This is a genomic window from Streptococcus cristatus (assembly GCF_003943505.1).
Classification (GTDB): domain Bacteria; phylum Bacillota; class Bacilli; order Lactobacillales; family Streptococcaceae; genus Streptococcus; species Streptococcus cristatus_E.
Window position 1 is genome coordinate 1 of the sequence record NZ_RJPS01000001.1, and the last position, 57,671, is coordinate 57,671.

A 57,671-nucleotide genomic window follows, 5' to 3' on the forward strand; every position below is an offset into this window, starting at 1 on the left:
GACAGATTTATTGTTTTTTTCTTTGTTCAGTACTACAACTTGTGTTGTAGCGCCCTGCACATTGGTTCGTCTTGTTCAGTTTTCAAAGGTCTTTANCGCTCTCTCAAGCGACAACTATATCAGTATATCACCTATCCANTCNCTTGTCAACACNTTTTTNNAATTTTTTTATCTTTTTTNCANNTTTNNTTCCNACCNCCNNNAAAATCACNNATAAATCAATAACTAAAAGGGAAAGGTNANNTCTNCTTACCTCTCCCNTATNCNCTATATCANCGTGCTGCTAAAGTCTATTAAATATTCCTCTAACTCTCGCAATAGTCTTTTACGTCCCTTAAACCGCTCATCGCCTAGTAAAAATTTGTATCTTAAGACTCTATCTTAAACATGATCAAAATTGTAAAGTTGAGGATAGTGATCACACTCTGGATTTTTAGGATGGCAAATAGCCCGACCAAAGTAGATCATAGCCTGATGTGCAGCTAGCCAGCGTTCAGGCGGGAGAACGTCCATAACACGTTTTTCAACTTCTAAAGGAGTTGCCGACTTTTTGACAATATCGTGGTGTTTACAAATGCGTTCAACATGCGTATCAACGGCAAAAGCTGGAATACCAAACCCTACACTCATGACCACGTTAGCTGTCTTACGCCCCACCCCAGCTAAACTTTCTAATTCTTCCCGAGTCTGAGGCACTTGACCATTGAAATCGTCCATGAGTTGCTGGGCACATTTTTTCAGAAATTTGGCCTTATTTCGATAAAGCCCTAAACGCGAAATGTGCTTGGCAATATCTGCCTCGGATGCCGCTGCCATAGCTTCTGGAGTAGGATAAGCTAAAAATAGATTTGGTGTAGCTTTATTAACCGCAGCATCTGTCGTTTGAGCGGATAACATGACTGCCACGAGTAGCTCAAAGTGATTTCTAAAATCTAAACTCGGTTTAGCATCAGGAAATAGGGCAATGATCTCCTCGATGACATGGCGTGCTCGTTTTTTTGATAAAACCATCAGTATACAATCTCCTTTGTTTGTTCTATATTATAACATAAATTGATAAAGAAAAAGCCGAGCGTGCTCGACCTTTCTTATACTGTTTTTTCAACTTTTAGGATTTTGACATCATAACTGCCAACTGGTGTTTCTACTGTTGCAATATCACCAGTCTTCTTACCAATCAATGCTTGACCAATCGGACTTTCATTTGAAACTTTTCCAGCAAAGGCATCCGCACCAGCTGAACCAACGATAATGTATACTTCTTCTTCCGTCTCACCAACTTCTTGAATAGTAACAGTTTTACCGATGGCAACTTCATCTTTAGCCACCGAATCACTATCAACAATCACAGCATAGCGAATTTTAGTCTCTAGACTTGATATTTGTCCTTCAACGAAAGCCTGCTCATCCTTTGCTGCTTCATATTCACTATTTTCTGATAAATCTCCGTAAGAACGAGCAATTTTAATGCGTTCTACTACTTCTGGACGTCGAACCAATTTCAATTCTTCTAATTCTTGTTCTAATTTTTCCTTTTCTACAAGGGTCATAGGATAAGTTTTTTCAGCCATTACTTTATTTTCTCTCTTCTTTCTATTTTTTGATAAAACAAAATTATGTGGAAAACCACATAATTTAGTTAGAACTTTCACCTGATTGGTTTAATTTGCTATTAACGTGTTCTTCCACATTCTTAGCGTGTTCTTCATAGGTATTTGCAAAATATACAGCCCCTGTCTCCACATTTGCTACAAAATACAAGTACTCTGTCTTGCTTGGATTGATAGTAGCTTCGATAGCAGACAGGCTTGGACTATCTACTGGACCAGGCATCAATCCTTGATTCTTGTACACATTATAAGGCGAGTCAAGATTTGTATCAATTTCAGCATCTTCTTTAAGAGTTGTCTTTTGACCAAGTTTTCCTTGAGCATAAAGAAGCGCAATATTACTCTGAAGTGGCATAGCTTGGTTCAAACGATTATAAAAGACGCTCGAAATATCTTTGCGATCCTGATCAGTTGAACCCTCTTTTTCAACTAAAGAGGCGAGGGTTAAAACATCATTGACCGTCAGATTCTTAGACTCAATTGTTGAGTAATACTGCGATAGATTTGTATTCATAGCAGCTAACATTTGGTCAATTAGTTCTTCTACCGTGGTTTCTTTTCCATAATCATAAGTAGCCGGAAAAAGATAACCTTCAAGACGATATTTAACACCACTATCCTTGCTTGGCAAAGTAGCTAGAAGCTGCGGATATTTAGCTGCCATTTTTGCAATAAAGTCTTCATCTTGAGCTTTATTTAGAAAATCTTCCTTACTGAATGGTGTTTTGGCATTCTTGTTCGTAGTTTTTGCGGCATTGACAGTAGTTGCTTCGGCAATTTGCTCCAAAGTGTATCCCTCAGGAATTGTTATCTTGCCAAGAACTGGAGGCTGTGGTGTATCTGTTCCACCTTCTTGTAATTGCTTAGCAATCGTGTCTAAGTCCATACTCTTTTGAAGATTATAGTAACCAGATTGGAAATTACCATAACTTCTGATCTTTGAATAAAGATTAAAGACTTGAGCGTTCTTAATTAGGCCTTTCTTTTCTAAAATCTCTCCGATTTGTTTGGTGCTAGAACCGGCAGGAATTTCCACTGTCACATACTCTGTTGATTTGACATCTACTGGTTTCAGCGCTGAAGAGACATAATTGTATCCTACAAAACCAGTAATACCAAGGCCCAATAGGAAAAGTACCAAGACTGTCATCACGATTCGATTGGCTAGGCCGTTTTTACGTTTTTTCTTTTTACTACTATTGGTACGATCCGCACGAGAACGTTTCTTTCCATGAGCAACATCTCTACGGCTTAGCGTTGGTTCTGAAGCAGAAAAGTCTTTTTTAGCATGTTTTTCATCTGTAGTGTTTGAATCAGGTAACACTATTTCCTTTGTCTCATCTGCAACAGGCGCTACCTTTTCTTGATAAGCTTCCGAATGAGCCACAGAAGTTTGAACCTCTCCAGATTCTATACTTTCCTTCTTAGCAACATCAGCTTGTCCTAGCCCATCAACATTTGATGGAACTTCTGAAATCGTAGAATTACGAACTATATTTTCTAGCACATCTGCCTGAGTATGAACAGTAGGATCGCTTTGTCCCATCGGCTCTTCTACTTTGATCTTACTAGGTTCTTCCTCTACTGAAGTATCCTTCTCTAGAACCTCATGAGATTTTTCAACAGCAGAAACGAGAGATTCCAAGCTCTCCGCCAATTCCATTTCTTTACCTAAAAGAGGCTGCGCTTCTTCCTGAACTGAGTGATTTTGGGTACCATTGGCTGCTGCCAACTCATTCAAAATTTTCTCTTTAAAACTCAGCGTCTTTTCGTTATCCTGTGAATTTTCAGTCAAAAACTTGATCTCCTTCTTCATAATCCCTAACATTATATCTTAAAAGTCAGATAAATGCAATCATATCCGACTTTTAAAACTATATTATTTATGAAATCAAATCTGGGGATTCTCCCAAACCATATCAAACCATACTTCATCTGCATACGTTGAGGCTGAGCGGCCTTCGTTGACAAAGTCATGTTGCTCATAGTAGGCTATCAAATAATCATGACAAGTAAGATTGATACCGTGACGTTTATCTGCAATCGCAATTTCCTTCATAGCTTCCAACAAGGCTTTTCCTACACCTAAGCCTTGTGCTTCTTTAGAGATAGACAGACTAGTCAGAGAGATAAAGCCACCATCGCTAGTATGATAGTCCTCAATTTCCAATGTGAAAGAAACATCGTGCAAATGCCGTTCTGGTCGGACAGGACCTTCTAAATAGCCCAAAATCTTGCCATTTTTTTCTGCAACCAAAAAAGTTGAAGGAATCGTTTCAATGTGCTTTGCCAATATTTCACGACTAATAGCCTCTTCTGGACTAAAATTTTCCAATTCGATAGCATAAATGGCATCTAAATCAGCCATTTGAGCTTGACGGATAATCATCACTTCTCCTTAAAATTTGGATTTTCCCACACCATATCAGACCAAACAGCCCCACCATGAGTTGAGTCAGAAATCTCTTCGTGGACGAAACCATTCATCTCATAATAAGGTATCAGCTCATCATGACAGGTTAGGCTAATGCCCTTTCGATTTTGCTGAACAGCTATCTCCTTGAGAGCTGCAAGCAACAAGGTTCCGACCCCTTGCCTCTGAAAATCAGGATGGACGGACAGACTTTGGACGGCAATGAAGCCACCTTCTGGAGAATTAGCACCCACCTTGCTAAAGAAATCGTCTGTCAGATAAGGACTCTGAACAGCTGGACCGACAATATAGCCTGCAAGCTGACCATGCAGCTCTGCTAGCAAAAAAGTATCTGGAATCAGCTCAATCCGTTCTTTAAGAATTTCTGCGCTGACTGCTTCTGCTGCTGGAAAATTCAATTGCTCAACCGCAAGAATCGCCTCCCAGTCGCTCAATTCAGCCCGTCTGATTCGAATCGGTGCTTCCATCCAGGTGCCTCCTACTGAACGTTGCTTGTCAGATTGGATAAGAGACGTTCAAAGGAATATTCATAGGTCTGGATGTCACCAGCTCCCATAAAGACATAAACGGCATTATCGTGGTCAAGAAGTGGAGAAACATTATCCACGTCAATAACCTTGGCACGTTTCACAATCTTTTCAGCCAGATCCTCAACCTTAACATCGCCTTTGTCCACCTCACGCGCAGATCCGTAAATCTGAGCTAAATAGACTGAGTCGGCCTGATTGAGGGCTTCCGCAAATTCATCCAAAAGAGCGATGGTTCGAGTAAAGGTGTGCGGCTGGAAGATAGCCACGATTTCCTTGCTAGGATACTTCTGACGAGCTGCATCCAAAGTCGCAATAATTTCCGTCGGATGATGGGCAAAGTCATCAATAATGACTGTATCGTTGACAATCTTTTCTGTGAAGCGGCGCTTAACTCCGCCAAAGGTCTTGAGATGCTCTCTTACTAGATTCAAATCAATACCTGCAATGTAGAGGAGACCGATGACCGCTGTCGCATTCATAATGTTGTGACGGCCAAAGCTTGGAATCTGGAACTCACCCAGCTCTTGCCCGCGGAAGGAAACTTTAAAACCTGAACCACTTGTAGAACGTAAGAGGTCGTGAGCAACAAAATCATTGCCCTCTTCCTTGAAGCCATAGTAGTAAATCGGCGCATTTGAAGTAATACGGCGTAGTTGCTCATCTTCTCCATAAACGAAGAGGCCTTTGGTAATCTGCTTGGCGTAATCATTGAAAGCATTAAAAACATCTTCCAAGCTGGTGAAATAATCTGGATGATCGAAGTCAATATTGGTGATGATCGAATATTCCGGATGATAAGGCATAAAATGACGCTCGTACTCGTCTGATTCAAAGACAAAATACTTGGCATTAGCAGAACCGCGACCTGTACCATCCCCAATTAGATAGCTAGTATCTGTGATATTAGACAGAACATGAGAAAGAATGCCCGTTGTAGAAGTCTTCCCGTGGGCACCAGCCACTCCTAAGCTAACAAAGTCACGCATAAAACTACCCAAAAATTCATGGTAGCGTTTGTAACTGATACCGTTGGCGTCTGCATAGGCAATTTCCACATTGTTATCTGGACGGAAAGCATTACCCGCGATAATTTCAAAATCTGACTGGAGATTTTTCTCATCAAAAGGCAAAATAGGAATACCAGCCTGCTCCAGACCACGCTGAGTAAAATAATATTTATCAACATCGCTTCCCTGAACCTTATGGCCCATCTGATGCAACATCAAAGCCAAAGCGCTCATACCTGAGCCCTTAATTCCGATAAAATGATAGGTTTTCGTCATGATTACTCCTTAAATCTTAAATAACTGAAGCCTTATTGCCCTTGGACATCTGAACTCAACTTGGTGATGTCCAATTCCTGTGCTTTTTTATGCTTATTGTGTTTTTCTCGCTTCTTGCCCTTGTTATAGACTTGGCTGGTTTTGAGAAAATCGTAGTTATTCTTTTTCTTTTTTTCTGGATTCGTTGGTACTTCTATGAGAGGTTGAGACTGAACATCTGCTAATATGTAGCTATCTTGCTTTAGCTTATCACTGAACTTCGTCAACTCCCCTGGATTTTCCTTTTGGAAAGAGGCTGTTGGTTTAACTGGATTCCCCTCAAAAGGAGGTGCCACCTTCCGACTACGAACCTTATTTGGGAGCTTGCTCGTCAAATAAGCAGCCGAACGTTTTTTCCTCAGATCAGCCCGAGCTTCCTCTCGTGCTTGCTCAGCATAGCGAATAGCTGGATCTTTCTTATCAATCGGCTTTTTAAAGTCCGTAACTGGAGCTTGCTTCTTTCTAGCCTTACTTACAGTTTGACTAGGAGCAGTATGAGCAGGACTTTCTGGCTTAGCAATCGGCATCCATTCTAAATAATTACGGTCCTGATAGTCCCCTTTAATGTTGCTAATCAGATCCAACTCATCGTACAAATTCATGTGTGGCATTTCTGTCAACATGATTTCGTCATCAGCAATTATAGGAAATTTAGTATTTGTCATAGCATGTCCTTTCAACTCTTCATTATTATAAACTATTCAAACTATTTTTCAAGCGATTCAGAAGAAATTCCAAGAATTTCTCGAATTTCTTCCATCGAAAGACTGGAGCGAGACTCTGCCCCATCTAGAATCGTTGAAACCAGATTTCGTTTAGTGTCCTGTAATTCCTGAATTTTTTCTTCTATAGTCCCCCGTGTAATCATACGATAAACTTTTACATTCCGTTCCTGCCCAATACGATGAGCCCGACCAATAGCTTGGGCTTCTACTGCAGGATTCCACCAAAGATCCACTAAAATAACCGTATTTGCACCAGTTAGATTGAGACCGACACCACCAGCTTTAAGAGAAATCAGAAAGGCTGATCTTTCTCCTTGATTAAAGGCTTTGGTCATCTCCTGACGTTCTTTTGCTGGAGTTGAGCCTGTGATTTTGAAGGACTCCATTCCCATCTGGCTCAGTTCTTGCTCGATAATATCCAGCATGCCACGGAATTGTGAAAATATCAGAACACGATGTTCACCGTCTTGGATCTGCTCTAACAGCTCACGCAAACTTTCCAGCTTGCCACTTTCCCCATCGTAATCATCCATAAAAAGCTTAGGAGTATCACAGATTTGACGGAGTCGCATAAGTCCAGACAAGATTTCAATTTTGCTGCGATTGATTTCTTCCTCCGTTGCATGGAGAATTCGCTCCTGCATTTGCTTGAGCAGAGCTAGATAAATCGTTTTCTGGCTGTCTGCAAGTTCGTTACGGTAAGAAACCTCAATCAAATCAGGAAGTTCTTGCAAGACTTCTTCTTTTTTACGCCTCATGACAAAGGGTTTGATATAGCGCGCTACTGTTTCCGCAGGCATCTTCAAAAAAGCTTTCTTGCTTGGTAACAAGCCCGGAAGGACGATCTGAAAAATTGACCAAAGTTCACCGAGATGATTTTCAATCGGTGTACCAGACAAGGCATAAGTCCGTTCCACCTCAAATGCTCTCAGATATTGAGCAATCTTGCTCTGGTCATTCTTCATGACCTGTGCTTCGTCCAATATCAAATAATCAAAATGAAGTCCCTGATACTCCTCAACATCTTGTCTGAAAGAAGCATAGCTGGTAATCGTAATCTGATGATCTTCTGCAATCACAGCATCTCGAACATTTTTCAGTCCATACACAACAGCTACATCTAGGTCTGGAGCAAATTTGGCAAACTCATCACTCCAGTTGTAAATCAGGCTAGATGGTGCCAAAATCAAGACTTTCTTAGACTTGGTCAAATGAGCAGTCAAGAAAGAAATGGTCTGAAGGGTCTTTCCCAAGCCCATATCATCAGCTAGAATACCGCCGAATCCATATTTATTCAGCATGGATAGCCATTTCACTCCTGTCTCCTGATAATCTCGAAGCTCGGCCTGAACTTTCAGCTTAGGCAGAGGAAAATCCTCAGGATGGATCAAATCATAAGCCAGATGGCGAAAATCTTCCGACAAGTCAACTCTTTCCTGATCTTTGAACAATTCAGAGAGTTGATAGGCAGCCAAACTATGCGTTTGGATGACCCCATTTTTAGAATGTTTGCTTCGCAATTGTTGCAAGGTCTGGCTGATTCGCTTACTATTCTCATCAAAAATCAGAACCTGACCCGTCTTGCTGATAAAGTAATCCCTTTGGCTCATCAGCGAATCTAGAACATCATCTACCTCAGACTGATCGATACCAGTAAAGTCAAAGCCGATATCCAAGAGCCCACCATTCATACTGATGGAAACCTTTGGAGGTTCTGTTTGTGGTAGACTCTGCAGCTCATCTGACAAGTAGACATTGCCCAATGCTCTAAAGCGTGGAATCAAGACGGAGAAGAAACGGTAAATTTCTTCAGGTCGTAAAGGCGGACGCTGACTGATAAAATCATCTGCAAAACCTGCCTCCAGCATTGCTTTAAAAACTCGCTGTTCCCGCTCAAAATTGCTGGCAAAAGGTAGCTTTCTCAGCTCTTCACGACTGGTGACAGTCTGACTGCCATAATCAAAGACAAGATCCAGCAATACTTGCTTGTCCGCTCCCAAATTAAAATTGAAATCAACGGTAAAGTCATGAATGAGCAGGCGCTCAGGCGCTGTCACACGGCCAATTTTTTTGAACTCAAGCAGACTCACTGCTAGTTTGGACTGCTCAGATACATCAAATTGCAGGCGCTTAACGCGCTCCTGCTCTATCGGCAATTCCTGTAAAGCCTTGATTAACTTGGTTTGCTCAGCCGTCAGCTGATAGAAGGTTTGATTATGAAAAAGAAATTGGCCTCCATAGAGCAGCTTATAATTCTTTTCTGATATCAGCAGTTCAAAATAGTTTTCCCGCTCTTGCACTTCAAACTGATAAATTCCCGCTTCTTCATGCAAGTCTTGGAAAAATACCTCAGCATAATCATAAAAGCTATATTCCAAATGAAATGAAGCGAGATTCATCAAGCGAGTCACACCTTCCTCAAAAAGACTGGCTGGAAAATAAAGGTGCCGCCCAGCATTGGGAAAGACCAACGAAGAGTCCTGCCCCTTATAATCCGTCACCAAGCCTCGTAAAAATTCTAGTAGATCTTGACTAGCTTCATCAAAATTCTCCATTCGAATAGGCTCATAGTAGTTCTTACCGATTTGATAATGCCCACCCTTATTTAAGGTTCTCAAAAAGGACAAAATATCACGCACTACATAAGAACGCTCATCCGGCAGTCGGCTAATCCGCAGGCTCCATAAAAATTGTCCTGTGTAAGTATCTTCCTGTCCAGTCGCTGATAGCTCATAGCGGATTTGCTGACTAGATTTATCTAGCAAAATTTTATCCAAAAAAAGACTACCAAAAGAAACCAATTTCTGGGCTTCCTGGCTGGAAGACTCTTTTTCTGTCATCTTTGCCAGCAGATCTTTACCCGCCGGATCATTTTTCAAAAAATATTCCAAGGCAGCCAGATGGGCGCAGTACTTCTTCTTTTGGAAAAAGTCACAGGAGCAGAAAACTGCATCATCATCTAGACTATAGCGCAGATTGTACTGGTCCACGCGCGTGTATAAAAAGGAATCTTTGACTTCAAGAATTTCGACTTTTTTGCTGTCACAGAGGGCAATTCCTTCCGTTCGAATTTTACCAGGAATTAATTTAGCCATACCTACCACCTAACATTTATCCCTTTATTATACCATAGGACAGCTATAAAAACGAAATAGAATTTCTTTATTCGTAAACATTCTTTGAAGTAGAATGAGCAAGAGCTTTCCCTACAACAAAAAGCCGTCCATTGGACGGCTCTTTTACATTATTTTACTTCTAACAAACCGATATCTCCATCCTCACGACGATAGATAACATTCGTTGTATTATCTTCAACATCTGTGTAGATGAAGAAGTCATGTCCCAACAAATCCATTTGCAAAATAGCTTCATCTAGATCCATTGGTTTCAAATCAATATGCTTAGAACGTACTACTTTGGAAGATGCTACATCAGCTTCTTCTACTAAAGCATCAGTGAACAACTGGCTAGTTGCAACCTTATTCCGATTTTTCTTTTCAATCTTTGTCTTATTCTTACGAATCTGACGTTCAATCTTATCGACAACTAAGTCAATAGATCCGTACATGTCTTGCGAAACATCTTCTGCCCGAAGGGTAATAGAACCAAGAGGAATGGTTACTTCGACTTTCGCCGTCTTCTCCCGGTACACTTTCAAATTTACCCGTGCATCAAGTTCTTGCTCTGCTTGGAAATACTTCTCAATCTTCTCAAGTTTAGAAACTACGTAGTCACGGAGAGCATCAGTTACTTCTAGGTTTTCACCACGGATACTATATTTAAGCATATAAGTACCTTCTTTCTAAACATAAATGTTTTATTTACAATATCATTATAACGCTTTCATTCTTTTTTTGCAAATATTTTCTTATCTTGCGAGTGAAAATGTCAAAACTTCTTTCACACCTGCTTCCAGCAATAATTCTCGAGCCAATTGTAAGGTTTTTCCAGTCGTATACACATCGTCTATCAGAAGAATTTTTTCTGGCAGAAGGACATCTTTTGCCAATGTAAAACATTGCTGGCTTTTTAAACGTTCTTGGCGATTTTTACTGGATTGAGCAAGCGCATCCTGCTTTTCCAGCAAATGTTTATAAGGCAAACCAGCAGCTTGTAAGAAGCCTTCTACCTGATTAAAACCCCGACTTTGGTATTTTTCAGGACTGACTGGAATAGGAACTAAAGTATATTTTTTGACATTTCTGAGACTTTTTTTGATAATTTCCGTAAAAACAAATCTTAGAAGATAATCTCCTTGAAACTTGTATTTGCTGAAGTAGTCCTTCATCAAGTCATTATAAAGAAAACAGGCCTGATGCTGCACTAAATAGCCTTGCGCTTCCCAGGTTTGACAATCTGAGCAAATTTCCGTTTCTCCCTCCTTCCAGCAGCGTGGGCAATGGATAGAGGAAATCGCTTCAAATCCTGCTCGGCAATGTTTACAAATTGTATTTTGTTCTTTTTGCAATAAAATTAAGGAAGAAAAAGTCCTATTTTCTTCGACTGCTTGGCTGCACAACAGGCATTTTCTCATAGGCCAGCCTCCTTGTTCATCAGTTTGATTTCACGAATCGCTTTTTCGATTGATTGTGTGGTGCCGTCGTGAAAGAAGAATAAATCTCCCGTCGGTCTATCCATACTACGTCCCACCCGTCCAGAAATTTGCACCAAGGCGCTACGGCTAAAGAGACGATGGTTGGCCTCCAGAACAAAGACATCTACACAGGGAAAGGTCACACCACGCTCTAAGATGGTCGTCGTGACCAAAATGGTAATTTCTCGCTTGCGAAACTCTTCAACGATTTCTAAACGATTTTCAGTTGTTGAAGCCACAAAACCGACTCTTTCCACTGGAAATACCTTCTCTAAAATTTGCGCAAATTCTTGACCTCTTTTGATTTCCGAGGCAAAGATCAGTAAGGGAAAGCCTGTTTTTCTCTGTCTCTCGATATATTTCTTCAATTTAGGCGGTAGCTTCTTTTTCGCTAGATATTTTTGAAAATCTGCCAGCCAAACTTTTTTGGGCACAATCAAAGGATTGCCATGGAAGCGACGAGGAAGGCTGAGTCGTTTTAATTCTCCTTTTTGGACTTTTTTATCCAACTCATCCGTCGAAGTGGCAGTTAAGAAAATTGTCGTTCCCTCCTCCTTGACCGACTGCTCCACGGCATGGTAGAGCACAGGATTATCCACATAAGGAAAAGCATCTACCTCGTCCACAATCAGCAAATCAAAGGCTCGATAAAATTTGAGGAGCTGATGGGTAGTAGCAATGACCAAGGGGCTGCGAAAATATGGCTCGGATTCCCCATGCAAAAGCGAAATCGGGCAGGCAAAATCCAGCTTGAGCCGGCGATACAGCTCCAAACAGACATCAATCCGGGGGCTGGCTAGGCAAACTGCTCCCCCACGATCAATCACTTCTGCAATCACCTGATAAATCATCTCCGTTTTGCCTGCACCAGTCACCGCATGGACAAGACTATTCTGCTTTTGAGCAACTGACTCTAACAGTCCCTGAGAAACTTTTTCTTGAAAGGTCGTTAATTGTCCCTGCCACTTGAGTACCTGATTTTTAGGAAAATCTTCCTGCGGAAAATAATAAAGTTCTTGGTCACTCCGGACTCGCCCCAAAATCACACATTCCCTACAATAGTAGGCATTGACTGGCAGCTGATGATGCTCTTTGTCCACTTGAGTGCCACAGCGGCTGCAGAATAACTTTCTCCTTTCCTCTCGTATACTGGGTAACTGCTGAGCCTGCATACGCAGCTCAGGACTGAGCTGATCTTTTGTAAATATCCTACCTAGGCAATCATTTTTTTCTAACATACTTTTTTATTCGTAAAACTTTTGGAAAAATCCATTTTTTTGTGTACAATAAAACTATGGAATATAGAACAATTAGCCAAGACGGCCAAGCCCAAGAAGAAATTAAAAAATCTCGTTTCATTTGCCACGCCAAGCGCGTTTACTCAGAAGAGGAAGCCAGGGATTTTATTGCTGCCATCAAAAAAGAGCACTATAAAGCCACTCATAATTGCTCTGCTTTTATTGTCGGGGAGAAAAGTGAAATCAAACGAACCAGTGATGACGGTGAGCCCAGCGGTACAGCGGGCGTTCCTATGCTCGGTGTCATGGAGAATCACCAACTGACCAATGTCTGCTTTGTGGTCACGCGCTATTTTGGCGGTATTAAGCTAGGAGCTGGTGGGCTCATTCGGGCTTATGCAGGCAGCGTTGCCTTTGCAATCAAAGAAATTGGTCTCATCGAAATCAAGGAACAGGCCGGTTTGCGTCTCAAAATGTCTTACAGCCAGTACCAAAATTTCGATAACTTTTTGAAAGCCGAGGATCTGATCGAATTTGATACAGAGTTCACGGATCTAGTGGCTACAACCATCTATATCGACAAGCAGGAAAAAGAACCACTAGAGCAGAAATTAATCGAGTTTTTCAATGGAAAAATCCAAATTGATGATCAAGGTTTGCGCGAGGTTGAAATTCCTTTAACAGTTGAATAATCTTAACAGCTAGTCCTAGTGATAAATAATTTTTATCGTGGTCATAGCTTTTTTATATTTTACAAAGTGCCTCTTTCAGCTTATACTAGTCTCATTAAAGTATTGAGGTAGGAAAAATGGCAAACATTTATCAAAATATCACAGAATTAGTTGGAAGAACGCCAATTGTTAAACTAAATAATATCGTTCCTGAAGGAGCAGCTGAGGTTTATGTCAAGTTAGAAGCCTTCAACCCTGGCTCTTCTGTCAAAGACCGGATTGCTCTCAGCATGATTGAGGCAGCTGAACGCGATGGCCTTATCAAGCCTGGCGATACTATCGTTGAAGCAACCAGCGGAAATACCGGTATTGGCCTTTCATGGGTTGGAGCAGCTAAAGGCTACAAGGTTGTCATTGTGATGCCAGAAACTATGAGTGTGGAGCGTCGCAAGATTATCCAAGCTTATGGAGCGGAGCTAGTTTTGACTCCGGGTAGCGAAGGAATGAAAGGGGCTATTGCCAAGGCAGAAGAAATTGCTAAAAAGCGAAATGGCTGGTTGCCACTGCAGTTTAACAATCCGGCTAATCCAGAGGTTCACGAACGAACAACAGGAGCAGAAATTGTCGCTGCTTTCGGTGAAACTGGACTGGACGCTTTTGTCGGTGGTGTCGGAACTGGTGGGACTATCTCTGGTGTCTCTCATGCTCTTAAAAAAGCGAATCCAAATGTCCAAATCTATGCGGTTGAAGCAGACGAATCTGCTATCCTTTCTGGTGAGAAACCAGGTCCTCACAAAATCCAAGGACTTTCAGCTGGCTTCATTCCAGAGACCTTGGATACAGCAGCCTATGATAGCATTGTCCGCGTGACTTCTGATCAAGCGCTAGAATTAGGACGCTACATTGGCGGTCAGGAAGGTTTCCTAGTCGGAATTTCATCTGCTGCGGCTATTTTTGCAGCCATTGAAGTCGCTAAAAAACTAGGAGCTGGCAAGAAAGTCCTTGCCCTTGCACCTGATAATGGTGAACGTTACCTATCTACCGCTCTCTATGAATTTGACGCTTAATCGTGAAAAGAGTTAACAAAATTCCTACCCGTTTGGGTAGGAATTTTTTACTCTTTTTGTTCTTTCAGAAAAGCCTTGGCTTCCTTTATCCAGATTGGCAATTGCTTACCTAAGGGCGCAAATCCAATTTTGCAACGATCGTTTGAAAAGCGATGCCGTCTTGGTAAACGATGTTTTTCTTCCTCTAAAGTCCGCATTGACAGGCTGGCCTTACCAGAAAACTCATCATAATCTACTACCTGCACAAGAACCTGATCACCAATTTTCAAAATATCGTGAATATTGTCGATATAGCCCGTCCGAATCTCAGAAATATGAATGAGGCCGATCAGACCGCTTTCTAGTTCGACAAAGGCACCGTAGGGCTGAATCCCAGTAATTTTGCCCTTTAACTTATCTCCGATTTTCATTAGTCTATAACCTCAATCGTCTCAATGACAACATCCTCAAGTGGTTTATCCATTGAAGCTGTTTCAACCGCTGCAATTTTATCCAAAACTTCATAAGATGCCTCATCCACTAGCTGCCCAAACACAGTATGTCGACGGTCCAAATGCGGTGTCCCGCCCTTGCTAGCATAAACTTCAGCGATCGACTTCGGCCATCCTCCCCGAGTCAGTTCCTTTGTTGAATAGGGGAGACTGTTATTTTGGACAATAAAGAACTGACTGCCATTGGTATTCGGTCCAGCATTCGCCATGGAAAGAGCCCCACGAATATTGTAAAGCTCAGGTGAAAACTCATCTTCAAAGCGTTCGCCGTAGATAGACTCTCCGCCCATACCAGTACCTGTCGGATCGCCACCTTGAATCATAAAATCTTTGATAACTCGGTGGAAGATTACTCCGTCATAGTAGCCATCCTTTGATAAGGCGATAAAGTTGGCAACTGTTTTGGGTGCTTGCTCTGGGAAGAGTTGAATCTTCAGTTCACCATGATTTGTCTTGATCTTTGCAACTGGGCCTTGAACCTCATCAAGATGGAGCTGTGGGAAGGTCAATTCTTTCTCCACCATGCCCAATTGCTCTAAGGCGTCAAAGATGCCGTCTTCTTCGACCGTTTTTGTGACAAAATCAGCCTTTTTCTGCAATTCCTCATGGGAAACTCCCATAGCAATACTGAGCCCTGCATAGTCAAATAATTCTAAATCATTAAGTCCATCGCCAAAAACTAAGACATTTTCTGGTTTGAAACCGAGGTGTTCCACTACCTTGGCAACACCAGCTGCCTTTGAACCTTCTTTCGGTACGACATCCGATGAATGCTCATGCCAACGCACCATACGGAGAGACTTGGCCAAATCTTCTGGTAACTGCAAACTGTCACCTACATCCTCAAAAGTCCACATTTGATAGATTTCATGATCTTGGTAAAAATCAGGATTGACAGCCAGATCTGGATAAATGATATCAATTGCTGACGAAATCATAGGATTGCGAACAGACAAAGCCGCTTCGTGACTGCCTACCAAACCGTACTCAATGCCCACTTCCTTGGTCCAGGAAATGTAGGATTCCACACACTCTTGTGGAATGACCGTTTTCGCAATGACTTCGCCCTTTCGATTTTCAACATAAGCCCCATTCAAGGTAACAAAAAAATCAGGATCCAAGTCACGAATTTCTGGAACAACTCCAAAAATGCCACGACCAGAAGCAATTCCTATCAGAATTCCCTTTTCTCTCAGCTGCTTAAATACAACTTTGATCGATTCTGGGATGAAGCCCGTTTCCTTGACCCGCAAGGTATCATCGATATCAAAGAAAACAATCTTAATCTTTTTCGCCTTATATTTTAATTTTGCCTTCATATCTTCCTCTTTCAATTTAATCTTCTCTATTATATCATTAAAAATCATCTTGCGGAACAAGATGATGCTGAAAAGCATAGACAACTGCCTGGGTCCGATCGCTCACTTCTAGCTTAGACAAAATATTAGACACATGCGTCTTGACCGTTTTCAAGGAAATAAAGAGCTCGTCAGCAATCCGCTGGTTTTCATAGCCTTTGGCTAAAAGCCCCAAAATATCCCGCTCCCGCGCTGTTAAATCCTCGTAAAGCTCTATATGATTTCGATGGTATTCGACCTTCTTGCTGACTTCTGTTTCAATGGCAAATTCACCCTTTGCAACCTTTCTGACGGCATGGAGAATTTCATCCGCACTAGAAGTCTTCAACATATAGCCACGGGCACCAGCATCCAACACAGGATAGATTTTTTCATTGTCCAGATAGGAAGTCAAGATTAAAATCTTTGCCTCTGGCCATTCTTTCAAGATAGCCAAGGTGGCATCAATGCCGCTCATCTCCGGCATGACGATATCCATCATAATCACATCTGGACGGCCTTCCAGAGCCTTTTCGACACCTTCTCTACCATTGGTAGCCTCTGTTACTTCTTCAATATCGTCCTGTAATTCAAAAAAGCTTTTCAAGCCCAATCTGACCATTTGATGGTCATCCACTAGTAATATTCTCATTCTTTTCCCCTTCTAACAATGGAACACTGATTTCGATAGAAACTCCTTTTTTGGGAGCCGTCAGAATCTTCAAGGTGCCAGCCATATCATGCACTCGATCTTCAATGTTTTTCAAACCATAACTCATGTCAGCCAAGCTAGTCGGATCAAAACCGATTCCGTCATCAGAAACCTTGAGTTTGAGTCTATTTGGCGTCTGATAGAGATAGACGTCCAGACGACTGGCCTGAGCATGGCGCAAGGTATTATTGATTATTTCTTGGATAATCCTAAAAATATGCTCCTCTATCTGCTTGGGCAGGCTGACCACCTCATGCTTAAACTGGACAGTCAAGTCCGACTTATCTGTCAACTCTTTGATTAAAACATTCATGCCCTCTACCAAGGTCCGATTTTCCAACTCTGTCGGACGTAAATGTAAGAGCAAGATCCGCAAGTCTTTTTGCGCTGTATCTAGAATGTCCGCGATTCCCTTTAACTGCTGCTGGAGATTGTCTTTATCCAGACGCTCCACATTTCCAGCAACGCCTGAGAGAATCATATTGGCAGCAAATAACTCCTGACTGACCGTATCATGCAAGTCGCGAGCAATCCGCCTGCGTTCTTTTTCAATAATCTTCTCTTCGGCCTGTAAAGCCTGATTCTCAGATTTCTGCAAATTTTCGGTTAGGCTATCCAACTTTTCTTTTAAGCGGATGAGAGAATCGTCCAGTTCTAACTGCCCGGTTTCTTGTATGCCTCTGCCTTCTAAAATATCTTTTAAATTCTTTTGAACTTGAGAAAGAGACAGGTGCTGAAGAAAGCGCGCAGCAGCGGCCAAGAAAATAGTCAGCGCTAAGCCCAGAACCAGAACAAAAAAGGCAAAGGACTGGAGCAGTTCCAGATTATTCAGCAGCTTTTGCCATTCTAAATTAAAAAGATTAAAAATGTAATGAAAGATAATCCCTAAAACGAAGAAGGTATAGAGAAAAATGACCAAATAACTTGTTTTTTTCACTTTCTAACAACCTCCACATTTCCTAAAAAGCTGACCAAGACAATTTTTACTGTTTTGCTGGCTCGCTTATAGTCAGGCGTCGTCAGAGAAATCGTTTCATTGCGCAGCTTCCGTGGCGGATGATTTAAAAAATTCAAGTCTCCGTATAGGGTATTGATCTGAAGCTGGATTTCCACATCTAAAGGAATGACAATCTTGGTATCCCCAAAGCCCTTACGAATCACGATGACATTATCATGATTGACCACGATGACATCCTCTAAATGAATAGTATCCTTTCCCATCATTCTCAAGAGATTGATGTCATGAAACTGGCAGTCGTCCTTTGAGAAGTGCTGCAAATCCCCCAACCAACGATTTTTTTCAGCCCGAACCTCGGTCGCATCTTCAAAGAAAAGATGGGTTTCTTGATTTTCTTTGTAAAGATAAGGATAGGCCACAATCATGCCGTAAATCAAGGCGAAGAGGACAGCGGCAATAACAAAAGGATTGAGCATGACAATGAAAAAGAAGACAATCATGGTCGCAACTAATAGCGAATTGCCTCTCTGCTTGCCGAAATAATAATATAAAAACAAGAGAAAGAGTAGCATGATGAGAACAACACGCGAAAAATCGGCAGCCAGCATGGTAACCAGCGCCATTGATAATAGAATCGCTTCAACAAAGATGAATAATTGAACTTTCCACATAGCTATTCCCTTCCTTACATGTCTATTGTAACAAAATTAAGCAAAAAAACCTCCGTCTGAGGCATGAAATAGCAAGATTATCCTTTCTTAACCAGCAGAACTTCTTGGTTCTAGACTTCTTTGCTCTTTTCCTATTAAAAGCAAAAAATCGCTTCAAATGCTGTTTAAGCAAAACAAACATTTAAAGCGATTTTTATGTTTATTTCTATTGTTCAGATAAGCTTAGAAATGGACTTGAGCTTCCAAGCCAAAATGGTCACTAACGACTGGACCACGTTGCCCATCAAAAACAACAGCTGATTTATCAATATTGAAATCTTTACTTGTGAAGATATAATCAATTTTTAGAGCATCTTTGTTTCCTGCCCAACCAGCGATATCGCCTTCAACTGTCGCTGTACCAATCGTTTGGTCAGCCACCTTATGACTGTCCTGGAGAGCAAGCGGACTTTGAAGAATGTGCTGATATCCCTCGTAATCAACGGGATTGTTAAAATCTCCCATGAGGACAAGAGGAGTATCCACTTGCAAGAGTTCCGATTCAAACTTAGCCCACTCTCCTTGGAAGCCTTTATCCCACCAAGATAAGTGACAAGAAGCAACCGTGATAAGCCGACCATCGAGTTCCGTTTCTGCCAGCAAGACTTTACGCGTATGATAGTCACTTGGATCATTGACATCAGACACCAAGAGTTCTCTTGCCTTCAGGGGTTCTCTGGACAGAATTGCGACCCCTTCATTGTAAATATCAAAACCAATATGGTTATAGGCCCAAGACCAGTAATAGTCCAGACCTGCCTCAGCTAGTTTCTCAACCAGACGCAAGGCATAGTGGTCCTGGTGAATCGGAATGGCGCCATCTACCGCATAATAGAAGGGAGCCTGAACAACCTGTTCAGACTCCACTAATTGATTGACTTCCTGCAGGCAAATGACATCATATTTTTCTTGGAGAATCCGCTCAGCTAGCTGATTTAGCTTGCTTTCTTGCTCTTCTTCCATCCAACTATGAGTATTTAAAGTCAGGAATTTTGCCATGATTTCTCTTTTCTATCTTACAATTCTACTTTAGCCACAACTGTCTTAGGAGCGACTTTACCGAATTTCTCAACTGCTACTGATTTGATTGCTGGAGCATTTGTGAAGACAACGATAGTAGTTGTTTCACGACCTGCTTCTTTAATAGCCGCCAAATCTGCTGTTACCAAAAGATCACCTGCAGCAACTGTTTGTCCTTCTGCTACATGTACTTCAAAAGGTTTGCCTTCAAGGCTAACGGTATCAAGACCGATATGAACAAGCACTTCAAGACCAGCTTCAGTCAAAAGACCAAGAGCATGTTTTGTAGGGAAGACGCTTGTCACTTTACCAGCTACTGGTGAATAGATCTTGCCATTTGCTGGTTCAACTGCAAATCCGTCACCCATCATTTTTTGTGAGAAGACTGGATCTTTAACATCTTCCAACTTAACAACTTCACCATCAGCAACTGTTTCGATTGCTTCTGTCACACCCTTGTAGCTAACTGCTGCAGCTGCAGACTCAGCTTTTTGGCTTGGTAAAGTTTCAGGAATCACTTCTCCTGAATCCAACAAGTCTTGGATATCAGATTTAAGAACGTCAGCCTTTGGTCCGTAGATTGCTTGAACGCCTTGACCTTTCATAACCAAGCCCATAGCGCCTTCAGCTTTCCATTCTTCTTCAGAACCAACTTTTGTTGCGTCCTTAACAGTCACACGGAGACGTGTCATACATGCATCAACATCAACGATATTAGCACGGCCACCTAGAAGATTGATAACGTTAACGGCTTGAGAAGCTGCAGCAACTTTACCATTACCAGATTCTGATGAAGAAGCTGCATCTGAACCTTCTGCTGTTTCATAGTTACCGTTACGTCCTGGAGTTGCATAGTTGAATTTTTGAATCATGAAGTTCGCAATGAAGTACATGATTACTGCAAAGAGAACTGTTACCCAGATAAAGTTAATGATATCCATACCCAAACCAGCATTGATAGCCATTGGAGTACGAGTCAAGAATTCGATAGACCCGAATGAGTGCACACGAAGGTTAACAATGTCCGCCATAGCAAAGGCAGCACCTTGTACAAATGAGTAAATCAAGTAAAGTGGAGTTGCCACGAACATGAACATGTATTCGATTGGTTCAGTAACCCCTGTCAAGAAGGTTGCCAAAGCAGTCGCAATCATCATACCTTTGTATTGATGTTTCTTGTCAGCATCAACATTGCGGTAAATAGCTGCGGCAACACCCATAAGGATACCAAATGAACCGATCATTTGTCCAACTTTGAAGCGGGCTGGATGGAATGTGTCAAGCAAATATTGGTACTTAGTAGGATCAGCTGTCTTAGTACCAACCAAGTCATTTACCCAAGCCAACCAGAGTGGATCTTGACCAAATACTTGAGTACCTTTAGCAGCACCAGTCAATACTTCATAAGTACCACCAAGTTGTGTGTAGTTCATTGGGATCGTCAACATGTGGTGCAAACCGAATGGAAGCAAGAGACGTTCCAAAGTACCGTACAAGAACGGTGCCAAGATTGGAGCAGTATCTTGTGAGTTAGCAATCCAAATACCAAAGTTGTTGATACCTGTTTGAACAACTGGCCATACAAATGACAAAACAATTGCTACGATTACTGAACGCAAGATAACAACGAACGGTACAAAACGCTTACCATTGAAGAATGACAAAGCATCTGGCAATTTACGGAAGTTGTAGTATTTGTTATAAGCTGTTGCTCCGACAAAACCAGCGATAATTCCGACGAAAACCCCCATATTCAAAGCAGGAGACTCAAGGACACTGATAAAGTAATCAGAAACCTTGATGCTTCCTCCTAAGAGAGTGCTAACCACTGCTTTAGAATCTTTCAGCATATCGCTTGATACACCGAACATAACCCCAGTGATACGGTTAATCAAAATGAAGGATAAACCTGCCGCAAAGGCACCGCCAGCACGTTCTTTCGCCCAGCTACCTCCAATAGCGAGAGCAAAGAGGATATGCAGGTTTCCGATAATCCCCCAACCAATTTGTTCTAAAACGCCACCAGTAGTCACTAGAAAACCTAGTTCAGGGTTGATCATCGGAATTGACTTACCAATACTGATCATCAAACCTGCTGCGGGCATAACCGCAATAACCACCATCAAAGCTTTACCGAATTTTTGCCAAAATTCAAAGCTAAAAATGTTTTTGAATGAATCTTTCATCATCCAGACCTCCTTATATTTTCACAAACCACCCCTTGATGAAATCGTTTGCATTGAATAATACTATTATACCACTATTTTTAATTTTGTAAAGGCTTTTATAGAAAATATTTTTGCATTTTTCCTATATTTTGTGGAATAATAACTAGAAAAGAGTGATTTTCCTGTGTGCAATCGATTGCGCTATCTTTCCGTAAATTTCCTGAAAGAACAATAAAAAAGCCGAGAAACATTCAATTCCATGCTTCTACAGCTTCTTTTTTATTTATATTCTTTTTTATAACGGTCCGCTTCTGCCTTATTAGCCCAGACATAGTGTCCGGGACGAATCTCAACCATACTAGGTTGATCCACTGAGTAGTCATGCTGCTCTGGATCGTAAACCTTTAAGACCTTTTTGCGTTCCAGAATTGGGTCTGGAATCGGCACAGCAGACAAAAGGGACTGCGTATACGGGTGGATTGGGTTGTTAAACAACTCTTCTGTCTCTGCAACCTCAACGATAACCCCTTTATAGATAACAGCAATTCGATCTGAAATAAAGCGAACTACCGATAGGTCGTGGGCGATAAAGAGATAGGTCAAGCCAAGTTCTTTTTGGAATTTTTTCAAAAGGTTCAAGACTTGTGCACGTACAGAAACGTCCAAGGCAGAGATTGGCTCATCCGCAATGACGAAATCTGGCTCCATCACCAAGGCACGAGCAATCCCAATCCGCTGACGTTGACCACCAGAAAATTCATGAGGATAGCGTGTCAAATGCTCAGCCAAGAGACCGACTTCACGAATGATATTCTTAACCTTTTCTTGACGATCTTCTTCATTTTCAAAAAGATGGTAGTTATAAAGACCTTCTGAAATGATATAGTCAACCGTAGCACGCTCATTCAAGCTGGCTGCTGGGTCTTGGAAAATCATCTGAATCTTACGGATCAATTCAGCTTCCTCAGCTTTAGATTGCTTCCCGTTGATCTTTTTACCTTCGTATAAAATCTCACCTGCACTAGTATCGTTCAAGCCGATGATAGCACGGCCGATGGTTGTCTTACCAGAACCAGATTCACCTACTAGGGAAAAAGTTTCTCCTTTATTGATAAAGAAATTTGCATTTTTAACAGCTACAAATTTCTTACTTCCTTCGCCGAAGGAAATTTCTAAATCTTTAATTTCAACTAATTTTTCAGTCATTTCCTTCCTCCTAAGCTTCTAAGTGATTGAAGCCCATTTTTGAACGAATTTTATCATGAAGGTTTTCGATAATAGCCGGCTTCTCAACTCTTGGTGCATCTTCGTGCAAGAGCCAGGTCTTAGCCCAGTGAGTATCGGAAACCTGAAAGGCAGGAGCTTTTTCTTCGAAATCGATAGCCATTGCATAGTCCGAACGAAGCGCAAAAGCATCCCCTTTAATGCTAGTATATAGCGACGGTGGTGTACCTGGAATCGAGTAGAGTTCACCATTTGCTTCAGCTAACTGCGGCAAGCTAGACAGCAAGCTCCATGTATATGGATGTTTTGGATCGTAGAAGATTTCTTCAACTGTTCCATATTCAACGATCTCGCCAGCATACATAACCGCCACTTTATCAGCAATACTTGCTACAACACCAAGGTCGTGGGTGATAAAGACAGTCGTAAAATGGTATTCTGCCTGCAATGACTTGAGCAAGTCAATAATTTGGGCTTGAATCGTCACATCGAGGGCCGTTGTTGGCTCATCACAGATCAGAATATCTGGACGACAAGCCAAGGCGATCGCGATAACAATCCGTTGGCGCATCCCACCAGAATATTGGAAGGGATACTCTTCAAAACGTTTTTCGGCGTCTGGAATTCCAACTTTAGTCATGTAGTCGATTGCCATTTCTTTGGCTTCTTTGCTTGTTTTTCCTTGGTGTTTTATGATAACTTCGGTAATTTGACTTCCGATTGTATTAATCGGATCTAGACTAGTCATGGGATCTTGGAAAATAGTCGCAATTTTAGCACCACGAATGGGTTCCCAATCCTTGTTACTCTTTAGAGCAGTCAAATCGGTTCCTCGGTAATCAATCGTTCCTTGCGCTACACGGCCATTTTCTTCCAACATTCCAGTAAATGTTTTTGTCAAAACAGATTTACCAGAGCCAGATTCTCCCACCAAAGCTAGAACTTCTCCTTCAACTAAATCAAGGGAAACACCACGAATGGCGGTCAATACTCTGTCACGAACGTCAAATTCCACGACAATATCGCGAGCAGTCAATATTACATTTTTATTTTTTGTCATATTTACTCCTATCTATGTGTCCGTGGATCACTTGCATCGGCTAAGTTTTGACCAACTACGAAGAAGGACAGGGATACCAAGATCAGGGTTGTCAATGGAATCCAGAAAAGGTAAGCGTTGGTTGTTACGTTTTGTGAATAGTCGGAAATCAAGCGTCCCAAACTTGGTACTGTTACAGGAAGACCAAGTCCAAAGAAGGAAAGGAAAGCCTCGTAAGAGATAAAGTTTGGAAGCATTTGAGAAGTTGTCGTCACAATAACAGATACCAACTGAGGCATGATATTCTTGGTCACAATCTTATATGTCGGTGTTCCCAAGGTACGTGATGCCAAGTTATACTCCAAATCACGGTAACGCATAATTTGAATACGAATCGTATACGCAATCCCTACCCAGCCAGTGATGGTCATGGCAAAGATCAAGTTCCAGAAACCAGCACCGATAGAATAAGTCAAGACAATGACAATCAAGAGTGCTGGAATATTTGAAATGACATTGTAGACTTCCATCATGAAGCGGTCAACCGCTTTGGAAATTCCCCAGATAGCACCAATAATAATTCCGATAATCAGGTTAATGAGTGTTGCGATAATCGAAATCAGGATAGAATTCCGCGCACCAAACCAAACACCGTCAAACAAAGATTTACCATTACTGTCTGTACCAAACCAGTGTTCAGCGTTTGGTTTGATATAACGCATACTAAAGTCATTTACCTTGCTGACATCATTGAAATCGAAATTCGAGAACATTGGATAAATGAAACTCATCAAAACGATGGCAACCAGAATTCCTAACATGATCGTCGTTGATTTCTTTTTCAAGAATTGACGCATAACGGAGCGCCAGTATGAATAAGCCGGAGCATCAATCGTTTCAGAGGCAAAATCGTCACGTTTGACAAATTGGAATTTACTTTTATCAATTGTAGCCATTATTTACCTCCTTTAGATGTTAATTTAATACGTGGGTCAAGCATTACCATCAAGATATCACCTACCAAGAGGGCAAAGATTGAAAGACAGGTGAAAATAAACACAAGGCCAACCACCATTGAGTTATTAGACGCCCTCACAGAGTCAATCAACATTTTACCCATACCAGGGAAGGCAAAGACTGTTTCTGTCAGAGTCGCACCTGCAATGACACCAACGATAGAAGCTGGAATATTAGTTACCAATGGTACCATGGCATTTTTGAAAATATGCTTGTTAGAAATTTCTTTCTCTGAAAGACCTTTAGCACGAGCGAAGCGGACAAAGTCTTGAGATTGCAAGTCGATCATAAAACGACGAATCCAGACAGCTGTCACAGGTGCGCTCAGAAGTCCAAGAATCAAAGATGGCAGAACATAGGAACGCCAGTCGCCTGCTCCCAAAATTGGGAAGGAATCTGGAAGTCCAATAGCTGAACCAGCCAAACGAACAATATAAACAAGAGCGATGGTTGGCAGTGACATCATGAAGGTCAAGGCACCTGTTGAAATACTATCAAACCAAGTATTTTTCAAACGAGCCATATAAGAACCAAGCGGAACAGCAATCAAATAAGAAAGCGCCACACCAATCAGACCAATAATAGATGAGCTGACAATCATCGATGGGTTTTGATAGTTATTCTTGGTTGCAGTGTAAGCATCTCCCTTGCCATATTTAGCAATATCCTGAGAGTCTGCCTTACTTGGAGTCTTGTAGGTACGAGAGTAAATATCTACAGCAGAAGTTTTCTTACCTGTTGGGAATTGAACTTCTGATGATTTTGTCTGACCTTGTCCTTGGGAAATAACTTGCAATACAGGCGTATTCGCATAAGTAGGATAAGAATTTCCTAGGTTCAAACTAACAAAGTTTTGATGAACAAATGGGAATTGGCCATTAAAATATAGAAGATATTTATGACGAGTACCAGAACCTACGACTGACCAACCAATGGCCGGGTCATTTTCGATACGGATATAGCGCTTAAGATTTGGATTTTCCTCATCTTGAATCGCATTTGGATGATCAATCTGAATCAGATTAGCATAGAACTCAATTACACGCTCGTAAACTGGAACTTCACGAACAGCATAGAATTCTTTGCTTTCTTTGAATTGATACAATTTCCAACCTTTGCCAAGTTTTTCAACGTAGGCTTCGTAGATCTTTTTATTCTCATCGGTTGCCTCAGTAGTCACAGATTTATTTTCCTTCTTGGCTTTTTCCTGCAACTCTTTTGTATCATAATAGTCAATATAACCCATCCGCTCATAGACTGTATTTTCATAGTTTGTCTTTTTATCTTCGGTTGTGGCTATCTTATTGTAGTTCGGGTCTTGTTTGAAAATCAATCTTCTCGGAACCATTGTATAAATAATGGTATAGGTCAAGGTCGTTACCAAGAAAATCGACACAATTGAGCGTAAAATACGCATAAAAATGTATTTCTTCATTTATCGTTTCCTTTAAATTTCAAAAGAACTTTCTCTCGTTATTAGAGAAAGTTCTAGTGAACGATTTATTCTACATGACTTTCGAGATCTTTTTGTGCTTTCGCATTTGACTCTTCTTTTTCTTTCAGCCATTTCTTACGAGCTGCTTCGTAGTCTTTCTTCGTTACTACTTCATCTTTTACTTTAATACGTTTGAAGTAAGTAGAACTTGTCTTATTACCTGTTTGGGCATAAGAACCTGAGAATGGCTCGATACGTGAGATAAATGGTGCTGCACCAGGGTTTGCCATCAATGGGACAACAAGAGAGCTATCTGTCAACCAAGCCTGAGCTGCTGCATATTTTTCGTAACGAGTAACAACATCTGAAGTTTCTTTACCAGCTTCATCTACCAAGCGGTCATATTCATCTAGACCAACTTGCTTAGCGGCAGCATTGTCTGCTCCCTCAAAACCAAGGTAACTCTTTGTAGTTTCAGTTGATGTAGTTTTCAAAATATCCAAATAAGTTGATGGATCTTGATAGTCAGGGTTCCAACCAACAGCTGTTGAGATATCCCAGTCTTCGCCAGCAGCATTTGGTGCATAGTAAGTAATGTTGTAAAGATCATCTTCTGACATTTGTTGAATATCTACAACAACATTCTCAGTTCCCAAAGTCTTTTCAACAGATTGCTTAAGCGATTGCGCGCGGTTAACCATTGGCTTAGCAGTCTGAGCAACTGGGAGATCCAGATGAATTGGGAATTCTACTCCGTCAGCTTGTAGAGCCGCTTTTGCTTTGGCAAACTCTGCTTTTGCTTTCTCAGCATTAAAGAGGCCATCTTGACCGTCCTCAAGTTTAACACCTTTCCATTCGTCACCCAATGCAGCAACTTTCTCTTCTACAACGTCACCAAAAGATTTATCACCGGCTTGAACAAAAGTTGGTGGTACATAAGTATTACGGACAGCGTAAGGAGCACCCTCTTTACCATTGATCTGTGCTGAGTATGATGTGCGGTCGATAGCAAAGTTCAAGGCTTGACGGAAGTCTTTGTTCAGAATCGCTTTCTTAGTAGCAGACTTCTGAGCATCTGTTGTTTTACTTGTATGGTTGTAACTTTGACGATCAATATTGACACCCATAACAGCTACACCAGCACTTGGCGGTGTGAAAAAGATATTATCCTTGAAGTCTTTTTCTACTCCAGCATAGTTTGAGCTTGTAGGGTAGAGACGAGCTACTGTGTAGGCGCCGTCTTTAAAGTTACGAGCAAGGGCATCTTGGTCTTGTCCATCAAAGTAAGACAACTTGATAGTATCGACATGAACATTTTCTTTATCCCAGTAGTTTTCATTCTTTTGATATTCAACAGCAGACTTAGCAGTGATAGACTTCATCAAGAATGGTCCATTGTAAAGGATAGAAGATGGGTCAGTAGATTGACCAAATTTGTCCCCTTGTTTCTTAAGGAATTCAGCATTAACTGGCCAAAGAACTTGTGAAGTTGTCTTTGAATTCCACTGTGGTTCAGGTTGGTTCAAAGTATATTGGAGAGTGTGGTCGTCAACTGCCTTAACTCCAACAGTAGAGAAGTCAGGTGTTTTACCATTTACGTAGTCATCCAAGCCTTTTACAGAATGTTGAACAAGATAAAGGGCTTCAGATTTCTTATCAGCAGCATGCTTGAGGCCCGTCACAAAGTCCTGAGCTGTCACATCGCCGTATTCTTCACCTTCTGAAGTGTACCATTTAGCGTCTTTACGGATTTTATAGGTATAAGTCAAACCATCCTTAGAAACAGTCCAAGACTCTGCAATAGACGGTACAAAATTACCATATTGGTCATTTTCCAACAAACCATCCACACCGTTAGTCACGAGGTCAGCTGTTGAAGCCTTACCAGATGTCACATAGTCCAATGTTTCTGGTTCAGCAGTATAGACATAATTATAAGCTTTTGCTGCGCTGTTTCCTTTTGATGAACCAGAACAAGCAGCTAAAACGCCTACTGAAAGAAGGCTAACCCCAGCTAAAGCTAATACTTTGCTTTTTTTCATACGAATTCTCCAATTTTGTTTTTTTAGGTTTACTTAGGATTATAGCACAAGAAAGGAAAAAAGTAAACTAAATTTTCTGAATATTATGGTAGCCATGCAATGACTCTACTCTATTACTCGTGTTCATTTTCCACTGCTATCCTAAGAAAAACTTAGCAAGTCTATAGACTTATTTAATAGAAGGGTAGTATAGTCCGGATCATCCTTGAGTTCTTTGATGGAAGTCTGAACCAACTCCAAATCATCTGTAATCATCCCATCCACTCCTAAGCGAAAGGATTTGACGATGCTATCCTCATCATTAATGGTCCAGTCATAGAGACGTTTGTCGGATTGCCAGAGTTTATTGACAAAATTTTCATCCAAGGTTGAATACTCCATGGTGTAGCCAGAAGCCTTAGTTCGTGGAAAAATTGTATTATAAGGCAAGATAAAAAAGCTGGGGATAGAAGAGTCATATTTGACAACCTGATCGATGACTTGGTAGTCCAAAGACTGAATCTGGTGTTGATAAACCTTGATTTTGGCACCATACTTGCTCAAGAATCGCTCCATCATATTCTTGGAGTCTTTCTTGCTGGTCTTGATTTCTATCAAGAGGCGCTGGCCGAGTTGATTGGCACGAGTAAAGTAATCATCAAAGCTAGAAATCTTAGCCCGATAGCCATTTTCTGAAATCTCTAGTGAAGTTAAGTCGGCCAAGGTTAAGTCTTGAGGTTGGGCATCAAGACCTGCCAACTGCTTCAGGTTTGCGTCATGCATCATGACAAATTGCCCATCCTTGGTTTCCTGCACATCCATTTCTACCAAGTCAGGCTTGAGCAAGGCTGTTTTTTCCAGCGCTTCTACGGTATTTTGGATTCCATTTTCCCTCGAAACCCCTCTATGGGAAATCGTAATCGGAACGTTCTCCAAAGGGAAATTTAGATAGACATAACCTTCTAATGCGAAGCTGAAGCTAGCAATAGTCAAAACAAACCAACGCATTAGAGACAGGCCTCTTTTCGATGGATAGTCACTTAAGGTACGATCTGTCAGGAAGGAGACAAATTTGAGAAGGAAATAGGACAACATAGCATAGTAGGCAAACTTAATCAGGACAAAAGCTACAATACCGCTAAAGAGGACAACCTCATTTGGTTGAGTGTTCGCGTATCGCTGTCCTAGTATAGCTGGAGCTGAGAGAAAAGTATAAAGCAGAAAGCTTTTGATAATAATCCAAAAAAGATGCCTAGTGTAAAAGAAAAGGCGGTTCTTGGTCTTGGCTAGACTAAAGCGAATTGCCTGAGGAACTGTGGCATGTTCAAAAAAGAGCTGTGGTAGGGCAAACATTAGTCGCACTGCCACTAGAAGCATGCCGACCACAAGAAGTCCCATGAAAACGGCGAACACAATATTATTTGCTAAATAGGTGACAATAAAATCCGGAACCAAAATTTTATTGAGATAGTAGATTTTCAAAATTTGGCGCAAGAAGGGAAAAAGAAAGCCCATATAAAGTACGATAAAGAGCATTTTCCCTGGGCCAGCCTTCTTGACAATGGCAAAACTATCCCTAAATGTCTTTCCAAGAAAAGCGAATACTGGTCGATTTTCTTTATCTAAAAGATTGCGAATCCCCATGAAAATCATGCCACTCTGGAAATAGGCGACAAAGAGATTGACCACAACGAGGACTAGAAAGCCTAGACCGACCAGCCAATTGGAACTGAGGACTGCCCACACATTATTGTAGGACAAAAAAAGATATCCTGTCTGTTTGAGTAGATATTCTGCTGCGTAGGAATTAAAGGGGATCCAAGCATACTCCATCATCATAAAGACCATGAAAAAGAGGACTAGGATCTTGTCTAAATTATGATAAAAGCGCTTAAAGCTAAGTTTTTCTGGTTTCATCTTATTTTCTTCTTTCAGAAATTTGGGCGAAACAGGGTAGTCAAGTTACAGTGGCTACAGTGAGTCCGCTCCTGTTATTGCCATCTTGGCTCCACCCCTTCTTTGACAAATAAATCTCAGCTTTTCAACTGAGATTTTCTTTCTTATTTACCAAACAAACGAGCAAAAAAGCCTTTGTTTTCCTGCTTTTGTACCTTCTCCTTGGCTTCATCCAGCTCCAAAAGAAGGGTTTCCCGCTCACTCATAGCCTTGGCTGTCAACTGCTGCTGCTGGTCTAGCTGCTTATCTTTTTCAGCAATTTGCACATCTTTGACACGGAGTTGTTCGTCTTTCTTAGCCAGCTGGTTATCTTTCGCCTTGAGTTGCTCATAAAGGCGCAAAATCTCAGCATTTTTTTCATCCACTAAGATTTCCATCAACTCGCGCTGTTTGACTTCTTCGCTGACTGGCTCATCTTCAAAAATGGTCTTTTTATAAATTTCTTCTAGCTTAATCAGGCCACTGCGGGTCACGACTGTGACCCCTTTTTCATTTTTTTCTGTATCTTCTGGCGGCAGAGCCTTGACACGATTATTGATTGCCTGACGGCTGACTCCTAAAATCTCGGCCAGCTCGCTGACTGTCTTTTCAATTGCCATAATTTCCTCTGAAACTTTTTCTAGATATAGTTACCTAAATCTTATCATATCAAGGCTTAACTGTCAAATAAAGCAAAAAAGTGAAACAAGTATATTGCTCCACTTTCCTAGTTTTCTATAGTTCAACTTGAAAAATTTCCAAGCTCTGCATTTCTTCTTTAGTCAAGCGTCGCCATTGCCCCAGTTCCAGACTTGGATCTAGCTGCAGAGGCCCCATAGACAAGCGCTGAAGGTCGGTGACTTCCTTTCCACAAGCTAGAACCATCCGCTTCACCTGATGAAACTTACCTTCTGAGAGCGTGATACGAACCAGACTGGTCTGTGCTCCTTCATTTCTTTCGATAATTTCGAGCTGGGCAGGCTGACAAGTGAAGTCTTTAAGCTCGATTCCTTGAGCAAAACGCTCAACATCTGCCTGATCCATCAGACCGGCAACCTGGGCCTGATAAAGCTTAGCCACATGGCGCTTGGGGGACAGCATAGCATGCGATAGCTGACCATTATTAGTCAAAAGCAGAAGCCCATGCGTATCCACATCTAAGCGCCCCACAGGAAAGACTTCTTTTTGACGGGCAGCATCGTCCAATAAATCTAAAACCGTTTTATGGCGGTCATCTTCAGTTGCGGAAATGACACCCTTTGGTTTGTTCAAGAGATAGTAGACAAATTTCTCATAAACCAAGGTCTGACCATCCACCACAATCTGATCCGACCTCTCATCAATCTGTGTCTTGGCCGACGTGACCGCTGCCCCATTGACCCAGACTTGACCTTTTTTCAATAGTTGCTTGACTTGACTACGTGAGCCAAGTCCACTTTCCACTAAAAATTTATCCAGACGCATACTCTTCTCCTAAGCAGACTTTTTCTTGAGAATCCCAAACGCCAGCACTGCCATTAAAACCATCAGACTTCCCAAAACGCCAAAAATAAAGGAAGCTTGGCTTGAAAATTGACTAATCAAAGACAAGAAAAAGGTTGTAGCAGTCGCTCCAGCACTGCAACCTAAAATCACAATTGAAGTTGCTTGATTCAAGGATTTGCTAGGGATTCTCTCGGAAAGAATATGGAAAATCGCTGTCAGACTAACACTATAAACAAAGCCAGAAGCGATAGTAACCACGCTTAAGAGCAAGAGATTTGGTGCCAAACCAATCATGATGGAAGTAAGACCAAAGGCCACTCCCGCAACCGTCAATAAATTTTCCTTAAAATAATGAAGAAGCGGTGCAAAGGACAAGCCTGCGGCAATACCAATCAACTGCATAGTTGAAAGAATCAAGCCTGCTGTCTGAACACTGCCCATACCAGACTTTTCAACCAGGCCGGGCACGCGCACGTTGATAACCACATTCGTCAAGACAATCACCGCTGCTACTAGGGCTAGGCCGATTGTCAAAAACCACTGTGCAGCTGTCAAGCCTTTGCCTTCTTGATGAGCCTCATGATGCTTTTCCTCCTTGCCATAAGGCACAAAGAGCAGATAAAGGGCTAGAACAATCAACCCCGACGCATAGACCAAGAAAGAAATTTCCCAGCCAAAGCGAAGCAACTGGCTCACTCCAAGCGTCAGGAGGGCTGTCCCAACAACTTCAGCCGATCCACGTAGACCTAAGGTCTGAATCCGTTCCTTGCCCTCATAGCGCTCGCTGATAATCGAGATAGCTTTAGCGTTGAGCAAACCAACTCCCATACCAAAGATAAGCCGAGAGGCAAAAATCACCCAGTAGGTCTTATTCACGAGAGGAACAAAGCCGCAAAGAGAGAAAATCAAGAGCCCCGTCACAATCATCTTTCGTTCCGATAAATATTTCTCCACCAGACCATTTAAGATTAGCATGAGCATAATCCCAGCCGATGGGAGAGAAACCAACAATTCAATCCAGCTTTCTGGCAGGTCTTTATAAAAAGCAAACATAGCCGATTGGGCACTGGAAATCGAAAAGGAGGTCGTCAACACCAAAGAAAGTGAGAGAATACTCACTTTTTCCATAAACTTTTTCATTCTATTTTCCTTTAAAAATCACACTCATTCTATCATACAGCTTTTTAGAAAAAGACGCAATCATCTTTTCTTAAAAATTCGGTCATTAAAAAGAGTATTCTTTCGAAAAATTTCTCCTCTGATAAAAGGACAAGCCCTTTCTTTATTTCTGGCGGGATTTGTGTTATGATGAAAGAAAGAAAAAGGAGAGAATCATGTCTGTTAGTGAAAAAAAATCGGTTATGGATAAATTAACCAAGGCAGCTCATTTGATCGATATGAGCGATATTATCCGTGAGGGGAATCCTACCTTGCGTGCAGTGGCTGAGGAAGTCAGCTTTCCCCTATCTGATCAGGAAATCATTTTAGGTGAGAAAATGATGCAGTTCTTGAAACATTCTCAAGATCCTGTCATGGCGGAAAAAATGGGGCTCCGTGGCGGAGTCGGTCTAGCAGCGCCTCAGCTGGATATTTCTAAGCGGATTATCGCTGTGCTAGTGCCAAATCTGGAGGACGAAGAAGGAAATCCGCCTAAAGAAGCTTACTCCCTAGCTCAGGTCATGTACAATCCTAAAGTTGTTGCCCACTCCGTCCAAGATGCTGCTCTGGCTGATGGAGAAGGCTGCTTATCCGTTGACCGAGAGGTGCCAGGCTATGTTGTGCGTCATGCACGAGTGACCGTGGATTACTTTGACAAGGATGGTCAAAAACACCGCATCAAACTCAAGGGCTACAATTCTATCGTGGTTCAACACGAGATTGACCATATCAACGGCATCATGTTCTACGACCGCATCAATGAAAAAGATCCATTTGCAGTGAAAGACGGTATGCTGGTACTGGAATAAAAGACCATATTTGCAATCAAAAATACCTAGACGTTTTCACGCCTAGGTATTTCTTTTACACTATTCTAGGTGCCTCGATCCCAGAAAAGAGCCAAGAGGATCACAGCACCCAAGACTGAGGGAAGAATGGCTGTGCCCGCTAACATCGGTCCCCAGTGGCCAAAAAGCAATTGCCCAAGCCATGAACCAAACCAGCCCAAAAGGATTTTTCCGATACAGCCCATACGCTCTCCGCGGCTGGTAATAGCCCCAGCCATGAGACCAATAATAAAACCGACAAACATACTACCAATCATATAGGATCCTTCTTTCTATGTTTCTAAGAATACTTTTCAAGAAGCAGGTGGGAGCTGTCAGATTAAAAGTGCCCGTCAAAACAACTTAAAATCTTAGATTGCCCAGTCTCCATTTCTGAAGATAGGAACTCGTGTTCCATCCTCACGGATACCATCGATATCCATTTGATTCGAACCAATCATAAAGTCCACGTGAACATCTGAACGGTTGAGGCCTGCAGCTTCAAGCTCTTCTTCGCTCATCTCTGCTCCGCCAACCACGCTAGTCGCATAAGCTGCACCGATAGCCAAGTGGTTAGAAGCATTTTCATCGAAAAGGGTGTTGAAGAAGGTAATGCCTGACTGAGAAATCGGGCTTGGATCTGGTACCAAGGCACATTCACCCAAGGCACGCGCACCCGCATTTTCAAAGACAAGGTCTTTCATGACCTGATCACCCTTCTCGGCTGAAATATCCACGATTTGTCCATCCTTAAAGGTTACCTTAATCCCTTCGATGATATTTCCGTTATAGCTAAGCGGTTTTGTAGAGGTTACATAGCCCTCTGCACGACGGAAGTCAGGAGCCGTAAAGACTTCTTCTGTCGGCATATTTGGCAAGAATCCTTCTCCCTGCGCATTGACAGCACCGGCTGATTCCCAAACGTGGTTCTTTGGCAAGCCAAGTGTCAAATCAGTTCCTGGCGCTGTGTAATGAAGAGCTGAAAATTGCTCCTTATTAAGCATTTCTGCTTTGCTCTTAAGGATAGCAGCGTGTTCTTCCCAAGCCTTCACGGGGTCTTCTTCGTAAACACGGCAGGTTTTGAAAATTTGGTCCCAAAGGAGATCAACTGCTTCTTCGTCGCTCGCAGCATTTGGAAAGACTTTTTTGGCCCACTCAAGTCCAGCAGCAGCTGCGACGGTCCAGCTAACCTTGTTGGATTGGGTTGCGATCCGCATTGGCTTCATCGCAAGTCCCATCGCTTTAGCAGAAGCTGAAAGCTTGTCAGCGTCCACGCCGTTCAAGGCACCTGGGTCAGAAGAACGGACACCAAGACGGCTGGCCTTGTTCTCCAAGAGATAGTTCATCTCAGCAATCTTATATTCTGGCACATTGTCCAGACGATCCATCGGCGCGTGGAGGAATTTCTCACGGTTGATGACATCATCTGTCCACTGAACGATGACCTCATGTGCACCCAAGGCATAAGCTTCTTTCACGATCAAATGCGCCAACTCACGCTGCTCCACATCAATATTGAGCGCCACTGTGTGACCCGGTTGCACATTGATACCATTGGCAACCAATAGTTTAGCGTATTTTTCTAAGTTTTCTTTAAAATTTGGCAGAACCATCTGCTTCTCCTTTTCTTTCGTTATTTCTCTTTAAACAGGGACAGCAGACTAACCGCTGCCACCGTACCGCAAATCAAAGCGGTCATTTTCAAAATCGTATCTGGGTCAAACTCCAGCTGGTAATCAAACACCTTTTGCGCAGGCTTATCCTGAGCGGAAATGGTCAATTTCATAAAAACCTCTTTCTATATTTTAGAAAAACTCATCAAACAAACTCAACTGGTTATCCTCTGGCATATTGCCGAGAATGCCCATATCATCCATTTTTTCAACTAGGGTGCTAGAGAGGCCGCCACGTTTGCGGAGCTCTGTCTTAGAAAGGAATTCACCTTCTTCCCGCGCTCTAACTAATTGGCGGGCAACGTTGTCACCCAGACCGTCCATGGTAGAGAAAGGCGGGATAAGGGTATCTCCTTCGATGAGAAACTCGGTCGCGTGGCTCTTGTAGAGATCTAACTTCCCGAATTTGAAGCCCCGCTCCAGCATTTCATTGACGATTTCCAGAGTCGTATAAAGGTCAATTTCTACATTAGAAGCTTCGTTGTTCTTACGCTTCTCAGCGATTTCGCTCATCCGGCGTTTGACGGCATCGAGCCCGCCACTCATGGTCTTGATATCAAAGGCCTTAGCCCGGATGGAGAAATAAGCACAGTAGTAATAAATTGGATGATGCACCTTGAAGTAGGCTACCCGCAGGGCCATCATAACGTAGGCTGCTGCATGGGCCTTGGGGAACATGTACTTGATCTTTCCACAGGACTCGATGTACCATTCTGGCACATTGTTTTCCTTCATGGCTGCGATGTAGCCATTGCGCTCTTCTTCAGTAATCTTCAGCCAGAGGCCCTTCCGCACGCGCTCCATGATTGTAAAGGCCATCTTAGGATCCAAGCCTTTGTGCATGAGGTAAACCATGATGTCGTCCCGACAGCCGATAACGGTGGACAGGTCGGCAATCCCTTGCTTGATCAAGTCCTGAGCATTGCCCAGCCAAACGTCCGTACCATGAGAAAGACCAGATAGCTGTAAGAGCTCGGCAAAGGTGGTCGGATGGGTCTCGTCAACCATTCCCCGTACAAAATTGGTTCCAAACTCTGGAATCCCCAGCATACCAGTCGGCGTGCCGATTTGCTCCTCAGTCACACCCAAAATGTCTGTTCCAGAAAAGAGGGCCATAACGCCAGCATCATCCATAGGAATGTCATTTGGATCAATGCCAGACAAGTCCTGAAGCTTCCGAATCATGGTTGGATCATCGTGTCCCAGAACGTCTAGCTTGAGGACATTTTCATCGATATCGTGGAAGTTAAAGTGGGTAGTCTGCCACTCGGCCGTCACATCGTCAGCTGGATATTGTACCGGTGTAAAGTCATAAACATCCATATAGTTAGGGATAACAACGATTCCGCCCGGATGTTGTCCGGTCGTCCGCTTGACTCCGGCAGCTCCCTGTGCCAAACGCTCAACTTCGGCGTCTCGGTAGAACTTCCCGTAGTCGCGCTCGTAACCCTTGACAAATCCATAGGCCGTCTTAGCAGCCACCGTACCAACAGTTCCAGCCCGAAAGGCATACTCCTCACCAAAGATGTCCCGCACGTCCAAGTGGGCGCTCGGCTGATCCTCTCCAGAGAAGTTCAAGTCAATATCGGGTACCTTGTCCCCGTCAAATCCAAGGAAGGTCTCAAAAGGAATATCCTGACCATTCTTGCTCAGCTTGTGACCACACTCTGGACAGTCCTTATCCGGCATATCAAAGCCAGAACCATAGGAGCCGTCCGTGATGAACTCGCTGTATTGGCATTTGCCACAGACATAGTGGGGTGACAGAGGATTAACTTCGGTAATCCCGATCATGGTCGCAACAAAACTAGATCCGACAGACCCTCGAGAACCTACCAAATAGCCACGCTCGTTGGAGCGTTGCACCAGCATCTGAGAAGCCAGATAAATCACGGCAAAACCATTCCCCAAGATAGAAGTCAGCTCTTTTTCGATCCGTAAGTCCACGATATCTGGCAGCGGATTGCCATAAATCTCAAAGGCCTTTTGATAGGTCAGCTCGGCAACTGTCTCCTCGGCCTTGTCAATGAAAGGTGTATAGAGATCGCCCTTGACTACCTCTACCGGCTCAAAGGTCTCCGCCAGCTGATTCGGATTGGTGATGACCAGCTTCTTAGCCAAATCCTCGCCTAGAAAGGCAAATTCGTCCAACATCTCATTGGTGGTCCGGAAGTGAGCCTTAGGAAGCGGAGCCGGCTGGGCATTTTCACCGTGACCAATGGTCCGGTTTATCATGGCTCCCTGACCGAGACTCCGTACGATAATCTCACGATAGATTTCTTCTTCCGGCTCGATATAGTGGACATTCCCCGTCGCAAGGACAGGCTTGCCCAAGCGATCTCCGACCTCAATCAAATTGCGAATAATGGTCTGCAGTTCTTCCTGGTCTTTGATCTGCTCCTTGGCAATCAGCGGCTCATAGATAGCCGGCGGCATAACCTCGATAAAGTCATAATACTTGGCTACTTCGACAGCCGCATCCACCCCCTGAGAGACAACGGCGTCATAGACTTCGCCTTCTGAACAGGCTGATCCCAGAATCAGGCCTTCACGATGGGCATCCAGCACGGTCCGTGGAATCCGTGGGACGCCTTCAAAATACTTGGTATTGGACAGACTGACTAACTTGAAAATATTCTTGAGCCCCGTCTGATTTTTCACATAAATGGTCGCATGTTTGACCCGAGCTTTCTTGTAAGAATTCTCATCGACCAGATCCGTATTCAAATCCTTAAGATTAGTCACACCATGCTTCTCAGCCACATCCTTGATAAAGATAAAGAGAAGGCGGCCCGTCGCTTCCGCGTCATAGTTGGCCATGTGATGATGCTCCAGAGCAATCTGGAAACGCTTGGTCAAAGGCCCCAGACCATGACGCTTGTACTCTGGATAGAGGTTGCGGGCAAATTCCAGCGTGTCAATGACTGGCTGGGTAATTTTCGGCAGGCCATGACGCTCATAATTGACATTCATAAAGCCCACGTCAAAGGTAGCATTATGGGCAACGAGGACACTGTCCTGGCAAAATTCCTGAAATTCTTTCAGCACCTGCTCCAGTGGTTTGGCATTGCGGACATGCTCATCAGTAATCCCGGTCAAGTCCGTCGTAAAAGCCGACAGAGGATGACCAGGATTGATAAACTCATCAAACTCAGCGATGATATTGCCCTTGTGCATCTTGCTGGCAGCGACCTGAATCAAGTCATTGTAGACGGCTGAAAGTCCTGTTGTTTCAACGTCAAAGACCACATAGGTCGCATCACTCAGCTCCATGTCCACTTCATTATAGACGATGGGCACCCGGTCTTCTACAATATTGGCCTCCATACCGTAAATCAGCTGAATACCAGCTTTCTTGGCAGCCTTGTAGCCATGGGGAAAGCTCTGCACATTGCCATGGTCAGTAATGGCGACAGCCTTGTGGCCCCACTTGGCAGCCGTTGCAATGATTTCCTCTACCTCAGACAGGGCGTCCATAGTAGACATATTGGTATGAGCGTGAAACTCAACCCGCTTCTGACCCTCAGGCATCAGATCCTTGCGCTCATAGTGGGTAACTTCCTGGACATCCTGCACATTCATGGTCAGGTCACGAGTGAAGTTGTTCATCTCCACATTTCCCCGTACGCGGAGCCAAGCGCCTTTCTTAATCATGTCAAACTTCTTGGCTTCTTCCTCGTTTTTCATCCATTTCTGCAAGGAGAAGCTGGAAGTATAGTCTGTCATCTTGAAGTTGAGCAAGACCCGGCCGGTCCGCGTGACCTTCTGCTCTAGATCAAAGACCATTCCCTCAAAGACCAGACGGTTTTCCTCAGTCTGAACTTCGATCATAGGAGTAATCTCTGCCTTGTCCAGATTTGGTTTAGCCGCAGCCTTGCGAGCTTGGAAGTCATAGGCTGGTTTTTCTTCTGGCGGTGGCGCCATCTGTTGTAGAGATTCCATGGCTTTGAGCGCCTCTTCATTGGCCGCCTGGACAATCTTGTCATTCTCTGCTTGGAAATTCTCCGCTTGCTGCTGGGTCAGCTCATCGCTGTGCTGAACCTGACAGGTCAGATGTGGAAAGCCGTACTTGACCAGCTGACGACTGAGATTGGGCAGGTGATTCTTACGAAAATGCTCCGTATCAATGGTCGAAGCCCCCTCAATCAGCAGCTTGTCCCCATCCAAATGAACCCGCAAATCCTGATACAGGCTCTTGAAGCCATGACTGGCACATGGACCTTCCTCAAAGGCCAGCTGGTAATAAGCCTGTAAGAGCTCATCCGACACCTGAGGAGTCTGACAGTGAATTTCAAAAATGGCCTGATTGCCCGTCTTAGAAAACTCTTGAGCTAAGCGCTTCTGCAATTCCCGAAAAATCTCAATGGGCAGAATATTCGTAAAAGAAAAATGAAACTCCCAGACCCGACTGACCTTGTGGACCAGAACTTCCTCAATTTCAGCATTCAAAAAGGCCTCTGAATTTCTCATTTCCAGTGGCATATCCAGCTGATGCATTAAAATTTCAAACTTGTTTGGCATGACATTTCCTCGTACAGTAGTGACCCTATTTTACCATAAATCAGTACTTTTTTCGATAGAAAAAGAGCGGAGTAAAGTTGTTGATGACTATATATTTATATGTTTTCTTATCTTAAAACTAAGTTATGCTATAATAGAACAGAACATTTATTAAAAGGAGTCTTAACTGTGAAGAAAATTTTACTAGCTAGCGCCTGTCTGCTGGCTTTGACTGCCTGCAGCATGCCTAAGCAAACTAAGCACGAAAGCAAGCCCAACCAAAGTCAGAGCCAAAGCAAGCCAAAAAAAGAAGAGAAAGTAAAAACCAAGACTTTTGCTTACAACATGCCTAACGGATACAATAATAAAATTGTCGCTTATTATCAAAAAGATAGGATTCGAGCCTTCGATTTTATGGCTACGAAACCGACTCAAGAGGACGAGCAAAGTAAGAGTCCTGAAGAAATCAGCAGCATTTATCAAGAAGAATTGAAAGCCAGTGACTTTTATGATAAATTCAGCAAGTTAGATGGAGTCACACTTGAAGTCAAAGTTTCAGAGGACAAGAAAACCGTTGCACAAGTTGCCCACTTTGATCTCAGCAAAGCAAAAGAAAAACAAGTCATGGCGGCTTTAGGGGAAACAACTAAAGATAACCTATTCAAAAAGCTTAAGGAAAAACCCGAAGATTTCTTTGCTTTTCTGCTATCTCAAGGATTCACAGAAGAATGAAATCTTTTCTGACTGATTTCCTTAACTTTAGAAACTATCCTGTCTTGCTAGCCAACTCCTTAGTTCGCCAGCAAGAAAAAACGTAGAAAATATTTTTTAGAGCAAGCTATTGACTTTCATTTCTCCAATAGCATGATTTTCAAGGAGTTTTTATACGCTTAACTAAAAAAACTGTTTTTATTGGTATCGCTTCTCTTCTTATTTTGGGCTTAGCTGCATGGGGTGTAAATGTTTTTCTCGTTATGAACAACGCTCAGCAAAGTTTTGATAAAAATTTTATTTACTTTCAAGCTAGAAGCGATGACAACGAAACTTTAATTACACAAGGCATCGGAAAAAAAGAAGCTTATAATTTATCCTATTCTCCTGCTAAGAAGACCATTGAAATAACCAAATCGACTAAAAATGGAGATATCTATTCTTCCGATTCCATTTACGGAGCAGTAAAAGTCTATGATATAAAGCAAAACGCTAATCGCTATGTCTTTATAACAGCTGCAAAACCAATAATCGTTGACTTTGGAATAACTTCAGTCAAGGTAACTTATGACGGAGGTCATTTTGAAACTCCATACTCTGAGCTGCATTTTGGTGAATCTTTTCCTAGTGAAGACAACTAAATAGAAATTGCTTTTGATCGTCAATCTTTATTTATGAACTAACCAAGCCAATAAGCTATGGTTAGTTTTTGTTTGCAAAAAAAGCGGTTGAAACCGCTTTTTATCTCAATACTGCTTCTGCCAGCGCTTTTTGGATGGCAATGACACTTTTATCACTTCGGAAAGTTAGGGTTTCGGCTGGTTCCTCAGCACTGGAAACCCAGATTTTCAGCTCTGCGTCTAGGTCAAAGTGACCAGCCGTTTCCACTGAAAAGCGAGAAATAGAGCGATAAGGATAAGATTTATAAGCCGTTTTCTTACCTGTCACTCCCTGCTTGTCCACCAAAATCAAACGCTTATCTGTAAAGACAATCAAGTCACGAATAAGACTGAAAGCCAACTCCACATTTTCTGCTGGCGTCAGAATATTCTCCAATTCTCTTTCTGTTTTTTCAATATCTTTCTGAGAAGCATTGCCCAATAAACCGCTGAATAATCCCATATTTCGATCCTCCAATCCATTTTCCCTACTATAGCATTTTCAAGGCCAATAAGCAAAAGAAAGAGAGTGGGACAGAAATCGGTAATTCGTTAGAATTCGATTTCGTCGTCCCACCTCCGCACAGTTGAGTAGGGCTGTAAAGGCTGATGAAATCAGCGTAGTAGAGCCCACTCAACCACTGCGTCTTGCTCGACAATCCAAAGACAATTGAGAGGCTAGGACTTTTGTCCTAAACTACTGTTTTATTTTGTCAAAATAGACAGAGTTTCTAGCAGATTATCAGCGTGGACTTCAATGGTATCACCCGTAGCCTTAATCTTGACTTCAACAATGCCTTCTGCGGCTTTTTTACCAACTGTCACACGGATTGGGAGACCAATCAAATCGCTGTCACTGAACTTAACACCCGCACGCTCATTGCGATCATCCACCAAGACTTCATAACCAGCACTCAACAAGTTAGCCTCGATTTGGTCAGTCAGTGCAAGAGCTTCCTCGTCCTTGACATTGACCGGAATCAGGTGCACGTCGAATGGTGCCAGCTCTTTCGGGAAGTTGATACCCCAAGCATAGCGGAATTCACCCTTAGGAGTTTTATTGACAAAGAGACGAGCGTGCTGCTCCATAACAGCAGACAGGAGGCGGCTGACACCGATACCATAGCATCCCATAATCATCGGTACTGCTCGGCCATTTTCATCCAAGACATTGGCATTCATGCTGTCAGAGTAGCGCGTTCCCAGCTTGAAGATATGCCCAATCTCAATCCCACGAGCAAACTTAAGGATACCTTGACCGTCCGGAGACACTTCACCTTCACGAACTTCGCGGATATCCACATACTCTGGGCTAAAGTCACGACCTGGATTAACACCAGTCAAGTGGTAGCCATCTTCATTGGCTCCTGCCACGGCGTTAGAAAGGTCTTGGACTCTACGGTCTGCGATAATAGTCACATCTTCTGGCAGATTGACTGGGCCTAGTGATCCAAAGCCTGCGCCCAAGAGCTGACGAACATCCTCTTCATTAGCGACTTCAAAGAAATCTGCACCCAAATGGTTTTTCAGCTTGACTTCGTTGAGTTGGTCATTGCCGACAAGGAGCGCTACGACAGGCTTGTCATCAGCCATGTAGACCAAAGTCTTGATTGTTTCTTCTGTATCAATTTGTAGGAAAGCTGCTACCTCATCAATGGTCTTGTAGTCAGGAGTTTCTACACGCACCAACTCTGCTTCAGTCACTACTTTTTTATTTGGTTTGTAAGCATTGGTTGCCATTTCTAAGTTGGCCGCATAGCTAGACTCGCTAGAGTAGGCAATGGTATCTTCACCAGAGACCATCCATTTGAGTAATTCTGCCTTGATTTCTTCTTGCACTTCTGCAGGAATTTCATCAAATGAGGCAACTGACTTGTCCAAAACCACCCAACGGTCAAGGTCTGTACGAGTAGGTGTGATCGCCATAAATTCCTGACTGTCCTTACCACCCATGGCACCACCGTCACCGATAATGGCTTTGAAATCTAGTTCGCTGCGAGTGAAGATTTTTTCATAAGCAGATTTGTACTCATCATAAGTCACATCCAAACTATCATAGTTAGCATGGAAACTATAACCATCTTTCATGATAAATTCACGGGTACGAAGAAGTCCATTACGTGGGCGCTTTTCGTCGCGGTACTTAGGCTGGATTTGATAGAGGTTGAGAGGTAATTGCTTGTAAGATTTAACAGAGTCACGGACAATAGAAGTAAAGGTCTCTTCATGTGTCGGACCTAGGATAAAGTCTGACTTTTCACGGTTTTTCAGCTTGTAGAGGTCTTCACCGTAAGTCTCGTAACGACCTGACTCACGCCAGAGATCTGCACTGAGAAGGGCCGGAGCCAACATCTCCACTGCACCAATCTTATCAAACTCTTCCCGCATGATTTTTTTAGCCTTTTCAATAACACGGTTAGCCAGTGGCAGATAAGAGTAAACTCCCGCAGAAACTTGGCGAACATAGCCAGCCCGCAACATAAGGGCATGGCTGATAACCTGAGCATCGCTTGGCATTTCGCGCAGCGTTGGGATTAGCATTTTACTTTGTTTCATAAAAACAAAACTCCTTCATAGAATATTTTTCAATCTTTTAAAATGTTAGAAGAACAATTTCATAATATCATTCCAAGTCACAGCAATCATGAGGACAACCATGACAGCTACCCCTGCGAGGGTAACATAGCTTTCTGTTTCTCGTTTCAAGGGTTTGCGACGGATAGCCTCAAGAATATTGAGGACAATTTTTCCACCGTCCAAGGCCGGAATGGGGATCAAGTTAAAGATTCCGATATTGATGGACAACATGGCCATCAGGGACAGGATAGCTGGAAGTCCAAGCTCCGCGGCTTGCGAACTCGCTTTGTAGATCGCTACCGGACCACCCAACTTGTTCAAACTAAAGTGGAAGATGATATCCTTCAAGGCCGTTAAGATACGAGTTGCTGTGTACCAAGTATCTGTCACACCTGACAGAAGCTTATCGAGGAAGCCCGTCTTGACAGCATTGGTCACACCGATATAATAGCGTCCACCATCTTCTTCTGGTTGGACCGTCACTTTTTGAGTCTTCCCGTCTCGTTCATAGGTAATCGTTACTTCTGGATTTTTTCCTTGATCACGGGTGGCCTTCTGGACAGAATCTGTCAACTCATCCCAGTTGGAAACCTTGTATTCATTGATCTGAACGATCTGGTCATTGTCTTTCAAACCAGCCTTAGCCACCACTCCTTGGGGAACGACCTGAACATGGTTGCTATAGTAGTCCACTGCACCTCCCTGCATAAAGGCAAGGAGAGAGTACACGACAATACTTAAGATAAAGTTGTTCATTGGACCAGCAAAGTTGGTCATCAGGCGTCCCCAGATACTTGCATTTTGATACTGGACATCCAGCGGAGCAATCCGAACTTCCGTTCCGTCTTCCTCAACAATGGTCGCATCGTGATCGACAGAATAAGTCTTGCTTTCATCTAAGACCAGCCCTGTAATCTCTAGTTTTTCTTCAAAATCAAAACTGGTCACATTCATAGGCAGAGCCGTCTGATCGATTTTCTTGCCAGACAGATTGATGCGTACGACTTTTCCCTCTTCATTCAGAGTTAGACTTGCTGGCGTACCTGTTTTGATTTCTGTCGAATCCTCGCCCCAGCCAGCCATGCGGACATAGCCACCTAGCGGCAGAATCCGAATCGTGTAGGCTGTTCCATCCTTGCCAATATGAGCAAAAATTTTCGGCCCCATCCCAATGGCAAACTCACGAACTAGAATGCCTGATTTTTTGGCAAAGTAGAAATGTCCAAACTCATGAACCACCACGATGATCCCAAAAATAATAATAAATGTAATAATCTGCATAAGTGTAATCTTTCTCTTAAGATTGTTCATTAAGCCAAGAGGGCTTTAGGCTGCTTGTCCTCTATACTTCTTAGAACAAGCCGAAGAAGTGCATCAGTGGAAAGACAAAAAGCAAGCTATCAAAGCGATCCAAAACACCGCCATGCCCAGGAATAAATTTCCCTGAGTCTTTGACACCAAAGTGACGCTTGATGGCGCTCTCTACCAAGTCGCCGAATTGGCCAGCAATACTAAAGACAACAGTTAAGAGCAGCATGGTCACAAAGCTATACGGAGTGGCAACTTGCGGACGAACAGACATAAAAATCGTAGAAACCAACACCGCTGAGATAATGCCTCCCAAACTGCCTTCAATAGTTTTATTTGGCGATATCTTTGGCAGTAATTTTCTCCGCCCATAGCGAGTACCGACCAGATAGGCCCCACTGTCTGTGGCCCAGACGATAAAGAGGGCCAGCAAAACCTTGTCTACATTCACCAAACGGGCATCGATCAAAGCATTAAAACCTAGACCAACATAAAAACTAGAAGCAATCGGATAAGCCGCATCTTCAAAACTATAAGAGGAACCTAAAACAGTCGCTCCTAGCAAGACGAAAACGACCAAGCCATAAGCCATCACATTGCCGTCCACAGGTAAAAATTTCAGGTAGTTCTCAAGTGGCAGGGTCAAGACAAAAGCTGCCAGCATAGCCAATCCACCCTCTAAGGTCGCTGTCGAAAGCCCCTTCATCTTAAGCAATTCATGCACTGCCAACATGGCTAGAAGACCAACGCTGATCTGGAAGGGAATCCCTCCCATCTTCACTAGAGGAATAAAAATTGCTAGAGCAATTCCTCCAAAAAGAAGACGTCTTTGTAAATCAAAACTCATCTTTTTCTCCCTCCTTTATACACCGCCGAAGCGTCGATTGCGACGATTATATTCTACAACCGCATCTTTCAAAGCCTTCTCATCGAAATCCGGCCAAAGAATATCTGTAAAATACAACTCGCTATATGCTGTCTGCCAAGGGAGGAAATTGCTAAGGCGCAGCTCGCCACTCGTACGAATGACCAAGTCAGGATCCCGTAAACTTGCAGGCAGACTGCTGGTGTAGAGATAAGCTCCAAGCATTTCCTCTGTAATATCAGCTGGTTGGACTTTCGCATCTAAAACATCTTGGGCAAGCTTCTGAACCGCTTGATTAATTTCAGCTCGGCCACCGTAGTTCAGGGCGAAGTTCAAAATCAACCCCGTATTCAAGCAAGTCAGCTCCTCAGCCTTCTCCAAGGCCTCAAAGGTTGCTTTAGGAAGTCGCTTCGTGTCGCCAATCATTTGAATTTTTACATTGTTTCTGTGCAATTCTGGCACATAGCGGTCATAAAATTCAACTGGCAGATTCATAATGAAAGACACTTCTTTCTCTGGTCGCGCCCAGTTTTCCGTTGAAAAGGCATAGACCGTCAAGACCTGCACACCCATCTCCTTGGCTGCAATCGTCACTTCTTGCAAGGCTTCCATACCTGCCTTATGGCCAAAGACGCGCGGCTGCATACGTTTTTTAGCCCAACGACCATTGCCATCCATGATAATCCCTATATGCTTGGGAACAAGCAAGGCCTCATCGAGCTTTTCTTTTTTCTTAAAACTAAACATATTTTTTATCCTATTTAAAGTTTTATCATTTCATTATATCATAAATCCTTTAAATGTGGGCAGGAGAGCTGATTTTTCGTCTATCAGAGCTGATGATAAATAGTTAGTAGTGGATGTAGGCAGGTTTCGCTAGTATTGTGCAACTATAATATTGTAAAAGATGAGCTTACAAAATGTCCTTAAAATAAAAAAGACAGCCTCTCGACTGCCCTATATCCTATTCTTCAATTGCAGTATCTTCATCAGACACAGCGATATCGCCTTCCACTCCCGTAGCAGCTGGGATGCCTTCTGTCAATGGCAAAACCGTCTTAATGGCTGCCAATTCAAATGTCAAGAAAACACCGTCTACGTCCAAGACAACAGTCTTACGCTCTGAATCAACTTCATCAACAGTCCCGTAAAGACCACCAATGGTAATGACTTCATAGCCTTTTTGCAGTTTATTAAGGCTTTCCATCCGTTTTTCAGCTTGCTTTTTCTGTGTCCGTACTTGGAAATACATCATCCCTACTAGTACAACAAAAAAGATAATCATCATTGTTGGATTCATTTCTCTTCTCCTTTGGAATTCATCTACTAATTACTATAGCAGATTTTGGCCCGTTTGACAAGGCAGGAAAATGATTTCCAAAAAAATCAGGATGAGCAACACCCTGATTTTATGTCCTTTTATTTCAGATTTTTAACAACTTCTGCTACGTGTTCAACTGTAAAGCCGTATTCTTCCAGAACCTTGCCTGCTGGAGCAGAGGCACCGAACTGATCAATTCCGATAACTGCGCCGTCCAGACCGACATACTTGTACCAAGGCTGGCTAGCTGCCATTTCGATCGCTACACGGCGACGAACTGCATTTGGCAGAATTTCTTCTTTGTAAGCTGCATCTTGAGCATCAAAAAGCTCTGTTGATGGCACGCTGACCACGCGAATTTTAGCACCTTCTGCTGCAAGTGCTTTAGCAGCTGCAACAGCCAAATTAACCTCAGAACCAGAAGCCAACAAGATAGTATCGAAATCTGCTCCTGTTTCGTAAACCACATAAGCTCCTTTAGCTACCTTGTCAAAGTCTGTTCCTTCTTCAACTGTCAGATTTTGACGGGTCAAGACCAGAGCAGTCGGAGTGGATTGGCTCTTAAGGGCTAGGTACCAAGCTGCCTGAGTTTCACGCGCATCTGCTGGGCGAAGAACAGTCAAGTTTGGAATCGCACGCAGACCAGCTAAATGCTCAATCGGTTCGTGAGTCGGTCCATCTTCACCAACTGCAATAGAGTCGTGAGTAAATACATAAGTCACTGGCAAGCCTTGCAAAGCAGACAAACGAACAGCTGCCTTAACATAGTCTGAGAATACGAAGAAGGTACCACCGTAAACGCGAAGACCACCATGAAGCGCCATACCATTGAGAATAGTTCCCATAGCAAACTCGCGCACACCAAATTGGATATTGCGGTTGAGACGGTGGGCATCATCCTGCAGACCGTCTTCTTTGATGTAGGTCATATTGGAGTGAGCCAAGTCAGCAGAACCGCCGAGGAAAGTTGGAAGCACCTTAGCTGCTGCATTGAGGGCATCTTGGCTAGAATTACGGGTCGCTTGAGAGAAGCCATTTTCAAGCACTGGGAAATCTTCTGGTTTGATTTCTACTGGATCCTGACCAGCAATGATAGCTGTTACTTCTGCTGCCAATTCTGGATAAGCTTGCTTGTAGTCCTCTACTAGCTGTTTCCAAGCATCGTAAGCCGCTGCACCACGCTCTGCCACATTTGTACGGTAGTCAGTATAGACTTCCTCAGGAATCTCAAATGGCGCATAGTCCCAACCCAAGGCTTGACGAGTAGCTTCCGCTTCTTCTGCTCCAAGAGGCGCACCGTGAACTGCATTGGTTCCTTGCTTGTTTGGTGAACCATATCCGATAATCGTCTTGACTTCAATCAAAGATGGCTTGCCAGAAGCCTTCGCTTCATTGATAGCCGCATCAATCGCTGCAAGGTCTGTTCCATCTTCTACCAAGGCAGTATGCCAACCATACGCTTCATAGCGGGCACGAACATCTTCTGTAAAGGAATCTTTGGTTTCCCCGTCCAAGTTGATATCATTTGAATCGTAGAGGACAACCAGCTTGTCAAGCTTTTGCAGACCAGCGTAAGAAGCAGCCTCAGCTGAAACACCCTCCATCAAATCGCCATCACCACAGATGACATAAGTGTAATGGTCGAAAATCGGATAACCATCACGGTTGTACTTAGCAGCCAAGAAACGCTCTGCTTGAGCAAATCCAGTCGCTGTAGAAATCCCTTGTCCCAATGGTCCAGTCGTCGCATCAACTCCAGCTGTATGACCAAACTCTGGGTGACCTGGTGTCTTAGAGCCCCATTGGCGGAAGTTTTTGATTTCCTCCATGCTGACATCTTTAAAGCCAGACAGGTGGAGCAAGGCATAAAGCAACATAGAGCCGTGTCCTGCAGATAGAACGAAGCGATCGCGGTTAATCCAATTTGGCTCTGCTGGATTGATACGCAGTTGTTTGGTAAATAGGTCGTAAGCCATCGGCGCAGCCCCCATAACAACGCCAGGGTGACCTGACTTAGACTTTTCAATCGCGTCAATTCCTAAAAAGCGAATGGCATTAACAGATAATTGTGACATTGAGTTCTCCTTATAAAAAATTTAGCGGGCTGCTACCACCAGCAGACATTCCTACGCTCATTTTTCTTATTTCCATTATATGAAATTTTTGCCTTTCCTGCAATAATGGAAAGGCCATTCTTTCCTTCAGTAAAAGAATCCCACAAGCAAGCACTCATAGAATTCTAGTTATATATATATCCCTGTAAAATCGGCTACTTATTGAATAGTAATACCGTATTTTTCATGATTTTCTTCGTACCAATTAATCAGAGCAATAGCCGTTTGATAAGTAATATTCTTAATCTTGCTGCTACCTTTGACCAGTGTCAAGATGCTCATTTTGCTGATGTTGGCATCTGTCGCCACACGATAGCTGGTCAAAACTCCATCAATTAGTAATTGAATAACAGCTTCTACCTTTTTATAATCAGACATTGTAGTAATATCCAATTTCTCCATTTTGCATTCCTTCCATAACATTTATCTTTTCCTAACCATTATACACTTTTCTATGGTATTTACATATATAAATGCTTGGAGCGTTAGAAAAGAGGAAATTGGCTGATTATTTCTGGCTAGTTTAGCTAGATTTTGAGAAGGTTGACAAGCGACGAAAGTGAGCATTAGTCCATATAGGATAGCAGGTAGCCGTAGCCTTCCTCTTCCATTTGCTCTTTCGGGATAAATCGCAGAGCTGCTGAATTGATGCAGTAGCGCAGACCGCCTAATTCCTGCGGACCGTCGGTAAAGACGTGACCCAAATGGGCATTTCCTGAGCGACTCCGCACTTCAATTCGCTCCATGCCATGACTCAAATCTTGATAATACTTGATAAGCTCGCGAGCGATAGGACGAGCAAAGCTAGGCCAGCCACAACCAGATTCAAACTTGTCAGCCGCAAAAAAGAGTGGTTCGCCAGTTGTCACATCAACATAAATCCCTGCCTCAAAAGTGCTATTGTAAGCATTATGGAAAGGGCGCTCCGTTGCGCTCTGCTGGGTCACCTGATACTGCTCCTCACTTAGCACTGCTTTGAGTTTCTGCTGGCTAGGCTTAGGATAATGGCCCGCATCTACCAAGGGCTGCTCAGCATCCTTGACATTGATATGGCAATAACCCGTCGGATTTTTCTTGAGATAATCCTGATGATAATCCTCGGCCAAGATATAATGGCGCAAGGGCTTTAGCTCTACAGCCAACTTTTGTCCTAATTGCTCCTCCTGCTCAGCAAAAACCTGCTCGATAATGTCGTGATCTTCCTCTCGGACATAGTAAACACCTGTCCGATACTGACGGCCTATATCATTACCCTGTTTGTTGATAGATAAGGGGTCAATGACTCGGAAATAGTAGAGCAAAATTTCTCGCAGGCTGATGTTTTCTTCGTCATAAATTAAGTGCACCGTCTCCGCATGGTCCGTCTGGTGAATGAGCTGGTAGTTGGTGGACTCTACTTGTCCATTGGCATAGCCTACTGTCGTCTCCTCAACGCCTTCAATCCGAGAAAAATATTTCTCCAAGCCCCAGAAACAGCCGCCTGCTAGATAAATTTCTGCCATAAACATCCCTCCAATCTTTTCCTCTATTTTCTCATAAAAAGAGAAACTTTTATAGGATTTTGATTGGGACTTTCTTAGAAATCATATCAAATACTGCGCCCCTATGGATTAGCCAAATTCAATTGTTTCAGCAAAACATAAAAAGACAGGAAATTTCCCATCTTTGATTACAGATTTAGTTCTTTGTATTCTGTTCGGTAACCAATTTGCACAATCCGATCATCTTGGACTAGCAGTGGTCGCTTAATCAGCATGCCGTCGGTCGCCAAAAGTGCGGCTGCCTCCTCAGCAGAAAACTGAGGCACCTTATCCTTGAGCCCCAACTCTCGGTACTTGATACCACTGGTATTAAAGAAAGACTTAATCTCTAAATCTGAATGAGTCATCCATTTCAAAAGTTGCTCTTGGCTAGGCGTTTCCTTGACAATATCCACCGCTTCAAAGTCTACTCCTAATTGATTAAGCTCAGCCTTGGCCTTACGGCAGGTAGAGCATTTTGGGTATTCGATAAATTGTAACATTGTTTTTCCTCCGTCCCTATGATAGCCCAGCTAGCTCCTTCTTGTCAAGCTGAGACTCATTAGAAAAAGCCGACAAGTGAAAGGCTCATCGGCAGGCACAGACGCACTCCATAAAGAAACACCGTCTATTTCTCGATTATTTTTTAATCAAACGCACGCGCACAATATTGTCGCTGTTTTCAAATTTATCAACCAGCTCCTGAATCTTGCCTTCGTCTGACTCATCCAGATCCAGCAGAGTATATGCATAGTCGCCTTTAGAGCGGTTGATGATATTGTCGATATTGATATTTAAATCACTGACCGCTGTTGAAATCCGAGCCACAATATTCGGTACATTTTTGTTAATCAGGGTAATCCGATAAGGCGCTGAGAGAGCTTGACGGACATTAGGGAAATTCACTGAGTTGATAATCTCGCCCGTTTCCATGAAGCGGCGGATGGTTTTCCCAGCCATAATGGCACAGTTGAGCTCAGCTTCCTCTGTTGAGCCGCCCAGATGCGGAAAGACTGTAATCTGCGGATGACGGAGCAGCTCTTCTACACCAAAGTCTGTGATATAGCGTTTGATAACACCTGTTTCCAAAGCTTCAAAGAGGGCGACATTGTCCACCAGCTCGCCACGAGCAAAGTTGATAAGGGTTGTTCCCTTTTGCATAAGACCAAAAGCAGCCTGATCAAAAGTAGCACGTGTATCCTCAGTCAGAGGGACGTGGATAGTGATATAATCACTCTTCTCAAAGATTTCCTTAATGTCTGCTACCCGTTTGACATGGCTAGAGATATTCCAAGCTGTTTCAATGGATACATAAGGATCATAACCTAGGACATTCATTCCCAGACGATAGGCATCGTTAGCAATACGGCCACCGATTGCTCCTAACCCAATGACTCCCAAAGTCTTCTCTGCAATCTCTGTCCCAGCAAACTGTTTCTTACCAGCTTCCACTTGCTTGGGAACATCTTCTCCAGAAAGGCCGTTAGCCCAACTGTTAGCTGCGATATAGTCACGAGCAGACAGGAGAATGGAAGCCAAGACCGCTTCTTTCACCGCATTAGCATTAGCTCCTGGAGTGTTAAAGACCACAATTCCCTGCGCTGTTGCCTGGTCAACAGGAATATTATTGGTTCCTGCGCCTGCCCGCGCGATGGCTTTGAGCTTGCTTGGAAATTCCTGTCCATGCAGGTTTTGACTGCGCAGGATATAAGCATCTGGATTGTCCGACTTATCTCCGTCAATCTGAAAAGCATTGCCCAGCTCCTTAAGCCCGATTTGATTGATATTGTTAAAGGTTTTGACACTAAAGACCATAATTTCCCTCTCTTAAGAATTTTCTTCTTCAAATTTCTGCATAAAGGCAATCAAGTCCTTGACACCTTGAAGCGGAAAAGCATTGTAGAGACTAGCTCTCATGCCGCCTACGCTGCGGTGCCCCTTGATATTCTTGAATCCCGCTGCTGCAGCCTCTTTGTTAAATTTGGCATCCAGCTCTGGGCTAGGAGACACAAAGGGAATATTAGCTACTGAGCGCTGCTCCTTGTAACGGACTGGACTGCGATAAAAGTCCGACTGCTCAATGAAGTCGTACAAAAGTCCTGATTTTTCCCGATTGCGCTTTTCCATTTCTGCTACGCCACCCAGCTCCTTGACCCACTCAAAGACCAGCTTGGCCATATAGATGGCGAAAGTCGGTGGTGTATTGTAGAGAGAGTCATTGTCCGCCTGAATGCGGTAATCCAACATGCTAGACAGAACAGGCTCATCATTGAGCAGATCTTCACGAATGATGACTACCGTTACACCAGCAGGTCCGATATTCTTCTGAGCTCCCGCATAAATCAAACCGAAGTCCTCTACTCGGTATTGAGCAGCCAGGATATTAGAAGACATGTCCGCCACAATCGGCACGCCATTGGTCGCTGGCAGGTCGTAGATAGCCGTTCCTTCAATAGTATTATTGGTTGTCAGATGCACATAGGCCGCCTGCGGATCAACCTCCTTTTCATCAAAAGAAGGAATTTCCGTGTAATTTAAGTCCTCTGACGAAGCCAAAAGAATAGGCTCAAACGGAATGAACTTAGACAGCTTAACTGCTTCGGTGTAGGCTTTCTTGCCCCAAGATCCAGCTACTAGGTAATAGGCCTTGCCGCCTTGGGCTAGATTAAGGGGAATCATACTAAACTGAGTAGAAGCTCCACCCTGCAGAAATAGTACGCGGTAATTGTCTGGAATAGCCATGAGCTCACGCAGCAAGCTCTCAGCTTCTTTGATAATATCGTCAAATTCCTTGGATCGGTGGGACAGCTCCATCACACTCATGCCACTTTGGGCATAGTCTAAAAACTCAGCCTGAGCTTTTTTCAAGACTTCCTTGGGCAATACTGCCGGTCCAGCAGAAAAATTGTAAATGGTCATATCCTACCTCCAAAAATGTATTTTGTCTATCATATCACAATGTTCAGAAAATTTCTATAATTCTTTCAAAGATATTTTTCTTTTGGGGNAATTCCCGAACAAAAGGAGGATTTTGNACAAAAAAACTAGNCGAATAGGACTAGNTTCTGTCTTCNTCATGATAAAGGGCATAGAGCTGACTCTTATTGCGCCCGTATTTTTTGGCCACTTCTTTGATGGCCTGATTTTTCTTGCTACCGGATTGGACCAAGCTGTCAATTTCAGCCAAGAGATCCGCATTCGCTTTTTCTTCCTTCTCTAGACTTGCACCAGCCACAATCAGGAGGCACTCGCCCTTGAGAGAATTTTCCGCCAGATAGTCTATCAACTCAGGAATCCTTCCTCGTTGGTATTCTTCGTAGATTTTGGTTAATTCCCGAACCAAAACTACCGAGCGGTCGCCATAGACTTCCAGCATATTTTCCAGCGTAGCCTTGACCCTATGAGGAGATTCGTAAAAGATCTGTGTCTCTGGATAAGATTTTTTACTCTCGAAAAATTCCTTCTGCTGTCCAGACTTGCGAGGCAAAAAACCATAAAAAATATGAGGCTGGGGCGCTAAACCACTAGCAATCAGAGCGGAAATTCCAGCGCTGGGGCCCGGAACCGTTACTACAGCAATGTCCTCAGCAATAGCCGCCTTGACCAAATCATGCCCCGGATCCGAAATACTGGGCAAGCCTGCATCGGATACCTGGGCTAGATTTTGCCCTGACTTGAGTAAGTCTAGCAAGACCGGTATCTTTTCCTGAGCATTGTGCTCATGAAAGCTGATCTGCCGCGTCTCAATTCCAAAGTGCTTGAGCAAAAGTCCTGTATTTCGGGTATCTTCGGCCGCAATGACATCCACTTCCTTGAGGGTATTGACCATGCGAATACTCATGTCGTCCATATTTCCAATGGGAGTCGCCACCAAATACAGTTTGCCGTAGGGCGACTGTCCCTTAAAACTCTTCTGAATCTGCATCTCTACTCCCTGAATAACAACTCATCGCAGAACATGCACTCCGCATCATTTTCTCGGCGTTGACCATAAAAATCTGTACACACGTGAAAACCATCGTAGTACAGTTTGCGGAGGTTGTCCCGATTTTTATTGATTTTAACCGGTGCTGCTTGCTCTACCTCACCTAGTCGCTCTCTCAGCTTATCATTTTCTAGCTGGAGGACGATATTTTCCTCGACGACACTCTTGAGATTTTTCTTGATAGCCTCTACCTCGGCAAGGGTCACTAAAAGCGTCTGAGAAAAATCATCCAAGGCATCAAATAGTTCTTTTTTATTCATTTTCTGCTCCTATCTTGCTTGGGCACTGGCTTTTAAAATCATGTATTCCAGAGCATTTTGAAAAGACACATTGGCTCGCCACATCTTCTTTGCTTCTAAGAGATCTTCCAGTTTCTTGCGACCTGCCTCGCTTCCAAGTTCCTTGGCCAGCAAGACCTCCAAGACTTTAAGAGCCTGCTCCTGTTTATCCTTGTCCTCAGCCAGTTTAGCCAGCTTGGCCACTTGGAGATAAGCCTGATTCTCATTGGTCAGGGCAGCCTTAACAAAGCGCTGACTCTCACTGACCAGCTCAAAGAAAGACTTGTTGGACACCAGCTGGTCAGCCTCTTCCTGGGTCTGGCTATATGCAGCCAGCAACTCAGCCTGACTTTTGATTAAGCCAGCCTCTTCCAGCTGGTGCTTGAGAGCGACCTGATTCTTCCGAAAGTGGAAAATCTGCGCTCGGCTCTTGATAGTGGGCAGGATCAGATGCTCATCGGCTGTCAAAAAAAAGATGTAAATCTCACTCTGGGGCTCTTCGATGACCTTGAGGAGGGAATTAGCGGCATTGATATGCATCTTATCTGCATCACAGATGATAAAGACCTGTTTGTTGCCCTCCATACCGCTCTGGGAAAAACTTCTCACCAGCTCACGAATGCGCTCCGTTTTAATAATGCCATTCACTGGCCGCACAATCGTCACATCCGAAAAGTCCTCACTCTCAATCAAGCGACAAGCCCGACAAGTACCGCAGGGCCAAACTCCCTGACGATCTTCACAAAAGAGACTCTGGGACAAGGTCAAAGCCATGGCAAAACTGGAAAAATTCCCCGAAAATAAATAAGCATGATTGAGCCGCCCTGCTTCTAATATTTTCTGAAAAGTTTCTGTAAGCTGAGGCTGAGCCTGACGTAAATCTTCTACTGTCATTTTTCTTTGATAAAACGCTCTTTAATAACTGCCAAACTGTCGGCCACGACTTGCTCCAGTGGCTGACTAGCATCTATCTTGACGACACGTTCTGGTTCCTTTTCTAAAATAGCCAGATAGCCTTGGCGCACGCGCTCGTGCAAGTCGAGACCTTCCAGATCCAAACGATTGACTTCGCGCTCCTGGTCTTTAGCAATGCGAGCCAGACCTTCCTTGACATCAATATCGAAATAGAGGGTCAAATCTGGCTTGAGTCCATCAGTCGCAAACTGATTGAGCCATTCCACATCGTCAACTGCCAAGCCCCGGCCATAGCCTTGATAAGCCACCGAGCTATCAATAAACCGATCTTGCAAGACCCATGTCCCTTGCTCTAGGGCAGGCAGAACCTTCTCCGCCAAATGCTGACGTCGGCTAGCAATATAAAGCAGCAACTCCGTCTTAGCATCCATTGCTGTGTGCCCCTTATCCAAAATCACCTCGCGGATTTTCTCAGAAATAGCGACACCGCCAGGCTCTCTCGTCGTCAGTAACTTATAGCCCGTCTCTTTCAGCTGAGGAAGCAAAGCCTCTAATACACTGGTCTTCCCAGCACCTTCTGGCCCTTCTAGCGATATAAAAACACCTTTTTTCATTGTTTTCCTTTTACATTCATTCTGCCAATGGCTGCAGAAATTCCTATTTTAGTCTATGCTTTATTGTACCAAAAATTATCCCAAAAGCCCATAGAAGAATTTCTCGAAAAATATTTCATATTATTTTCAAAAGTGAAAACTTTTGATAAAATAGAGTCAGAAAATTCTTAGGAGAGTCTGATGTTTAAATTTAAAAATGTACTGGCCATCATTCTGGGGGCTGGAATTTTTTCTTTTGGGATTCATTATTTGGTGATTCCTTTTCACTTGTATGAAGGCGGAGCAACGGGGATAACTTTGATTGTCTACTACCTCTTCAAGATTCCTGTATCAACCACCAACCTGGTCATCAATATTCCACTCTTTATTCTCGCTTGGAAATTACTGGGAAATCGCACCCTTTACCTTAGTATTTTAGGTACTTTCTCTGTATCAGCTTGGCTTAAACTATTCGAGTTGCTACCTGCCTCCAAACATTTACAAGACTATTTCTTTTCTTCCTTGGATGGCGACGTCTTACTGGCCTGCCTTGGAACAGGAATTATTCTGGGAGTCGGATTAGGCATTATTTTCAACGCTGGAGGAACGACTGGTGGTACCGATATTGTAGCTCGTATTTTCAATAAATATACTAGCATCTCCATGGGACGACTCATGCTGACAGTGGACTTTATCGTGATTTCTCTGGTTCTTTTGGTCTTTAAAGATCTACGCATGGTTTCTTATACACTCATGTTTGTCTTTATCACCTCTCGTGTTATTGACTTGATTGCTGAGGGTGGCTTCGCTGGCAAAGGCTTCCTGATTGTCACCAGCAAACCAATAGAACTAGCTGAAGCCATCAATGAAAAACTTGGAAGAGGGGTCACCTATCTGCAAGGACAGGGCTTCTATAGCAAGCAA

The 57,671-nt window shown here is 43.1% G+C and carries 53 protein-coding genes (1 of these 53 running past the window's edge); 6 read left to right on the forward strand and 47 right to left on the reverse strand.

The window, feature by feature from the left end; all coding sequences use genetic code 11:
- Positions 1–381: 381 nt before the first annotated feature.
- The 11 genes from nth to D8792_RS00055 all read right to left on the reverse strand — a co-directional run bounded on the left by nth (position 382) and on the right by D8792_RS00055 (position 12,453).
- Positions 382–1,011: an endonuclease III gene (gene nth / locus D8792_RS00005; RefSeq protein WP_125372402.1), complete on the reverse strand. Its 630-nt coding sequence runs from the start codon at positions 1,009–1,011 to the stop codon at positions 382–384.
- Between the two features lie 77 nt (positions 1,012–1,088).
- Complete coding sequence (gene greA, locus D8792_RS00010) at positions 1,089–1,571, reverse strand: transcription elongation factor GreA (protein WP_005592281.1); 483 nt, start codon at positions 1,569–1,571, stop codon at positions 1,089–1,091.
- Between the two features lie 64 nt (positions 1,572–1,635).
- Positions 1,636–3,438 (reverse strand): endolytic transglycosylase MltG, encoded by a 1,803-nt coding sequence (mltG, locus tag D8792_RS00015; protein ID WP_185758370.1) that lies wholly within the window; start codon positions 3,436–3,438, stop codon positions 1,636–1,638.
- Between the two features lie 63 nt (positions 3,439–3,501).
- A complete protein-coding gene (locus D8792_RS00020; RefSeq protein ID WP_125372404.1) occupies positions 3,502–3,999 on the reverse strand; it encodes a GNAT family N-acetyltransferase in 498 nt (165 codons plus the stop codon).
- Positions 3,999–4,511: a GNAT family N-acetyltransferase gene (locus tag D8792_RS00025; RefSeq protein WP_125372405.1), complete on the reverse strand. Its 513-nt coding sequence runs from the start codon at positions 4,509–4,511 to the stop codon at positions 3,999–4,001. Before D8792_RS00025 ends, D8792_RS00020 begins: the two co-directional genes overlap by 1 nt.
- An 11-nt stretch (positions 4,512–4,522) precedes the next feature.
- On the reverse strand, positions 4,523–5,857 hold the full coding sequence (murC, locus tag D8792_RS00030; RefSeq protein ID WP_125372406.1) for a UDP-N-acetylmuramate--L-alanine ligase: 1,335 nt from the start codon (positions 5,855–5,857) through the stop codon (positions 4,523–4,525).
- A gap of 32 nt (positions 5,858–5,889) precedes the next feature.
- Positions 5,890–6,561, reverse strand: coding sequence for a divisome accessory protein ZapJ (gene zapJ, locus D8792_RS00035; protein WP_125372407.1), 672 nt, complete (start codon positions 6,559–6,561; stop codon positions 5,890–5,892).
- Positions 6,562–6,602: 41 nt separating this feature from the next.
- A complete protein-coding gene (locus D8792_RS00040; RefSeq protein WP_125372408.1) occupies positions 6,603–9,716 on the reverse strand; it encodes a pilus expression-regulating Snf2 family helicase in 3,114 nt (1,037 codons plus the stop codon).
- A gap of 149 nt (positions 9,717–9,865) precedes the next feature.
- Complete coding sequence (gene hpf / locus D8792_RS00045; protein ID WP_125372409.1) at positions 9,866–10,408, reverse strand: ribosome hibernation-promoting factor, HPF/YfiA family; 543 nt, start codon at positions 10,406–10,408, stop codon at positions 9,866–9,868.
- A gap of 81 nt (positions 10,409–10,489) precedes the next feature.
- Positions 10,490–11,155 (reverse strand): ComFC family protein, encoded by a 666-nt coding sequence (locus tag D8792_RS00050; protein WP_125372410.1) that lies wholly within the window; start codon positions 11,153–11,155, stop codon positions 10,490–10,492.
- Positions 11,152–12,453, reverse strand: coding sequence for an ATP-dependent helicase ComFA (locus tag D8792_RS00055; RefSeq protein WP_125372411.1), 1,302 nt, complete (start codon positions 12,451–12,453; stop codon positions 11,152–11,154). The genes D8792_RS00050 and D8792_RS00055 overlap by 4 nt, the downstream gene beginning before the upstream one ends.
- Positions 12,454–12,509: 56 nt before the next feature.
- On the opposite strand from D8792_RS00055, the gene D8792_RS00060 reads away from it, so the two are divergent.
- Positions 12,510–13,145, forward strand: a complete 636-nt coding sequence (locus tag D8792_RS00060; RefSeq protein WP_125372412.1) for a YigZ family protein — start codon at positions 12,510–12,512, stop codon at positions 13,143–13,145.
- A 116-nt stretch (positions 13,146–13,261) separates the two neighbouring features.
- Positions 13,262–14,191 carry a cysteine synthase A gene (gene cysK / locus D8792_RS00065; RefSeq protein WP_125372155.1) on the forward strand — a complete coding sequence of 310 codons (930 nt, stop codon included), beginning with the start codon at positions 13,262–13,264 and terminating at the stop codon, positions 14,189–14,191.
- 47 nt (positions 14,192–14,238) lie between these two features.
- Here cysK and D8792_RS00070 read toward each other — a convergent pair whose 3' ends face one another.
- From D8792_RS00070 to D8792_RS00145, 16 genes are all read right to left on the reverse strand, one after another.
- Positions 14,239–14,601 carry a S1 RNA-binding domain-containing protein gene (locus D8792_RS00070; protein WP_061910473.1) on the reverse strand — a complete coding sequence of 121 codons (363 nt, stop codon included), beginning with the start codon at positions 14,599–14,601 and terminating at the stop codon, positions 14,239–14,241.
- Entirely contained in the window at positions 14,601–16,001 is a 1,401-nt protein-coding gene (locus D8792_RS00075) for a bifunctional Cof-type HAD-IIB family hydrolase/peptidylprolyl isomerase (RefSeq protein WP_125372413.1), read from the reverse strand. The genes D8792_RS00070 and D8792_RS00075 overlap by 1 nt, the downstream gene beginning before the upstream one ends.
- Before the next feature lie 37 nt (positions 16,002–16,038).
- The gene (locus D8792_RS00080; RefSeq protein ID WP_125372414.1) at positions 16,039–16,671 is read right to left on the reverse strand and encodes a response regulator transcription factor; all 633 of its coding nucleotides are present in this window, start codon (positions 16,669–16,671) and stop codon (positions 16,039–16,041) included.
- Positions 16,649–17,668 carry an envelope stress sensor histidine kinase LiaS gene (locus D8792_RS00085; protein WP_125372415.1) on the reverse strand — a complete coding sequence of 340 codons (1,020 nt, stop codon included), beginning with the start codon at positions 17,666–17,668 and terminating at the stop codon, positions 16,649–16,651. The genes D8792_RS00080 and D8792_RS00085 overlap by 23 nt, the downstream gene beginning before the upstream one ends.
- On the reverse strand, positions 17,665–18,360 hold the full coding sequence (gene liaF, locus D8792_RS00090; protein ID WP_005591886.1) for a cell wall-active antibiotics response protein LiaF: 696 nt from the start codon (positions 18,358–18,360) through the stop codon (positions 17,665–17,667). The genes D8792_RS00085 and liaF overlap by 4 nt, the downstream gene beginning before the upstream one ends.
- 222 nt (positions 18,361–18,582) lie before the next feature.
- Positions 18,583–19,398 carry an endonuclease/exonuclease/phosphatase family protein gene (locus D8792_RS00095; protein ID WP_125372416.1) on the reverse strand — a complete coding sequence of 272 codons (816 nt, stop codon included), beginning with the start codon at positions 19,396–19,398 and terminating at the stop codon, positions 18,583–18,585.
- Positions 19,399–19,415: 17 nt separating this feature from the next.
- A complete protein-coding gene (locus D8792_RS00100; protein ID WP_125372417.1) occupies positions 19,416–21,608 on the reverse strand; it encodes a PTS transporter subunit IIBC in 2,193 nt (730 codons plus the stop codon).
- Positions 21,609–21,866: 258 nt separating this feature from the next.
- Positions 21,867–22,793 carry an ATP-binding cassette domain-containing protein gene (locus D8792_RS00105; RefSeq protein ID WP_125372418.1) on the reverse strand — a complete coding sequence of 309 codons (927 nt, stop codon included), beginning with the start codon at positions 22,791–22,793 and terminating at the stop codon, positions 21,867–21,869.
- Positions 22,794–22,803: 10 nt separating this feature from the next.
- Positions 22,804–23,871: an ABC transporter ATP-binding protein gene (locus tag D8792_RS00110; protein ID WP_005591881.1), complete on the reverse strand. Its 1,068-nt coding sequence runs from the start codon at positions 23,869–23,871 to the stop codon at positions 22,804–22,806.
- 8 nt (positions 23,872–23,879) lie between these two features.
- The gene (gene oppC, locus D8792_RS00115; RefSeq protein WP_125372419.1) at positions 23,880–24,806 is read right to left on the reverse strand and encodes an oligopeptide ABC transporter permease OppC; all 927 of its coding nucleotides are present in this window, start codon (positions 24,804–24,806) and stop codon (positions 23,880–23,882) included.
- Positions 24,806–26,302, reverse strand: coding sequence for an ABC transporter permease (locus D8792_RS00120; protein WP_125372420.1), 1,497 nt, complete (start codon positions 26,300–26,302; stop codon positions 24,806–24,808). The genes oppC and D8792_RS00120 overlap by 1 nt, the downstream gene beginning before the upstream one ends.
- Before the next feature lie 65 nt (positions 26,303–26,367).
- Positions 26,368–28,344, reverse strand: coding sequence for a peptide ABC transporter substrate-binding protein (locus D8792_RS00125; protein WP_125372421.1), 1,977 nt, complete (start codon positions 28,342–28,344; stop codon positions 26,368–26,370).
- A 141-nt stretch (positions 28,345–28,485) separates the two neighbouring features.
- The gene (locus D8792_RS00130) at positions 28,486–30,240 is read right to left on the reverse strand and encodes a glycerophosphodiester phosphodiesterase (protein ID WP_125372422.1); all 1,755 of its coding nucleotides are present in this window, start codon (positions 30,238–30,240) and stop codon (positions 28,486–28,488) included.
- Positions 30,241–30,383: 143 nt separating this feature from the next.
- Positions 30,384–30,878, reverse strand: a complete 495-nt coding sequence (locus tag D8792_RS00135; RefSeq protein ID WP_005591876.1) for a DUF536 domain-containing protein — start codon at positions 30,876–30,878, stop codon at positions 30,384–30,386.
- Positions 30,879–30,993: 115 nt separating this feature from the next.
- Positions 30,994–31,722: a pseudouridine synthase gene (locus D8792_RS00140; protein ID WP_125372423.1), complete on the reverse strand. Its 729-nt coding sequence runs from the start codon at positions 31,720–31,722 to the stop codon at positions 30,994–30,996.
- A 9-nt stretch (positions 31,723–31,731) separates the two neighbouring features.
- Positions 31,732–32,883, reverse strand: coding sequence for an MFS transporter (locus tag D8792_RS00145; protein ID WP_125372424.1), 1,152 nt, complete (start codon positions 32,881–32,883; stop codon positions 31,732–31,734).
- Between the two features lie 194 nt (positions 32,884–33,077).
- Between D8792_RS00145 and def the strand changes: the two genes are divergently transcribed.
- A complete protein-coding gene (gene def / locus D8792_RS00150) occupies positions 33,078–33,710 on the forward strand; it encodes a peptide deformylase (RefSeq protein WP_005591873.1) in 633 nt (210 codons plus the stop codon).
- Positions 33,711–33,775: 65 nt separating this feature from the next.
- Here def and D8792_RS00155 read toward each other — a convergent pair whose 3' ends face one another.
- The 4 genes from D8792_RS00155 to D8792_RS00165 form a co-directional block, all read right to left on the reverse strand.
- A complete protein-coding gene (locus D8792_RS00155; protein ID WP_125372425.1) occupies positions 33,776–34,006 on the reverse strand; it encodes a GlsB/YeaQ/YmgE family stress response membrane protein in 231 nt (76 codons plus the stop codon).
- Between the two features lie 93 nt (positions 34,007–34,099).
- Entirely contained in the window at positions 34,100–35,341 is a 1,242-nt protein-coding gene (locus D8792_RS00160; RefSeq protein ID WP_125372426.1) for an aminopeptidase, read from the reverse strand.
- Between the two features lie 20 nt (positions 35,342–35,361).
- On the reverse strand, positions 35,362–35,514 hold the full coding sequence (locus D8792_RS11375; RefSeq protein WP_005591870.1) for a hypothetical protein: 153 nt from the start codon (positions 35,512–35,514) through the stop codon (positions 35,362–35,364).
- A gap of 19 nt (positions 35,515–35,533) precedes the next feature.
- Positions 35,534–39,922: a PolC-type DNA polymerase III gene (locus D8792_RS00165; protein ID WP_125372427.1), complete on the reverse strand. Its 4,389-nt coding sequence runs from the start codon at positions 39,920–39,922 to the stop codon at positions 35,534–35,536.
- A 168-nt stretch (positions 39,923–40,090) separates the two neighbouring features.
- On the opposite strand from D8792_RS00165, the gene D8792_RS00170 reads away from it, so the two are divergent.
- Together D8792_RS00170 and D8792_RS00175 are read left to right on the forward strand one after the other, a co-directional pair.
- The gene (locus tag D8792_RS00170) at positions 40,091–40,633 is read left to right on the forward strand and encodes a DUF1307 domain-containing protein (protein ID WP_125372428.1); all 543 of its coding nucleotides are present in this window, start codon (positions 40,091–40,093) and stop codon (positions 40,631–40,633) included.
- Positions 40,634–40,875: 242 nt separating this feature from the next.
- Positions 40,876–41,253, forward strand: a complete 378-nt coding sequence (locus D8792_RS00175; RefSeq protein ID WP_260470110.1) for a hypothetical protein — start codon at positions 40,876–40,878, stop codon at positions 41,251–41,253.
- A gap of 100 nt (positions 41,254–41,353) precedes the next feature.
- Here the strand turns inward: D8792_RS00175 and D8792_RS00180 are convergent, their stop codons facing one another.
- From D8792_RS00180 to tmk, 16 genes are all read right to left on the reverse strand, one after another.
- The gene (locus tag D8792_RS00180) at positions 41,354–41,734 is read right to left on the reverse strand and encodes a PH domain-containing protein (RefSeq protein WP_045500867.1); all 381 of its coding nucleotides are present in this window, start codon (positions 41,732–41,734) and stop codon (positions 41,354–41,356) included.
- 242 nt (positions 41,735–41,976) lie between these two features.
- On the reverse strand, positions 41,977–43,827 hold the full coding sequence (locus D8792_RS00190; RefSeq protein WP_125372430.1) for a proline--tRNA ligase: 1,851 nt from the start codon (positions 43,825–43,827) through the stop codon (positions 41,977–41,979).
- Between the two features lie 45 nt (positions 43,828–43,872).
- The gene (gene rseP, locus D8792_RS00195) at positions 43,873–45,129 is read right to left on the reverse strand and encodes an RIP metalloprotease RseP (protein ID WP_125372431.1); all 1,257 of its coding nucleotides are present in this window, start codon (positions 45,127–45,129) and stop codon (positions 43,873–43,875) included.
- A 70-nt stretch (positions 45,130–45,199) separates the two neighbouring features.
- Positions 45,200–46,003: a phosphatidate cytidylyltransferase gene (locus D8792_RS00200; protein WP_125372432.1), complete on the reverse strand. Its 804-nt coding sequence runs from the start codon at positions 46,001–46,003 to the stop codon at positions 45,200–45,202.
- A 15-nt stretch (positions 46,004–46,018) separates the two neighbouring features.
- A complete protein-coding gene (uppS, locus tag D8792_RS00205) occupies positions 46,019–46,768 on the reverse strand; it encodes an undecaprenyl pyrophosphate synthase (RefSeq protein ID WP_125372433.1) in 750 nt (249 codons plus the stop codon).
- 217 nt (positions 46,769–46,985) lie between these two features.
- Entirely contained in the window at positions 46,986–47,321 is a 336-nt protein-coding gene (gene yajC / locus D8792_RS00210; protein ID WP_125372110.1) for a preprotein translocase subunit YajC, read from the reverse strand.
- A 119-nt stretch (positions 47,322–47,440) separates the two neighbouring features.
- Positions 47,441–49,417, reverse strand: coding sequence for a transketolase (gene tkt / locus D8792_RS00215; protein ID WP_125372434.1), 1,977 nt, complete (start codon positions 49,415–49,417; stop codon positions 47,441–47,443).
- A gap of 198 nt (positions 49,418–49,615) precedes the next feature.
- Positions 49,616–49,858, reverse strand: a complete 243-nt coding sequence (locus tag D8792_RS00220; protein WP_005592291.1) for a hypothetical protein — start codon at positions 49,856–49,858, stop codon at positions 49,616–49,618.
- Between the two features lie 164 nt (positions 49,859–50,022).
- A complete protein-coding gene (gene msrB, locus D8792_RS00225) occupies positions 50,023–50,958 on the reverse strand; it encodes a peptide-methionine (R)-S-oxide reductase MsrB (protein WP_048792203.1) in 936 nt (311 codons plus the stop codon).
- A gap of 167 nt (positions 50,959–51,125) precedes the next feature.
- Entirely contained in the window at positions 51,126–51,479 is a 354-nt protein-coding gene (locus D8792_RS00230) for an arsenate reductase family protein (RefSeq protein WP_048792204.1), read from the reverse strand.
- A gap of 136 nt (positions 51,480–51,615) precedes the next feature.
- Positions 51,616–52,791 (reverse strand): 3-phosphoglycerate dehydrogenase family protein, encoded by a 1,176-nt coding sequence (locus D8792_RS00235; RefSeq protein ID WP_125372435.1) that lies wholly within the window; start codon positions 52,789–52,791, stop codon positions 51,616–51,618.
- A gap of 12 nt (positions 52,792–52,803) precedes the next feature.
- Positions 52,804–53,895: a 3-phosphoserine/phosphohydroxythreonine transaminase gene (serC, locus tag D8792_RS00240; protein ID WP_125372436.1), complete on the reverse strand. Its 1,092-nt coding sequence runs from the start codon at positions 53,893–53,895 to the stop codon at positions 52,804–52,806.
- Positions 53,896–54,034: 139 nt separating this feature from the next.
- Entirely contained in the window at positions 54,035–54,901 is an 867-nt protein-coding gene (gene rsmI, locus D8792_RS00245) for a 16S rRNA (cytidine(1402)-2'-O)-methyltransferase (RefSeq protein WP_125372437.1), read from the reverse strand.
- Positions 54,902–54,903: 2 nt separating this feature from the next.
- Positions 54,904–55,221: a DNA replication initiation control protein YabA gene (gene yabA / locus D8792_RS00250; RefSeq protein ID WP_005591852.1), complete on the reverse strand. Its 318-nt coding sequence runs from the start codon at positions 55,219–55,221 to the stop codon at positions 54,904–54,906.
- Positions 55,222–55,230: 9 nt separating this feature from the next.
- On the reverse strand, positions 55,231–56,133 hold the full coding sequence (locus D8792_RS00255) for a DNA polymerase III subunit delta' (protein ID WP_125372438.1): 903 nt from the start codon (positions 56,131–56,133) through the stop codon (positions 55,231–55,233).
- On the reverse strand, positions 56,130–56,768 hold the full coding sequence (gene tmk, locus D8792_RS00260) for a dTMP kinase (RefSeq protein WP_125372439.1): 639 nt from the start codon (positions 56,766–56,768) through the stop codon (positions 56,130–56,132). Before tmk ends, D8792_RS00255 begins: the two co-directional genes overlap by 4 nt.
- Positions 56,769–56,948: 180 nt before the next feature.
- Here tmk and D8792_RS00265 point away from each other — a divergent pair, with 180 nt between their 5' ends.
- On the forward strand, positions 56,949–57,671 hold the 5' portion of the coding sequence (locus tag D8792_RS00265; protein WP_125372440.1) for a YitT family protein. It continues 165 nt past the right edge of the window; the window shows 723 of its 888 coding nt (coding positions 1–723); the start codon lies at positions 56,949–56,951; its stop codon lies off the right edge, out of view.

Coding starts and splice junctions, on each gene's coding strand:
- murC (WP_125372406.1), bottom strand. CDS start 5,857: ATGACGAAAACCTATCATTTTATCGGAATTAAGGGCTCAGGTATGAGC.
- D8792_RS00190 (WP_125372430.1), bottom strand. CDS start 43,827: ATGAAACAAAGTAAAATGCTAATCCCAACGCTGCGCGAAATGCCAAGC.
- D8792_RS00255 (WP_125372438.1), bottom strand. CDS start 56,133: ATGACAGTAGAAGATTTACGTCAGGCTCAGCCTCAGCTTACAGAAACT.
- uppS (WP_125372433.1), bottom strand. CDS start 46,768: ATGTTTAGTTTTAAGAAAAAAGAAAAGCTCGATGAGGCCTTGCTTGTT.
- D8792_RS00235 (WP_125372435.1), bottom strand. CDS start 52,791: ATGGTCTTTAGTGTCAAAACCTTTAACAATATCAATCAAATCGGGCTT.
- liaF (WP_005591886.1), bottom strand. CDS start 18,360: ATGTGGAAAGTTCAATTATTCATCTTTGTTGAAGCGATTCTATTATCA.
- D8792_RS00165 (WP_125372427.1), bottom strand. CDS start 39,922: ATGCCAAACAAGTTTGAAATTTTAATGCATCAGCTGGATATGCCACTG.
- mltG (WP_185758370.1), bottom strand. CDS start 3,438: ATGTTAGGGATTATGAAGAAGGAGATCAAGTTTTTGACTGAAAATTCA.
- D8792_RS00070 (WP_061910473.1), bottom strand. CDS start 14,601: ATGAAAATCGGAGATAAGTTAAAGGGCAAAATTACTGGGATTCAGCCC.
- greA (WP_005592281.1), bottom strand. CDS start 1,571: ATGGCTGAAAAAACTTATCCTATGACCCTTGTAGAAAAGGAAAAATTA.
- serC (WP_125372436.1), bottom strand. CDS start 53,895: ATGACCATTTACAATTTTTCTGCTGGACCGGCAGTATTGCCCAAGGAA.
- yabA (WP_005591852.1), bottom strand. CDS start 55,221: ATGAATAAAAAAGAACTATTTGATGCCTTGGATGATTTTTCTCAGACG.
- D8792_RS00140 (WP_125372423.1), bottom strand. CDS start 31,722: ATGCGTCTGGATAAATTTTTAGTGGAAAGTGGACTTGGCTCACGTAGT.
- D8792_RS00055 (WP_125372411.1), bottom strand. CDS start 12,453: ATGTTAGAAAAAAATGATTGCCTAGGTAGGATATTTACAAAAGATCAG.
- D8792_RS00130 (WP_125372422.1), bottom strand. CDS start 30,240: ATGAAACCAGAAAAACTTAGCTTTAAGCGCTTTTATCATAATTTAGAC.
- rseP (WP_125372431.1), bottom strand. CDS start 45,129: ATGCAGATTATTACATTTATTATTATTTTTGGGATCATCGTGGTGGTT.
- D8792_RS00050 (WP_125372410.1), bottom strand. CDS start 11,155: ATGAGAAAATGCCTGTTGTGCAGCCAAGCAGTCGAAGAAAATAGGACT.
- D8792_RS00220 (WP_005592291.1), bottom strand. CDS start 49,858: ATGGAGAAATTGGATATTACTACAATGTCTGATTATAAAAAGGTAGAA.
- D8792_RS00020 (WP_125372404.1), bottom strand. CDS start 3,999: ATGATTATCCGTCAAGCTCAAATGGCTGATTTAGATGCCATTTATGCT.
- def (WP_005591873.1), top strand. CDS start 33,078: ATGTCTGTTAGTGAAAAAAAATCGGTTATGGATAAATTAACCAAGGCA.
- D8792_RS00075 (WP_125372413.1), bottom strand. CDS start 16,001: ATGAAGGCAAAATTAAAATATAAGGCGAAAAAGATTAAGATTGTTTTC.
- D8792_RS00025 (WP_125372405.1), bottom strand. CDS start 4,511: ATGGAAGCACCGATTCGAATCAGACGGGCTGAATTGAGCGACTGGGAG.
- D8792_RS00155 (WP_125372425.1), bottom strand. CDS start 34,006: ATGATTGGTAGTATGTTTGTCGGTTTTATTATTGGTCTCATGGCTGGG.
- tkt (WP_125372434.1), bottom strand. CDS start 49,417: ATGTCACAATTATCTGTTAATGCCATTCGCTTTTTAGGAATTGACGCG.
- D8792_RS00110 (WP_005591881.1), bottom strand. CDS start 23,871: ATGACAAAAAATAAAAATGTAATATTGACTGCTCGCGATATTGTCGTG.
- D8792_RS00040 (WP_125372408.1), bottom strand. CDS start 9,716: ATGGCTAAATTAATTCCTGGTAAAATTCGAACGGAAGGAATTGCCCTC.
- D8792_RS00145 (WP_125372424.1), bottom strand. CDS start 32,883: ATGAAAAAGTTTATGGAAAAAGTGAGTATTCTCTCACTTTCTTTGGTG.
- D8792_RS00105 (WP_125372418.1), bottom strand. CDS start 22,793: ATGACTGAAAAATTAGTTGAAATTAAAGATTTAGAAATTTCCTTCGGC.
- D8792_RS00175 (WP_260470110.1), top strand. CDS start 40,876: ATGAACAACGCTCAGCAAAGTTTTGATAAAAATTTTATTTACTTTCAA.
- msrB (WP_048792203.1), bottom strand. CDS start 50,958: ATGGCAGAAATTTATCTAGCAGGCGGCTGTTTCTGGGGCTTGGAGAAA.
- D8792_RS00230 (WP_048792204.1), bottom strand. CDS start 51,479: ATGTTACAATTTATCGAATACCCAAAATGCTCTACCTGCCGTAAGGCC.
- D8792_RS00160 (WP_125372426.1), bottom strand. CDS start 35,341: ATGGTTCTGCCAAATTTTAAAGAAAACTTAGAAAAATACGCTAAACTA.
- D8792_RS00095 (WP_125372416.1), bottom strand. CDS start 19,398: ATGGCAAAATTCCTGACTTTAAATACTCATAGTTGGATGGAAGAAGAG.
- D8792_RS00100 (WP_125372417.1), bottom strand. CDS start 21,608: ATGATGAAAGATTCATTCAAAAACATTTTTAGCTTTGAATTTTGGCAA.
- nth (WP_125372402.1), bottom strand. CDS start 1,011: ATGGTTTTATCAAAAAAACGAGCACGCCATGTCATCGAGGAGATCATT.
- cysK (WP_125372155.1), top strand. CDS start 13,262: ATGGCAAACATTTATCAAAATATCACAGAATTAGTTGGAAGAACGCCA.
- D8792_RS00180 (WP_045500867.1), bottom strand. CDS start 41,734: ATGGGATTATTCAGCGGTTTATTGGGCAATGCTTCTCAGAAAGATATT.
- D8792_RS00060 (WP_125372412.1), top strand. CDS start 12,510: ATGGAATATAGAACAATTAGCCAAGACGGCCAAGCCCAAGAAGAAATT.
- D8792_RS00125 (WP_125372421.1), bottom strand. CDS start 28,344: ATGAAAAAAAGCAAAGTATTAGCTTTAGCTGGGGTTAGCCTTCTTTCA.
- hpf (WP_125372409.1), bottom strand. CDS start 10,408: ATGCTTAAATATAGTATCCGTGGTGAAAACCTAGAAGTAACTGATGCT.
- tmk (WP_125372439.1), bottom strand. CDS start 56,768: ATGAAAAAAGGTGTTTTTATATCGCTAGAAGGGCCAGAAGGTGCTGGG.
- yajC (WP_125372110.1), bottom strand. CDS start 47,321: ATGAATCCAACAATGATGATTATCTTTTTTGTTGTACTAGTAGGGATG.
- D8792_RS00120 (WP_125372420.1), bottom strand. CDS start 26,302: ATGAAGAAATACATTTTTATGCGTATTTTACGCTCAATTGTGTCGATT.
- D8792_RS00135 (WP_005591876.1), bottom strand. CDS start 30,878: ATGGCAATTGAAAAGACAGTCAGCGAGCTGGCCGAGATTTTAGGAGTC.
- D8792_RS00080 (WP_125372414.1), bottom strand. CDS start 16,671: ATGAGAATATTACTAGTGGATGACCATCAAATGGTCAGATTGGGCTTG.
- oppC (WP_125372419.1), bottom strand. CDS start 24,806: ATGGCTACAATTGATAAAAGTAAATTCCAATTTGTCAAACGTGACGAT.
- D8792_RS11375 (WP_005591870.1), bottom strand. CDS start 35,514: ATGAAATTGACCATTTCCGCTCAGGATAAGCCTGCGCAAAAGGTGTTT.
- D8792_RS00200 (WP_125372432.1), bottom strand. CDS start 46,003: ATGAGTTTTGATTTACAAAGACGTCTTCTTTTTGGAGGAATTGCTCTA.
- zapJ (WP_125372407.1), bottom strand. CDS start 6,561: ATGACAAATACTAAATTTCCTATAATTGCTGATGACGAAATCATGTTG.